This window comes from Devosia albogilva (assembly GCF_042685625.1).
Taxonomy (GTDB): domain Bacteria; phylum Pseudomonadota; class Alphaproteobacteria; order Rhizobiales; family Devosiaceae; genus Devosia; species Devosia albogilva.
This window is the reverse complement of sequence record NZ_JBHUNP010000001.1, coordinates 167,473-221,190: the sequence shown is the minus strand read 5'-3', so window position 1 is coordinate 221,190 and position 53,718 is coordinate 167,473. Positions and strand designations below refer to the sequence as shown.

Here is a 53,718-nt window from a genome sequence, read left to right as displayed (position 1 = left end):
CCCCCGCTGCCAAACGTCATAGATGCCCGGGTCACCTCTACCCCCGAACGCGCCCGACTGGTGATCGATCTCGCAAGCCGGACCGAGTTTGCGATGGTCAGCCAGGCGGAACCGGACCGCATCGCGATCGACGTGCGCGCGGCCACGTTCTCCGTTCCGACCCCGGAAGGCGAGCCGGGTGGAGAGGGGCTGATCACCAGCTATGCAGTGACGCAGCATGCCCCCGATCGCGTTCGCACCACACTGACACTCTCGGCTCCGGCTCAGGTGCAGCAGGCCTATGTACTCGATGCATTCGAGGGGCAGCCCGCCCGGCTGGTGGTCGACATCATTCCGGCGACACCCGAGGTCTTTGCGGAGAATGTCGCCAAGGCTCTCGCGGCACCGGCGGATGGCAATGGCCCGGCTCCTGTCGCGGCAGCGCCCACCCCGGCGGGCGGTTCGGAACTGCCGCTCGACAGCCGGCCCCTCGTGGTGATCGACCCGGGACATGGCGGAATCGACAGTGGTGCGGAGACGCCGGGCGGCGCACGCGAGAAGGACATCGTGCTCGCCTTCTCGCTGAAGCTGCAGGAAATCCTTGTCTCCTCCGGGCGCTTCGATGTCGCCCTGACACGCGAGGCTGACACCTATCTTCGCCTGGAAGAACGGGTGGCGCTGGCGCGGGCCAACAAGGCCGACCTCTTCATTTCGATCCACGCCGACAGCTTCCAGCAGCCCGAGATTCGCGGCGCCAGCATCTACACGCGCGACGAGAATGCGACGGACATTCTCGACAAGGTGCTGGCCGACAACGAGAACAAGTCAGACGTCATCGCCGGTTTTGCCATGCCGCAGATGGCGCCGCAGGTTGTGGACATCCTGGTCGACCTGATGCGCCGCGAGATGCGTCATCAGTCGTTCATGGCCGCGCAATCCATCGTTCATGCGCTGGAGCCCAGCGTGGCACTGCGCCGCTTCCCGGTGCGGCAGGCAGACTTCTTCGTGCTGCAGGCGCCCGATGTTCCGTCGGTGTTGCTCGAACTCGGTTTCCTCTCCAATCCCGACGACACGTCCAACCTGCTGCAGGGGGAGTGGCAGGACCGGACCGCCGATGCGATCGCCCGCGGCATCTCCGCCTATTTCGACAGCATCGAGCCCGAGGAAACGGAATGAGGCGGCGGCGGGTGTGTCATTCCGGCGCCACCATGGAGGCGGCCTTCTGGTATGATTCGTGGTGCTGCCGCGTCGTCGGCCGCCGTTCGATTCTGCGGGAGACGAGTGCCTGATGTTTCGCCTGCTGGGCTGGCTTTTCGGCTTTGGCATGTTCGCGGCCCTCGCGGCCGTGGGCGTTGCCGCAGCCTATTTGACGACGGTGGCCGCCCAGCTGCCGGACTATACCGTGCTCAAGGACTACCAGCCGCCGGTCACGACGCGGGTCCACGCTGCCGACGGCACGCTGCTCGGCGAGTTCGCGCGGGAACGGCGCCTGTTCCAGCCCATCGAAACCGTGCCGCCCCTGCTGGTGCAAGCTTTCCTTTCAGCGGAAGACAAGGATTTCTACCAGCACGGCGGCATCGCCTTCGATGGCGTGGTCCGTGCCCTCCGCGACAACGTGATGGCGCGTCTCGAGGGCAACACCGCCATTCAGGGTGGCGGCTCCTCGATCACCCAGCAGGTGGCCAAGAACTTTCTGCTCACCTCCGAGCAGACCTGGGACCGCAAGATCCAGGAAGCGCTGCTGGCGATCCGCATCGAGTCGACGTTCTCGAAGGACCGCATCCTCGAGCTCTATGTCAACGAGATATTCCTCGGGCTGAACTCGTATGGCGTGGCCGCGGCGGCGCTCAACTATTTCGACAAGGCGCTCTACGAACTCACCCTGGCCGAGGCGGCGTACCTGGCTGCCCTGCCCAAGGGGCCGAACAACTATCATCCCTTCCGCCGCACCGAGGCTGCCATCGAACGCCGGAACTGGGTGATCGACCGCATGGTGGAGAACGGCTACGCCACGCCGGAAGAGGCGGAGGCTGCCAAGGCAGAGCCGCTCAACGTGCTGCCGCGCGCGGGCGGATCGCAGCTTTATTCGGCAGAGTACTTCACCGAGGAAGTACGCCGCGAACTGCTGAAAATGCACGGCGAGGACCAGCTTTATGGTGGCGGCCTCTCGGTGCGGACCACGCTTGAGCCGCAGCTGCAGGAATATGCCCGCAAGGCGTTGATGAACGGCCTTGTCGCCTATGACCGGACCAAGGGTTTCCGTGGGCCGGTGGCGAGCGTGGAGCTCGGCGACGACTGGGGCGAGGCCGTCGCCGCCATCGAGCCGCTCAGCGACGTGCCGGAGTGGCAACTCGCAGTGGTGCTGGAGATCGGCGGCAACGAGGCGCGCATCGGACTGCGGCCCTCCCGCCAGGCCGGCGGCAGCATCTCGCCCGAGCGGACCGAGGGCACGCTGTCCGGTCCAGAGATCAAGTGGGTCTCCCGGGCGCTTGGCGAGGTCCTGAAGGTCGGCGACGTCGTCTATGTTTCGCCGGTCGCCGGCAAGTCGGGGATCTACACGCTCGAGCAGGTGCCGGAAATCGAAGGCGCGCTGGTGGCCATGGACCCGCGCACCGGACGCGTGCTGGCGATGGTCGGTGGCTTCTCCTATGCCATGAGCGAGTTCAACCGCGCGACGCAGGCGCTGCGGCAGCCCGGGTCTTCGTTCAAGCCGATCGTCTATGCGGCGGCGCTGGACAATGGCTACACGCCCGCCTCCGTGGTGCTGGATGCGCCGGTGGAAATCCGCAATCCGGACGGCTCTATCTGGCGCCCGGAGAACTACTCGCAGGAATTCTACGGCCCGCAGACCCTGCGCCGGGGGATCGAGCGCAGCCGCAACGTGATGACCGTGCGCCTGGCCAAGGACATCGGCATGCCGCTGGTGGCCGAATACGCCAAGCTGTTCGGCATCTACGATTCCATGCAGCCCGTGCTGGCCATGGCGCTGGGCGCCGGCGAGACCACCGACATGCGCATGACGGCGGCCTATGCCACCATCGCTAATGGCGGCCGCAAGATCGTGCCCACGCTGATCGACCGCATCCAGGACCGTTATGGCGACACGGTCTACCGGCACGACCAGCGCATCTGCCAGGGTTGCGAAGCGACGGCCTGGAATGGACAGGCGGAGCCGACGATCATCGACAATCGCGAGCAGGTGCTCGATCCGATGACGGCCTATCAGATCACCTCGATGATGGAAGGCGTGGTTCAGCGCGGCACCGGCACGGCAGCCAAGGTGCTCAACCGCCCGGTGGCCGGCAAGACCGGCACCACCAACGACTACAAGGATGCCTGGTTCGTCGGCTTCACGCCGGAGCTCGTGGTCGGCGTCTATGTGGGGTACGATCAGCCCCGATCCATGGGCAGCTCGGTCACCGGCGGTACCTTCGCGGTTCCGATCTTCACCGAGTTCATGCAGAACGCCCTCGCCGGCAAGCCACCGACGCCGTTCAACGTGCCCTCCGGCATGACGACGGCCTGGATCAGCCCCGACACCGGGGTGCAGGCCATGGAAGGCCAGAGCGGGATCCTCGAGGCGTTCAAGCCGGGAACCGGACCCAACCTGATGACCTCGGTCATCGGTGTCGACGTCAATGCCTGGGACGCCATCCAGCGCCAGCAGATGATGCAGCAGCAATATGGTGCCGGCTTCATGGATCAGCCGTTCGGCGGCGGCGGTTCCGGCGATGGTCGGTTCACCGGCGGCAGCGATGTCCGCACTTTCGATCCGAATACCGGCACCTGGCGCTAGTCGCCTCTCCTGACGTGCCTTGTCACGGCCTTGCGACGGGACTATAGAGCCGCCCCCGCGCCGGGCGGGTGCAAGGAGTGTTTTCCGGTGAACAAGGCTCTGGTTGTCATACTTGCGGCGGTGACGCTCGATGCGGTCGGCATCGGCCTGATCTTTCCGATCCTGCCTTCGCTGCTGCGCGACGTCGGGCACACCACGGAAGTGGCAACGCTGCTTGGCTTGATGCTGGCACTGTATTCCGCCTGTCAGTTCCTGTTCTCGCCCATTCTCGGTGTGTTGAGCGATCGCTTCGGCCGAAGGCCCGTGCTGCTGGTCTCCCTGGCCGGTGCGGCGATCGACTACCTGATCATGGCGTTTGCCCCGGAGCTGTGGATGCTGGTCGCAGGACGGGCCATCTCCGGCATCACCAGCGCCAACATGGCAGTGGCCACCGCGTACATCACCGACATCTCCACCGAGCAGGAGCGCGCCCGGCGATTCGGTCTGTTCCACGCCATGTTCGGCATCGGCTTCATCATTGGGCCGGTGCTTGGTGGCATCCTCGGCGACCTGTGGGTTCGGGCGCCGTTCATCGCAGCCGCGTTGCTCAATGCCATCAACTTCTCGCTCGCTTTGTTCGTGCTGCCGGAATCGCGCCGCGGCCAACGGGGTGCCCGCTTCACCTGGGACACGCTGAACCCGTTCAAGCCGCTCAAATGGGCGCTTACCTTTGCAGCGCTCATCCCGCTGATGGCGATCTTCGTGATCCTGAACTTCGTCGGCACGGTCTACGGAACAATCTGGGCTCTGTTCAGCGAGGATAGCTTCGCCTGGAGCGGCATGATGATCGGGCTCTCACTGGGTGCCTACGGTGTTTTCCATGCCGGCGCGCAGGCTTTTCTGACCGGTCCGGCAGTAGCGCGGCTGGGCGAGCGCTGGGCGCTGGTCGTCGGGATGGGGTGTGAATTGACGGCCTTGCTCATTCTCGGGGTGGCGACACAAGGCTGGGTGCTGTTCGCACTCGCGCCTCTCTTTGCGCTGGGCGGCATCGGAATTCCGGCGCTGCAATCCCTCACCACGACGCAGGTGGATGCCGATCGGCAGGGCCAGCTACAGGGCGTGCTGGCGAGCCTCGTCAGCCTGGCCGCCATCTTCGGCCCGCTCTTTTTCAGCTTTGTCTATTTCGCGCTCCGGGGCACCTGGCCGGGACTCATCTGGATCGTGGCGGCGGGAATCTACCTGCTCGCATTGCCGCTCATGCTTGGCATCCGGCGGTCTCCAACGACAGAAGAGGCGGCTTCTGCCTAGAAAATCTGCCGGAAAGCCCCGGAAAATGGGGAAAAAGGTGATGAGACGGGCTTGCCGACCCCTCCTTTCCGGTCCATTAACGTCCGTGTACCGCACCGCCCCGCGGAAAGTCCGGGAATCCTTGCGTTTCAGCTAGAATCGACCAAGGGTTGCCGGGTCTGGGGTTCGCCAGCGTGGCGGGCATTCACTGTGAGGAAACGCTATGAACAAGAACGATCTGGTGGGCGTGGTCGCCGAGAAAGCAACCATCACCAAGGCACAGGCCGCCGAAGCGGTTGACGCGGTGTTCGAGGCCATCACTGGCTCGCTGAAGAACGGCGAAGAAGTTCGCCTCGTGGGCTTCGGCACCTTTGCCGTGTCGCAGCGCAAGGCCACCACCGGCCGCAATCCGGCCACCGGCGCCGAGATCCAGATTGCTGCCTCGAACCAGGCCAAGTTCAAGCCCGGCAAGGGCCTCAAGGACGCACTCAACGCCTAATCGAGCGCGCTCCTCGACATGGCCCCGAGCGCTCGACGCCGGGGCCATTTGTTTTGCGGTTGACGCCGATGGGCCGCGGCCCTTAATCAAGCGCACCGTTCGGGTCCATCCGGTCCCGCATGGGCGATTAGCTCAGTTGGTAGAGCGCCTCGCTTACACCGAGGATGTCGGCGGTTCGAGTCCGTCATCGCCCACCATTTTCCTTTGACATGCTGCATCAGGAAACGGCTTTTAGCCGTTGTTGTCGCCTGATTTTTCGCCGGCTTTCGGCCCCTCCGCAAAAATCTTGATCCAAACGCGATTTGGTCGCTTGACTTGCCGGTAGGGCACCGGTACACGGACCGCACGTTGCAGGAACGCCTCGCGTTCCCCGCTGCGGGAGTAGCTCAGTTGGTTAGAGCGCCGGCCTGTCACGCCGGAGGTCGCGGGTTCGAGCCCCGTCTCTCGCGCCACGCACCCCCTTCAAATCATTGAAGTTTTGGTAGTGGTGCCAAGAGCGTTCCCACTTCTTTAGCCGGCGATTTTTGCAGGCGTTCCCACTTCTGTCTCGCTTTCGTTCTTAGCCAGGGCGTTACCGGCTATGCGCATCATCTCGCGCAGCAGGGGTGCGGCGGCCACGAACCACTCACCCTTTTGGCGGTACGCAGCGAAACGGGCGTGGTAGCTCCGCTCGTCTGCGACGGTCCCCGGAACCGCGAGCATCAGATCGATTGCCGCCGGTAAGCTGGTTCGGTGGGCCGCTGCCCTTGTGAAGGGGTTTACTGAAAACCCTATCTTGATGCGATTGCCCACCTGCAAGAAGTAGACATAGCCAGCGGTGCGGGGTGCAGAGGCTGCCGTGGATCCGGCTTTGCGAGTCCGCTTCCACCTCTCTACCCATTCGCGTGCAATGGCATGTGCCTCCGGCCCGTCTCGCCCACACGGAACGCTCCGGAACCCAAGAGCCTTCATGGTGTCGGTCGGCTGGAAGTAGCCGTAGCCCTTCTTGACGCGGTAGTAGGGTATCTTCTCCACCATCTCGTTCACCTCAGCTTCGCCCGGCCACGGCGGCGGGCGGCTGTGACCTCGCGAATCGTCTCTGGGTTCACCGGCACGTAGGTCGCGAACAGCGCATTGGATGCGCTCAGCGTGTTGCCCATGGCGTGCGACAGTGCTTCTGCCGTTCCCCCACCCACGATAGCCTCGACGGCACCAGACCGACGGAAGTCGGCCATGGTGCGCCGTTCCGATTCCCCAAATTCGGCCGCGCGTACGTCTCGGAAGTCATCGCCCAGCGTGTCCTTGCTGTAGGGCTGGCCGGAGCGATTGCGGAAGATGAACGCATCGCCGTGGAGCTCGACACCGAGCCGCGCCAGATAGCTGCTCAATGCCCAGGCCGAACGCTTGCTGAGCGCCCCGCCGACGGGAGTGCCGGTCTTCCCTCGCTCCGTGAAGAACAGGTCGCCGTGGCCCGCGGTGGCGAGCTGAGATGCCCTCAAGTTCCGCACGTCGCCGGGGCTTAGCTGCGTGTCCCAGCCGGTAGCTATGGCTGCAGCGAGTCCGTAATAGCCCATGCGCCATGCTCGCTTGGCGAGCCGCACGGCCTCCCCTTCAATCCATGTCTCGTTGCGTCCCTTGGCTGCGACGTTCCGCACGCCGAGCGACGGATCGGCGTCACGGCGGCAGTAGCCCATTGCCGCGGCGACCTTCCACAGGGCGCGCCAGATCTTGATGACGCGATGCGCCTCGCGCAGGCTGACGTTCGTTTCGATCATCTGGCGGAAGGCCGAGATTGTCTGCAGGATCACGGCCGATGGCTTCACATCCCCGAACACCGGCTTGATGCGCTTCCATGCCCGGAACCAGTCTTCGCGCGTCCTGGGGGCCTTCGCCGCCCATTCTGCCGTGGTCCGGTATTCCTTGAAGGCAGCGCCGAGTGAGCCCGGCTTATAGATGGTCAGCGCCTCGGCGCGCTCCGGCGACAGGTTCTCGGTGGCCGTGGCCGCAGGAGAGGGTTGGCGCCCGGTGCGAGCATCATCCCACCGGCTGTTCCATTCTTCAGCCAAGCGGAAGGCATCGGGCCCGGCGGGACCAAGAGGCACGGAAACGAAGCCGAGCGCCTTCATCGCCGCAGTCGGCTCCCAGAATGCCCGGTTGTTGCGCTTGACCTTGTAGTGCCGGGGTGTGCCCCGTCCCACGCTCATCTCCCCATCGCCGCGATACGGGCCATGATGACGTTGCTATCCGTCAACGGGCCATCGTCTTCCGGCTCTTTCGCCAAGAGCTCAGCATTGCGCCGATCGATGTAACGATCAATGGCCTCGAGATCGTAGTTGCCGGTCACCGGGTCAGGCAGTGGAAAGCCATGGCCGAGGAGATCACCGGCCAGGTCGCGGAATCGCGCCTCGGACAGGCCGATTCGGCGCGCGGCGACTGCCGGCGGTACGCACCTGGGCTGAACGTGAAAGCGCATCGAGCCGTCAGGATGGCTGAGCGCCATCCGCCTCCATATTGACGACTACGGCGGTTCGCCCGATGGTCTCGCCATGACTGCTCCGAACGAAACGAACGCCCGCATAGTCCTGAGCCGGCACACACTCGCCACCTATGAGGCGGGTGCCATTGCCGAGGCGGAGCCCGTCGCGACGGCAGCGATGATCCGAAAAGAGATCACTATCCTGCAGGCCTTCGCCATGGCCCATCCGGAGAAAGCCATAACGCTGGGCGACCTGGTGCGCCGGTGGCAGGCTCTGGGTGACAGGCTGAAGGAACGGCTGAACTAGGTTCATCGCGTCTCTTTCCGGGCCATGATGTCGCCCTCGAACTTGGGTGTGGGAGGTGCAGAAGCGCGGCGCTGCTTTGGGGCCTTAGCGAAACCCGCTGAGCGGAGTTTCGGTGGCTTCCTGATGCCGAGGTGCTTCTTGCGAATGCGGTCGCTCTTGGCCTGCGCCTCGCGGTCCTGCTTCGTCTTCTCTCGATGCGCCGGCCGGTATGCGAGGCGGATGTTGCTCTCGCGGTTGCCGTGGCCTTCGCCGGTCCACATCGCGAGCGGAATGACGTGCTCGAAATCGTACTCGCCGGCCCGGAGTTTGCGCCCGGTCAGGTAGCAGCGCATGCCTTCGCGCTCGATGATGCGGAGCTTCACTCGGTCCGGGATCTTGCTGTCGGCGGTGGCGCCGATCCATTCGGGAACAGAGCGGCCCATCACAGCATACCCATCGTCTTCGCGCGCACCGCTGCCCAGTCCGGACGGTGCTTGATCTTGCCAGCGTCGATCGCATCAGCGATGGCGCGATAGCCGTTGGCACTGATCACGATGAAAGCGTCTTCGCAGCCCGGCTTGTCGCCGGTCGGCTCCATCAAGCCTCGGGCCACAAGGGAGCGGGCGACGTCATCCGGCACCACCTGAGCGAAGCCGACATGCGCCATGCTGGACAGGCGAGCGAGCTGGTTCTTTCCGAGCCTAGCCATGATCGATCTCCGCCCTGCCGGCATCCGTCAGATGGAAGCGAAAGCCGTCCTGCGTCTCTTCCACCCTCAGCAGCCCAGCCCTTTCCATCCTCCGCAAAGACTTGTGGCCTTCACGTGGGATGGAGGTTTCTACGCCTGGGCAGATGGACCCGCCGGCGTTGTTGATGAGGTGGAGGAGCTGGCGCTCTTGGGCAGTGAGCTTACGCATCGGCGCCGCTCCGCTTCTGCTTGATCGCGTGATCGATCTTGGCGATGGTCAGGAGCGCAGGCTTCAACTCTGCCGGGGCGCTGTCATAGGCCATCACCCGGGTGGCCTTGCCGCCATTCAGGCGGGGCAGCACGCCGCGCGGGATCGCCTCCCAATTCGACGGGTCCGTGTTGAGCTTGTTGCCGTCCAGGCACTTGAGCGCATGGCCTTCCGGCACCGGCCCGTTCTTCTGGGTCCAGAGGTGCACGTGCTTGTGCACGTACCGGCGGCCGTAGCCGGTGTGCGGGTTCGTTTGGGCCACGCTGATCTCGACATAGCCATCTTTGTTGATGCGTTCATGACCGAGGTACTTGGTGTTATGCGGCTCCTGGCCCTTCCTGAACTGCGTCTTGCGGGCTGTTGTCACGCTTCGGCTCGTTCACGGCCCCTCTGTGTCCGGCGTTCGCTTCAGCTATCAGCATGCCATGTATGAGACGGGCCGCATCTTGGCGCAGCCATCAGAGGACACGTTCCAGGTTGAGATATTCCCGGCCGTCCGTATGGCCATTCCTGCCGGAGCGCAGCTTGAGGCCGAGAAGCCGACAGTTCTGTGCCATCTCGCAACGGACGCCGAGATGGATCTGGAATTCCCTGCTGCCGGCATGGCCCGGCCGTCCGTTAACTTCGTCGAGGCCGTGGACGTCTGGAACGCCCTTGCGCTTGAGGTGGCGTGATGGCGATCAAGTCCATTCGCATCCTGTGCCGCATCGAGTTCCCGTCGAAGACCTTTCGGCTCTGGGATGGGGCAGGGCCCTGCCTTGATGCCGATGGCGAGGTCTGGATCGGCGCTCGGCTCAATGAAGGACTCGACCAGATCGAGAGCGCCATGAACGGGGAGGCTGCCACGCTGGTGCTTTCTCTCTCCGGTATCGACCAGGACATTTCAGATCTCGCCTATGAGGACCTTGAGGCGGGCGAAGTCATTGGTGCCAAGGTGCAACTGCTCATCCAGCCCTGTGACGAATGGGATCAGCCTGTTGGCAGTCCGGAAGTCCGGTTCACTGGGTTTGTCGACAACATGCCGAGCGATGACACGGTGAGCGGCGATCAGATCGTCTCCACCATCATGCTTGAGGTGCGGAACAGGTTTGACCTGCGAACGCTTACCAGCGGGGCCGTGCTTTCGGACGTGGACCAGCGGGCGCGCTCGGCAGTACTCAACCCGTCTACGCCGCCAGACCGCTTTGCGGAGCGTGTCCCTGGCTTGGCCGACAAAGTGATCGTGTGGCCTCGGTTTAGCTGATGAGCAACTGGACCAGGCAAGACACCCGCGCCTTGATCGAGGTAGCGGAGGAGCGTCCACGCATGTCGGTCGGCGTGGTGCGCGTGATCCGGCGCCACCATGGGGAAGATCGCCTCGTGGAGCGCATGGCCCTCTTCGAAGACTTCGTGCGCCAGACGCAACGGCAGCCATTCGTATGGGGCGCCTCAGACTGCTCCCTGATGGTGGCGGATTGGTGCGTGATGAACGGCCATTCGGACCCCGCAGAGAACTGGCGGGGGCAGTACCGCACCGAAGATGAGTGCAGGAAGCTGCTGGTGCCTCGTGGTGGGCTTTCAGAGGTTGTGCGGGCCTGTGCGCAGTTGGCTGGCCTGAAAGCGCTGCACGAGCCGGAATTCGGATGCGTGGCGGTGATTGGGTCGCGTTCGAACCCAGGCCGGCAATGGTCGGCGATTTGGAACGGTCGTCGGTGGGCAGTGCGATGGCACGCCCGCGGAGAAACCAACTGGACGCCCTTCGTGGCGCCAGTGCTCGGAATGTGGCGGGTGTAGATGCCGACAGGTCTTGAAGCCATCCTGCTGCCCTACATCATTCAGGCAATGGGCGCGATCGGCATCCCGCTAGCGACCATTGCGGCTTCGGCCACGCTGGTTGCTGCCGCTGCTTCCTACCTGTTGCTGGCCGGTGCCGCCTATCTAGTTTCAGCGGCATTCGCTCCACCGAAGCCGGAAGCACCGAAGCCGGAGGATGGGAAATACAACCTCAAGCAGAGCGTGCCGCCGCTGGTCTACGTTCTGGGGCGGGTCAAGAAGGCGGGCGATTACGCGCTTCTCGAAGAACGCGATGGCGTGGCTCACCACGTCATGGTGACGGCGGCTCATCACATCAAAGGCTTCGTGCAGCATTACCTGCACGATGAAGCGGTGACGCTCTCAGGCTCCGGCGTCGTGTCTCCTAGTCACTTCGTTGTTGAGGGCGATCCCAAGGTGCGGATTGAAACTCGAAACGGCGATAGCCTGGGCGCCGTCTATGCGCCAGTAAAGGCGGCGTTCCCGGAAATATGGGGCGACCATCACCGCGGCGATGGGCTGGCCAGTGTTTATATGCGGGCATTCTCTGTGCCCGCAGAAGATCTGCAGAAAGTGTTCCCCTCGGGAATGCCTCAGCACCTTGCTGAGATCGAGGGGCATGACCGGCTCGTTGACCCCCGAACCGGCGTTCCTGGCTATAGCACCAACCTTGCGGTGTTCCGCTACTGGCACCTGACCCACCCTGTGGGCGGCAGGTTGACTGCCGCTGATCTCCACACTGCGGATTGGGCGCATGCTGCGAACGTCTGCGACGAGGCAGTCAGCAATCGCTCTGGCGGCGTCGAGCCTCGCTATCACGGCGGCCTATGGTTCAGGGCGAACAACGACCCGGTGCAGATCGGCAGACTCATGGATCAGGCCGCCGAGATGGTCCTTTACGAGCGAGCCGACGGCAATGTCGGCGTTCACGCCGGTGAGTTCGTGGAACCCGATGTTCGGCTTACGGCCAACGACCTGCTCTCGGTCTCATACGACCCGAACAAGCGGCGCTCCTCCAACGTGCTTGCGGTGCGCGGGAGATATACGGATCCGGCCAAAGGCTACAACACGGCAGACGCCGCGATCTATGGCATCCCGTACCCTTCGGAGGATGAACGCACCAAGACGGTCGAGAACCAGGCGGTGCAGCGTCACAACCACATTGCTCGCCTGCAGAAGCTCGCATTCATTCGAGCCAATGCGCCGAGAGTGAAGATCGTAGCTCACTTCGAACCGGCAAGGGAGGTGCCCTATCGGCGCTTCGTCCGGGTGCACTACCCGCCGAAGATGACGGAGGCTATTGTCGAGATCACCGGTCGGCCGACGCTCTCGCTGCGCAGCCTCACCTATGAGTTCGAGGGTATAGTTGTCCCGCCGACGTTGTACGCATTCAGCGCGGCGACGGAGGAGGGCGAGCCGGGCGCTAATGTGTTGCCGATCGTTCGGCAAGATGTGCCGGTGCCGACAGACTTCACTGTGCAGATCGACAACGAGGAAGTCGGCAGCGGTGCAAGTGCGGCCTTCGCCTTGGCGTCGTTCGATTTCCAGAACGCGACGTTCCAGTACGAGCTCGAATGGCAACCAACCGCCGGTGGGGCTGTGCAGCAGACTATAGGCGCCGCGGGGGCAACGGAGGTCCGCAGCGGCTTTCTTGCAGACGGTGTGGAATATCGCTTTCGGGCTCGCACATGGTCCTCTGGAACATCGTCTGACTGGACGGCGTACCAGGTTCTCACCGCCACTGCAGACCCAAACGCGCCTAACGCCGTGACCGGCGTCGGTGCCGTGGGCGGGGCAGGGCAAGTCACCTTCACCTGGACCGCTCCGAACAGCGCCAACTATGTTGGCGCACGGCTCTATCTCAACGGCGCGAACGACTTCGGCAGCGCTACTCTGGCCGGCGTCGAGTACGGCGCGCCGAACGTGGCTGACAGCCGCACGATCAACGGACTTAGCGCCGGCACAGCCTATGGTTGGGTGGTCGCTATCAATGCCTCTGGTGTCGAGGCCGCCCCGATTGCCACCGGGTCTCTAACCATCACCTGACCACCATCAAAGCTCTGACCACCTTGGCTCGCTTCGGCGGGCCTTTTCCGTTTGAGGAATCGCCCCATGGCACTTGTCACCCCCGATTCAGTCTTCCGCCGATATGTGACGGCAGGCGTGCCCGATAGCGGCAAGCATGAACCGGACAAGTCGGAGATCATCCAGCTTCTCAATCTGCTGTTCGGCGTCTCGCGCGGCGGCTGGGTTGTGGCGAAAACCCGCGCTGAGTTGCTCGGGGTTACCCCCGACAAGGAGACGGATGGCGGCGTGGTTCTCAATGACAGCAATGCCTCGTACAACGGCTATTACCAGCGGGATGGAGGCTCGTGGGTCAGGGAGCGTGGCTTCCCTGACACGTTCGCCAAGGTTGAGCTGTCTGGATCTGGTACTGCCCAGACTGGCGCTGTTGTTGCTGGCGTAAATCCTGCCGGCGTGGAGGTGTTCTTCGGCCGCGCCACCACTCCGAACACCGGGCCGCTAACCCTCTCCATCAGCGGCGGCCCTGCGCGCCAGGTCGTGAACCTCGCCGGTAATCCACTCTCTGCCGGCGAGTGGACCGGCATAGTGATGTTCTATCTGAATGAAGTTGGGCAGTATCAGCTTTTGATCGACGCTGGGGCTGCTCTGGCTGCGGCAGCAAGTGCGACAGAGGCGGGTCAGGATGCTGATCGAGCAGAGGCGGAGGCTGACCGCGCGCAGGCGGCAGCGGACGCAGCGGCGGGGGTGGTTGGAGCGGCGCAGGCTCCGCAGTTTCCCACAATCGCAGCAGCGCAGCTTTTTGATCCGGCTACTGTCCCTGACTACATTCGAACCGAAGGCCGGGACACTGTTTCAGATGGAGGCGGCGGCCTTTACGCCGCCACCGAAACGGAGCCCGCCACCCAGCCGAAGTTTTTCAACGCCAACGTCAACCGCTGGTTTACTGGCACAGAAACCGTCATGGACATCATGCGGTTTGGCGCCCGGCGCCTGGGGTCAGGAACTTCCGGGGTGATCGCGGATAACGATATGGCCCTTGCCGACTCGAAGGAGTGGCTTCATGGGCGGCTTGTTGCTGGCGCATCGCCCGAGTTGCAGTTTGGGCCGGGTGTTTACGATTATTCCCAGTTTCCAGACATCGCTCGTAACCGTGCTCACATCATAGGCAAAGGCGAGGTGAAGCTGCGCTTCCACGGTTCTGGCAACGCCGTTGTCCTGGACGGAAAAGCCAACTCGGATGCCGAGGCAGGCCCTGTATCCGATGGCGTCTGGGAAATGAAATTCATGGGCTTTCAGGTGGAGGCCCCCCTAAGCGCGAATGGCGACGGGATCGTGATCAAGGGCATTCACGAAAGCGACTTCGACATAGAAACCCGTGGGGCGAGACATGCTGGCCTTCGCCTGCACTGGCTCGTTTCATCGCGTATCAAGTATCGCTGCGCCCGCAACGGCTTCGGATGGTACAAGGAAGCGGAGCCGGATTATGGCATCTATGTTGATGACCACGACACGCCGCTCTATTTTGGCGGTGGACCGAACCCGGACTACACGGCAACGTCTTTCTGCCATATCCACTGTGACCTGACCTCGACGCCCTATGGGATTTTCCATAACCTGTCGAATGGCAACATGGTCAGGGGGACGTTCCAGTCGCATGACTTCGTCGGCGTCTATATGGGTGCTGACTGTCAGGACAATGTGCTGTTCAACTCCGACATGGAGGCCAACCTGGACACAGCGCTCCTGTGCTTGGGTAAGCACAACACGATCAGCAATTCCGTGAGCCTCGACCCGGTGGTTTTAGACGGGGCCGCCGAGGGGAACCGGATACTCGGGGGGATGTACGAAAGCATCTACCTTGCACCGACCACCACCGGGAATGTGATCGAGACAAACTATAACCGAAGCGGAACGAGTACGATCACCGACAACGGGCTGCGGAACAGCATCGCCCGCTCTTTCGATGTCGTGACAAAGCAGTTCCGGTCCAGAACCAAACAGACGCTTTCCATCATGCCTTCGGGCACCGTCTACACATACCAAAACCAATATGGGGATCCGGTCGTTCTTGGACTGTCAGGCGGTACCGTGGAAGGCATTGCCATTAACGGCGAAGGCATTGCCCCGCCTTCTGTGGGTGGCGGGCAATATATCCTGCCGCCTGGCGCGACTGCTCAGTGGGACGCTTCCGCCGCTCCTACGGCGAAGGTGTGGGGGCTATAGGCGCAATTCCTAGGACTGCGCCGTTGGCCCCCTTCTCTATAGAGTACCACCCTCGCTGGGGAGCTACCGCAAACAAATCCCCAAAACGTTCGCTAAACTCTGGGTCCACGCTGCCAAGCATCACGTAGTCGAACGCTGCCAGCTGATCGCGGAACCAGTTTTGATCGACATCACACGACCAAACATCGCCTTCATGCCGTGGCTGGCCGAGGCTGAAACAGCCTCTGCTCACTGGCGATGGTGTGAGGGAATACATAGTCATATAGTAATGCTCCCCATTGGTTCCGTTCCAAAGCACGTAGGTGCTAGCTCCGGCCGCGATGCTGCTTGGCGCCTCTCGTACGATGTCGTCCACCGAAGCGCGTACCGCAAACGACGCATTGGAAGATGGGTCAAGAACGGTGGGAATCTGAACAAGGAGCCCTAGTCCGGCAAATACCATTAGGATGATTAGAGCACCTGACCTGGCGGCCTCGTGGACCGGCTTTTGCCCCCCACGCAGCAGGAAGGCTACTCCAACGATGAAAATTGGGAGCAGAAAGGTATTAGTATACCGTTGGAAGGAGGCGAGCCGGACACCCTCATAGGCCGAGAATGAGAAAAGATAGAGAATGATGAGGAGGCCGACATAGAGGCAGAATCCCGCCATGGCCACCACACCGAAGGTTATAGGGCCGGCAACCCCCCTTTTAGTCTGTAACAGCGTTGCCATGAATAGAAGGGCAGCAGCGGAAAGCAAGACGGTCTTTAAGTCGTATCCGGGGTATGCAAATGACCAGCCCCCAGCTGCCTCGCCGAGAGTAGTCATAGTTTGTGAAAAGCGCTGTCCAAATCCATCCTGCGCGACGCCCTGTAGGATCGAAGACGGAGACAACGAAAAGTTGAAGCCCTCTGTAGGCCCGAGAAATGTTATTCGTACACGGTTCACCAAATACGCCAAGAACGCCGGCAGGAGAGATGCAATGAAGGCCGGCCAGTGCCATCTTTCCGCGAAGACCAGGCGATCAATCAATCGATCCATAAGAATGACGCCACTCACAAACAGCGAGATGACGAGCCCTATGTCCTTAAACAACGGCAGCGGGGCCGCTACGAGGGCGGCGAAGAGGATGGACCCGGTGTCTCTGCCGCTCAAAAAATAGATGGCCAGCGAAGCGCCTGCGAATACCGCAAGCGGCGCGTCAATCAGTATGTCGCCAATGCCGCCAAGCCCAACAAAGAGATGCAGTAATGCGACTATTACGACCGCCAGTGGAAGGTACACATGTGGTCTGTTCCAGCCGATATGGGTGAAAAGGACCGCGAGCCCCCCGAGCTTCAGAAAAGTCTGCGCAAAGATCCAGTTCTGCTCCGAATTCCCTCCGATCAGGATTTGCCAGATCGCAGTGCCGAAGGGGTAGCCATCGAACAGTATGTCCCCGGTCGAGGGATATCTTCCCGATCCTAGTAAAAAACGGACGACTTGACCCCAGTGGGAAAACTCATCCCAGGAAAGCAGCAACAATCCCCGCGAGAGAGCATATGCTGCGATGGCTAAGAGGGAGAAAATAGCCAAGCCCGGAGAAAGCCGCGTAACCAGCTGACTTCGATTTGTGATGCAATATCCGAGAGCCGTTACGCCGGCGGCCCACAGCGCCGGACGAAACGCTACGACCGGGACCAGATAGCCTCCGATCCAGCCGATCAGCAATATGCTGCTTATTGTGACCGGCAGCAGCACCTCGACCTGTCGCCTCAGTGCAATACTAAGACCTAGAGCCACAAGAATGACTGATGCCGTGGAAAAAAGAACGGACATGCACCGGCCTTATTCGTTGTGTTCAAGGGCCTGATGTCGTTGCCGACACGCCTGTCCTTTGATATGCGGTCGCCACCCTTCCAACGCGGTTAGGTGCTGCAGTGGCCAAAGTCAATATCGCACATCCGTGGATCGTGATCCCGGCCTACAATGAGGAAGAGGTTATTGGCGGCGTCGTCCGCGCAGTTCGAGCTGAATATGCCAATGTGGTAGTTATAGACGATTGCTCCCGCGATGATACCGCCGCCGCGGCACTGGCAGCCGGCGCGCACGTCTGCTCGCACCCGATCAACCTTGGCCAGGGAGCGGCACTCCAGACGGGGATAGATTTCGCCCTCGCCCAGGGAGCGGACGCAATCGTCACTTTCGATGCTGACGGGCAACATTCGTTAGTAGACGCTGCTGCCATGATTGATCGATTAAGGGATGGTGATGCTGACGTTGTGCTTGGAAGTCGTTTCCTTGGCGGGACCGTGGGCATGCCCAGAGCAAAGCGATGGCTTCTGAAGGCGGCGATCTTCTACACGAGGCTGACCTCGGGCTTGAAAGTAACTGATACCCACAATGGGCTAAGGTGCTTCAGTCGGCATGCTGCTCAGACAATACGCATTCGCCACAACAGAATGGCGCATGCCTCCGAGATTCTGAATAAGATTGGCTCCGAGAAACTCCGGTACGCAGAGGTGCCTTGCACCATCACTTACACGGACTATTCTAAGGCTAAGGGTCAGAGAATGACAGGTGCGATAGCGATTCTGTCGGACCTGGCGATTGGGAAGCTATACAAATGATTATCCAATTGCTTCTGTGTGTCGCGCTTGCCTTGATCTTTATCTACGCCGTTTCGCAGCGCCGGCGCGCTTTCCTTCCCGCACTGAGTATGGCAGCAGTGGCGCTTGCTGGCGGGGTTCTCGTCCTGTTGCCACAGCTAGCAAATGATATTGCGCACGTCGTCGGCGTCGGACGAGGTGCCGATCTCGTCCTCTACTGCCTTGCAGTTTTGACGCTAGCGGCCGTCTTGAATATTCACTTAAGGCTTCGATCCGACCGTGAGGTAGTGACCGAACTCGCCCGACGACTGGCGATCCAGTCTGCGAAGGTTAGGGATGAAGGCTGAGCGATTGCGTGCGCTGCCATTCAACGTCGGCGCCCTGGCTGGGGCTGTCAACCCTTCCCTTTGTTGGCAAATTGCTCGCTACGGTGTCACTGGGATATGCACGGTGGCCGTGTACGTTGGCCTGCTTTGGATCCTGCTACGAGCAACCGCCCTGCCTGAAACCGCTGCCAATGCAGCGGCGTACGCGGCAGCTAACCTGCTAAACTACTTGCTTCACTTCTATTGGTCTTTTCGGTCGAAAAGGACGCATTCGCAGGCGTCTTGGCGCTTCCTTTCGGTGGTGGTGACCGGCGCCGTCCTGAACAGTGCTGTCGTTGAGCTGCTAGTGCAGCTTGGCTTGCCAGTGGAATTGGCGGCTCTCATTTTCGCGGCCCTCTGGCCGATTGCATCTTTCGTGAGCCTAAAGCTCTGGGCGTTGCGCTAGCAGTTCACTAAGCGCGAACGCCATGGACCTCCACCAAAGCTCTGGAGCTGGCGCCTTAGCCCTGCGCGTCGATTGCTCGCCACAGTACAGAGTGGCAGCGCTCTGCGGCGCGAACCCAGATCTGGAGCGGCTGCGCTGGATTATCGTTGTGGGCAGCTTCGCGGACCGCCGCCTCAACCGTCTCCGGCCCCAAGCCGGCTAGCTGTTCGTAAGTCCAAGGAGATAGTTCGGCCAGATCGCTGAGCGTCAGTCGGGCACTATGGAAGGTCATTTCGTCCTCCTCGAATGGCTGGGAAATGGCGAAATGACGACAAACGTTCCTCTCTGAGGCATGGGAATAGTGGGGATCACGTGTCTTGATGGGGATGAGCGCACTGGAGATGGCGCGGGTTGCTGATGGCCATAGGGGCAGCACCAGAACTGTAGGCGGCGCACCGTCCGCAGCTCCAGCAACGAACACGTTCACCTGAATAATCAAGCAACCGGCGGCTCGGCGGTGATGGGGTGGTACTCAAGATCTCTGCAGAGCGGTGAGTCATAACCAGTCTGCATAGACGGCCGTCCCGTCCGCTCAGAGAAGAATAGCACCACGTTGTAGGCACCCTCGCTGGAACGCTGGCCTAGCCACTCTTCAACGCGCTCAACGGGCCTTGTTGCTGGCGGCTTGCCCGCCTCTGGCATGCCTCGCAAGCAAACGTACCACCGTTGCGGTGAGAACGGTCCAGCACCCAAGGTCCGCCAAGGCTTTGAGATCGTGACTACCGACAGATCGCCGCCGCGTTGCTGGACGACACGCGCCGCTTCTATCTCGTAGCTCTCGGGGTAAGGGAGCGCATCACCTGAGAACTGCAGAGTGCTGAGGCTCGTGTTTTGACTAGAGCAGCCCACAAGGGCGGCTGCCAAGACTAGCGCCAGAATTGACCTAAGCATCCCAAGCCCCCCCGGCGCCCAGCTGGTTGAATAGTGGGCATGAGTTCGCTGTTGTTGCAACCCACCACCAACGCTCACTGACTAGTTGGTTGGGCCATCTTCGGTGTCACGATCAGGTAGCCGTCGCGATGGAGCGCAACCTCCACCTCGCCGCGCGTCAACCCGATGATCCTGTCGTCGACCTCAGTGGTCGCGAAGTATCGCCATTGCATGTTCTGCAGGTGTGCCGGGATCGCTGCATCAGGGCCGAATGGCAAGACCAGCATTTGAGTTGGCTGTCCGTCCTGGTGAAGCTCTGAAACGTAGACGTTGACCTGCACCGGGTCACTCCAAGGCGGGGAATATGCCATCGGTGCAGTTTATCAGTTCGAAGCTGACGGCAGGGTGACAAGCCGTGGAGTGGGCCGCCGCTGGTAAGGGCACCAACGACGGCCGCAAACGCCACAGAGAGCCTGAATTTGGGATTGCAGGGCGTCTCAGAGCACCTGATGATGCACAGGCGAATTCAGCAGCGTCAACGGTTTGCCGCTCATCCCAAAGGCTAAGGCGCCTGGGGATCGCGCCTACCGCTCCACCGGCTTGCTGTAGAGCCTGACCATGTTCTTGCTGCCGGCTGTTTGCCAGTAAACCCGGGCAATCGAGTCACGCGCTCGACCGCTGCGGAACACGTCGACGCCCAGCACCTTGCGCGCCGCGTCCTCTGGCGACGTCGCTTCGACCTCCACCGGTGGCGCCGGCGTCTCCGGCCGCAAATCGAAAACCTGAAACTGCACTGCTCACTCCTGACCGGCCAAAGGCACCGGCGGGACGACATTCGGCAACTCACAACATCACTGGAGACCATCATGGCCAAGGGCAACTTTGCCCCGGCCCTTGCGGACGTGCTTGTCCACGAGGGCGGATATACTGCTGACCCGCGCGACCCGGGCAACTGGACTGGCGGGAAGCGCGGCGCTGGCGTGCTCAAGGGCACCAAGAAGGGCATCAGCGCCGCTGCGTTCCCGCACCTCGACATCAAGGCGCTGAACGACAACCAGATCGCCGAAATCTATCGCGCACGGTACTGGGTGAAGATCCGGGGCGACGAGCTGCCGGCCGGGGTTGACCTGTCTACGTTCGACTACGGCGTCAACTCGGGCGTCTCACGTTCGGCCAAAGACCTGCAGCGCGTGCTTCAGGTTGCGGTCGACGGCATTGTTGGCCCCGCCACCATTCTCGCGGCCAAGTCCGCCGATCCGCGCGCCACGATCAAGGCCCACTGCGGCCGGCGGATGAGCTTTCTCAAGTCGCTCGCCATCTGGAACACCTTCGGCAAGGGCTGGTCGCGCCGCGTGGCCAACGTCGAGGCCAAGGCTCTGTCCTGGGTCAGCAGCAAGGCGCAGCTCGAGGCGGACGCAAAGGCGGCTCGCGACAAGGCTGTGGCGCAGGGCAGCGGCGCGGCGGTCGGCACCGGCGGGGGCATCGGCGTCGACCAGGCGCCCGACCTCGCCGGGCTGCCGGTCTGGGTCATCGTCGCGATCGTCGCCGCCGTCGTGATCCCTCTCGTCATCCGAACCATCGTCAACGCACAGCGGGCGCAGGCGCTCGCCTCTGTGGCCAAGGAGGCCTGACTAACATGATCAACCGCATCTGGCTCGCCATCGTCCGGTTCCGGACGTGGGCATTCAACATCCTCCTGGCGATGCTGTTCATTGCGCCGGAGATACTCAACTCGCCCGAGGTGCTGGCCATCATCCCGGCCGAGTATCAGCGTTGGTTTCTCGTCGCTGCCTTTCTCGTGAACATCTGGATGCGGCCTCGTCCGGCGACCGTGGCCAGCGATCCTGAGGTGCAGGTGAAGAAGACGCTGCAGCACGTCGACGGTCCTGCCGTCGTCGAGGTGAAGGCACCCGATGGGGTGAAGGCCCGCATCCATGCTTAGGGCCATTCTCGACTGGCTCGGCGGCGGCGTGCTCAAGCAGTTCACCGGCCCGCTGCTGGAAGCGTACCAAGCGAAGCTGCGGGCGCAGAACGACACCGAGAAGCTGGACGCCGAGCTGACCATTCAGCGCATCGAGACCGCTCGCGACATCGCTGTCGTCGAGGCGGGCAGGGCGTGGTCCGCGACGTCCGTGGGGCGGTGGCTGATCGTGGTTCCGTTCGGGCTGTGGTGGTGCGCAATATACCTGGTGCAGATCATCAACCCTTGGTTCGGCCTTGAGCTCGTGGTCATCGACGTGCCGCCGCGCATCCATGACATGGCTCTGGTGCTGGTGCCCGCCATCGTCATTGCCGACGCCGGCGCGTTCGCCGCCCGATCGATAGGGAGGCGCCCATGATCCTCCTCCGCGTCAGAGAGAAGATCCCGCTCCGCATCACCGAATGGCTGTGCGGGATCACCATGATCATGATCGGGCTATACCTGGTCGTCTGGCCGACGGCGTTCGAACGCTCTGGCCTGATGGGCTTTGCCTCGATCGCGCCGTTGGGCACATGGGTCGGGGCAAGCCTGATCCTCGGCGCTGCCCGTGTCGGTGCCCTGGTCCTGAATGGCCATCGGCCGACGGTGTCCGCCCCGATCCGGTGTGCCGTGGCGGTGGCCGGGGTAGGGCTATTCTCGTCCATCGCCGCGGGCTTCGCCATGGCGACGAATGAGCATGGTCCGCCCCTCGGCATCATCCTCGCACTGGCTCTGATGATCGGTGATCTCTTCAACTCGGCCCGCGCTGGCGTCGATACCTACAACGCGGTGAGGAGCGGGTCGTGGATTGGTTCACTGCACTAGAAACGCCCACCCAGGTGGCCATCATCGGCGTTCTGGCGGGGCTCGTGACCGCCGCTGGCGCAGTGGTGGTCGCGATCGTCAACAACCGCAAGGCCGGCGGTGGCAAGGCCGAGATAGCGGCGCTCACCGTCGACTCGTCTTCGATCAAGATGGTGGCAGGCGCCCTTGAGGGGCTGAACCTGACGCTGATCGAGCAGACCAAGGTCGGCGAGGACCTGGTGATCGTCATCCGCGGCGCCACCAAGGAAGTCGAGGAACTGCGTCGAGAAGTCCGCGCGCTGACCGACAAGATGCGGGGGTGACGGCCTTGCTTATGGTCAAGGCCGTCACGCTGCAGCGGTTATTGAAGCTCCCGCTCGGCCTGCACAGCTGTCCCTACTAGCTTGACAGTCAGGTAACCGCCCGCTGGAGCAAGCACGATTACCAGTATCGCTGCTCCGATTGGGGAGCCGTGGAAGGTGGTGCTCAGCACCGCCCAGCCGACGGTGATTATCGAGAGCCAAAGATAGCTGGCCAGGAGCGCTATGCCTGGAAAAGCTGCCCAGAAGGCGGAAGCGATAGAGCGCCGCTCTGGAATGGAGGTCGTCATGATGTACTTCCCACGATGGACCGCGCCCGCGACGTAGCCGGCGGGACCAGGAACCTGATGATTGAATCTGAAGTGGTGCGGCTGCCTCAGGCAGCAGGCGGTCCACAAGCCCAGAAGAGCGTCCACGCGTGCCCATTCGGAACGGTAGACGCCTTGTTCAGGTCATGGCCGGCTAAGACATAGCCGTGCCGGGGAAGTGTCGGGGTGGAAGGCGGCGCGCAATGGGTGGCACGTTCTCCCGCGCCTGGCCCATCGCTTTCCAGCCAGTAGATTGCCCCGTGGACAGGGGTAAGCAGTTCCGTATCCGCGGGGCCATACTGCCTGGCTTCCACGACTGGAGAGGCCACCTGCAAGATGAGCAGGAGGGCCGCAAGTGTCGCAACGAAGCTCCTGAGTAGGGTCAAGGCATGGTCCGGAACTCTTCCGCGACCCTTGTGCACTCGCGGTTTCGCCTCGTCTAGGTGCGCGCGACTAAATGATCTCGCCGGAAGCAGCAAAAGACCACCGTCGGCGGGCCGGCCGGCGGTGGTCATCCTGGAGGGTCCAAGAGCTGCGTAAGCCGATGTTAGTGGGAGTCCGGCGATAGCCCCGCAGCGACACCACAAGCCTTGCCGACGTGGACCGTTGCTAATGTGATCCGCAGCAATCTTGTTCTCATTCCGTTCACGGTGCTAGCGCTGTCGCTCTCCAGGAGGAGAGTCGATGTCCACGCTGCGGCAGATGCAGGAAGAAGGCTGGCGTATCACGCTGCACTGCACCGCGTCTGCGGACCGTCTCTGCGCCCATAGCTGGACGCCATCATTCGATCAGCTGATCCAGTACCTCGGGCCCGACACCGATCTAGTTGTTGATCGGTCGGGACTGCAGCGGTTCAGGTGCGAGCGCTGCGGCAGCCGTGGCGTCACAGTCATCGTTCACCCGCCAGATGAGATCGAGCATCGGGCCTATGGCGGGCATGCGAATGGACGCCAGCCACTCACTTACGACCAGGCTTTAGCCGCCGAGATGGAGCGCCGCCGGCAGATGCGGCTCTACGGCCTCAAGACCAATGCAGAAGTCGCAGCGGAGAGCCGTGAACGGCTGAAACGGGAGCGGCGGGCACAGAAGTCGGACAGCGGCCTTATCGGCCCTGTGAGCCCGTATCTGAAGGGCAGAGTGCCGAAGCGCTGAACGTGGTCTGCAGGCGCAAGCCATGACTGGACAGCTGCCGCGTGATGCCAGCGAGTTGTTGCTCCAGATGTGCGACGGCGGGGGATCCTGTGGACCCCATATCCGAGAGTTCCTGAATCCACAGGGTGTATAGCCGCCTATATTGCGCCAGGAGCGCCTTGCGGTCGTGCTGAACCTCCACCTCGATCTTCGATGGCGGAGGAACTTCGGCGATAGCGGGAGCACGCTGACGCAGTTGGAGGGCAATGACGCGCCACAACCTCTCGTCGCTAGGCACAATGCTCTCCGCTTGCGTCTGAGTATGCCCGTGCAGTCGGTTGGTCTGAGGCGCCAGCTTCACCGGCAGCGGAGACGATGGCGGCCAGCAACGTGGGGTAGTCAATGGGCTTCGCCACCCAAGGTGCCGACGGCAGGTGCGGACATACTTCCCTCTGGAGGCCACTGACGTAAACGAACGGAATGGATTGCTCTAAAAGCGCCTCCACCACCGCGTCGCACATCCCATCCCGAAGGTATACGTCGACCGTCGCAAACTGCACGACGCCAGTTTGGATCAACTGCAGTGCCGCCTTCTCGCCTGCCGCCACATGGGCGGTCCCCACCCCGCGACTAGTGGCGAAATGCTCCAGCTCGGCGCTGATGAAGTATTCGTCTTCGACGATGAGCATCGTCTCGATGTGCGCGAGTGCGTGCACGATCGATCTCCTTGGCGCAGCCACTCCCGCGTGGAGCAGCCTCATCCGAACAGGAACATCCGATGGTCAGGGTGCACTTGCACGACGGGCAGCGCAGGCCCGTGTAGTCTGATGACACTATCGCCAACCTATGTGGCCCAGCAATATCATGTGACACTGCTGACTTCACAATGAGGGGCGATAACGGTGTTAGTCTGGCGAACTGTTGGGCGAACGCTGCCGCTCGTGTTCCAGGATCGCCTCGATCTTGGCGCGCTGATCGGGTGTCGCCACGACGGCCAGTTCGCCCAGCAGAGCCCTGATGTCCTCAATTGCCGTCAACGCATGCCCGGCCATCTCGGCGGAGCCCACCCTCACTTCCCAACGGTGGCTCTGGAGCAGACAGCGATAATGCTTGATCAGCCGGTCCAGCTCCGCAGGGGAAAGGTCCTGCCGCGGATCAGTGGCAACGGCTCCTGAGGCGTCGACTCTGTCGTCCAGACGGTGCATGCAGCGGAAAATGCACTCAGCCGCTTCTGCGGGCAAGATGGTCAATGAATGACGTCGGAACCGCCGCCAGATGCACCATCATTCTTGCCCGGCTCCATTTCAGAGCTGCGTTGCGCCAGAAGCTGCTCAAGCGCTCGGAACCAGTACTCGGTCTCGCGGCCAAACGGGCGACCATCCTGCTCCCACAGGTGATACGCAGCCTGGCGCACGCGCTGCTCGAAATCCATATCGACGAACTTTTCAGTGTTCTCGTACATGTCGACGCACCTCCCGATGAGGATCAACGTTGATCGTGACACTGCGATCCATCCGATAACTGGGCGGAACCGACAGCTGGCCGCGGTATTGAGTCGGCCATGCACCGGACCTCCTCATGGCGGGCGTAGCGCCCGACGTACGCCAAAAGCGGTCACCCCGCAGGGACTCGGAATCTACCTCCCGCCTTCAACCTCTCCCCGACATGGACCCGAAGCTCGTCGATGCGCCGCCTGCCGGTGACGACTGGCTGCACGAGATCAAGTTCGACGGGTATCGCACACAGCTGATCATCGATGCGACTGGCGTCCACGCTTTCACCAGCGGTCGGCATGACTGGTCGGACCGGTACCGGTCCATTGTCGAAGCCGCCTCCTCCCTCTCGCTGCCAGCCATCATCGATGGCGAGGTGGCGGTGCAGGACGAGAACGGCGTAACCCAGTTCGGCGAACTCCGCTCCGCCATCTTCAAGGCGCCGCACCGACTGGTGTTCTTCGCCTTCGATCTTCTCCACCTCAACGGACAAGATTTGCGTGACTGGCCGCTCGAGGATCGTCGCGAGCTACTGCACGGCTATGTCGAGGGCCTGGAGCCGGTGATCGCCTTCAGCGAGAGCTTTGATGGCGAGGGCGCCGACTTCTTCGCCTGGGCGGAGGGCAGGGGGCTTGAGGGCATCGTATCGAAGCGCAAGGGCAGCCGCTATGTGCGCGGCACGTCCGACCTGTGGCAGAAAACAAAATGCTGGGTGGTCGACGACTTCGATGTCATCGGCGTCAAGAAGGGGGACGATGGGCTGCCCTATGCCCTCTTTGCCCAGGAGGGCGTCAGGATGGGCGCCGCCATCGTGTCGCTGCCGAACAAGCAGCGCGACCTGTTCTGGCGCTATGTCGAGACGGCCGGCACGGACCAGCCGTCAGACCGCCGCTGGCGGGAGAAGAGCACGACCTGGCTGCCGCCCGGCACCACGGCCACCGTGCGATTCCTCCGGGGCAGCGAGCGGCTGCGACATGCGAGCATCAAGGAACTGCGGATCAGTTCTGACCGGGCGTGAGGAGCAGATACTGCTCCCCCTCGTCATTCTCGACGCTCGTCGGGTGCCCCGGCCTGCCAGCGCCCGTGATCTTTACGATCTGGAAAAGTGCGAGGTGCTTGCCTTCGGGTGACCGGCCGATGATCCGCCAGCCATCGTCCCGCAGATCAGCTTGCCATCCATCATGGTTGAATTCGAGGACGTTCGGCCGTGGCTCGCCCGGCACCCCGTCCTGCTTCCTGAACACTGGCGGTTCCCGATAGGGAGTTCGCGCTTTGCGTACGGCTGAGATCAACAGCTCCCGCACCTGGTCATAGGTCCAAAGAGCAGATGGTGAAGCGGAAGCCATCAACTCGTCTGCGATCTGCTCGTGGGTGTTCCCACTTCGGGGCCTGTTGCTCATGTTTCCGGCTTCCTGAAAGTGGGAACGCTGCCTTGGATGGCAACACATATCCCAAGGCCTGTCACGCCGGAGGTCGCGGGTTCGAGCCCCGTCTCTCGCGCCATCCCTTCCTATATTAGATGTTGTAAATCTGCTCGTAGGCGCCACTGCTGCTTCGCGGACCTTCAACTTCCTGGATGGCCGATTTTTAGCCCTTCCATCTCGCTGCGGTCAGACAGCGTCGACGTCCGAACCCTAACGCAGTTCTTCGGCGCACCAACGGCCGTCGCTCGACCGCCGGAACCGCGGAGAGGTGAGTGGAGCGGCTACCCGGTCGGTCCAAGGCCCGAGAGCCTGCCGCCAAGCCGCGCCCTGCAGCATTGCTGCGAGGACACCCACTGGCTCGATTCCGCATTTGCCGAGGAGCCGCAACACAGCTCCCATGGAACTGCCCGAGCTTATGACGTCGTCCACCACCACGACACGGCGGCCAGCCAGCAAAGGCAGCATGCGCGGATCCACAAAGAGAGTCTTCCCGTGAGTGGGGCTGGTGATCGAACTCATCGGCTCCGAATATTCCTCGCGGTACCAGAACTTGCGTGAGGTCCCGAGCGGGACCATGCGGGCATGCCCCAGCCTTCGGGCGACGTTGGAAGCGAGGAGCAACCCCAGCGTCGGAACGCCGATGATCACCTCCGGCTGCAGCGGCCGTGCAAGCTCCGTGATGGCGGAGGCCAGCGCGTCCTCGACGGCGAAACTCGCCTGGTTGACGATCAGCGAGGCGACTGCGTGTTGCCCGTCGCCCGGCAGGACCCGCAGCGGCAGAAGCAGTTGGCGCCCGTCGGCGAACCGGGCAGGGTAGCTGTCGACGTAGCCACCCAGCTGTTCAGGGTAGGTGCCAGGGGCAGCGATGGCCTGCCAGAATTGGTGTGGTTCAAGCGGCAAGGCGTCTCTCGTCTTGTGGGCCAGTGGAGAAAGGGGTTACGGCTGGGCGACCTATGCCACGAGATTATCAAGCGATGAATGACGGCGACAACGATCCTTTCGAACTCGAAAGCATGATCGCCCTGCGGCGCGATCTGCACCAGCATCCGGAGCTGGGCTTCGAAGAAGTGCGCACCAGCGACATCGTCGCCGCCAGCCTGGCCGAAGCTGGCATCGAAGTGCATCGCGGCCTCGGGCGCACCGGGGTGGTCGGCACCTTGCGTGCAGGTGCCGGCAGCCGCCGTATCGCCCTGCGGGCCGACATGGACGCGCTCGCCATGCCCGAACTGGGCGAGCCGCCGTATCGCTCGACAACACCCAACGTCATGCATGCCTGCGGTCATGACGGACACACAGTAATGCTTCTTGCGGCCGCCCGGCACCTGGCCAGGACCCGGAACTTCTCCGGAACCGTGCACTTCATCTTCCAGCCCGCCGAAGAAGGACGGGGTGGTGCCAGGGCGATGGTCGAGGGCGGCTTCTTCGACCAATTTCCAGCCGATGCCGTCTATGGCCTGCACAACATGCCGGGCCTCGCCGTCGACGAGATGGCGGTGGTGGTGGGGCCGCAACTGGCCTCCTCCGACAGCTGGGAGGTCAGTTTTCGCGGTGTCGGCACCCATGGCGCCAAGCCGCACCAGGGGCGCGATGCGGTCACCGCCAGCGCCCATTTCTTGACCGCCATCCACACGATCGTCGCGCGCGTCGTCGATCCGCTGCAGCCGGCGGTGGTAAGTGCCTGTGCCATCGAGAGCGGCAGCTTCGACGCCCTCAACGTCATACCCGACGTGGTGCGCATCGGCGGTACGGCCCGGGCCTACACGCCTGAGGTGCGCGACCAGCTCGAGGCGCGAATCGGCCAGCTGGCGCGCGGCGTCGCCGCCACATTCGGCATCGAGGCGGACTACACCTTCAACCGGCGCATCCCACCGGTGATCAACCATCCAGACGCCACGCGCCGGGCACTCGAGGCAGCGGCGGCCGCGACCGGTCGTGCCGTGCGCACCGACTTTCCGCCCTCGACTGCCGGTGACGACTTCGCCTATTTCAGCGCCGAGGTGCCAGGGGCCTATGTGTGGCTCGGAAATGGCGACAGCGCCCCGCACCACAACTCGCTCTACGATTTCAACGACGAGGCGATGCTGACCGGTGCCCGCTTCTGGACGGCGCTGGTGGAGAAGGAACTGGCCTAGGCCAGTCCGGCCCTGAGCAATTGCAGCGCCGCGTCAGGATCGACGCGCATGGCGATGTCGACCGGGACCGCCATCGGGCCGTCCACCAGCAGCGCACCGGGATCGGTGGTGAGGTCGACCGAAACCGCCATTCGGTCGACGCCGAAAAGCTCCGGAGCCACGGCGTAGAGCATGACGCAGGGATCGTGTAGCGGCCGGCTCTCGCGACCGCCAAGAAAGTAGGCTGCAACGAGGTCGGCGGCAGCTCGGCTGGCGGTGCCGCCCTGCCGAAGCGCCGCGACGTAGTCGGGCGTTGCGCGAACACGGCGGGTGACGTCCAGTGGGATGATTGTCAGCGCCAGGCCGGCGCGCAAGACGATGTCCAGGGCTTCCGGATCGGAGGCGAAGTTGAACTCCGAGCGCGCGCCGACATTGCCCTTCTCGTTCACTGCCCCGCCCATGACGACTAGCCGGCCGATCCGGCGGGCGGCATCGGGGTGGGTCCGGAGCAGCAGGGCGATGTTGGTCAGGGGGCCAAGTGCCAGGACATCGATGCTGCCCGCGGGCGCGGCAGTCAGTTGCCCTGCGAGCCAGTCGGCGGCGCCGGCGAGGGCGGGCACGCGGGGCTCCGGCAGGTCGACCCCGCCCAGCCCGTCGTCGCCATGGATCCTCACTTCGTCGATGCCCCGGCGGGCGAGCGGCGATGCGGCACCGCTGACGACCGGGATTGCCTCGCGATCGAGCAGGGCCAGCAGCCGGCCGGCATTCCGGGTGGTGGTTGCAAGGCCGATATTGCCGGCGACGGTGGTCACACCCCTGATGTCGAATCGACTGCTCGCCAGCGCAAACAGAATGGCCACGGCATCATCGAGGCCAGGATCGGTGTCGATGACGACGCGGCGAGGGGAGGTCATGAGGCGGCGTCGATCCGGCGCATCTCGCGCTTGAAGCCGTCGGCGACCTGCAGGGCATCGGCCATCACCTTGGTCGTTTCCAGCGTCAGCACCTTGCGGTCGCGCATCAGCCAACGGCCGGCCACCATAGTGTCGGTGACATCGGTGGGCATGGCGGCAAAAACTAGCGCCGAATAGGGGTCGTAGATCGGATGGAGGCGTGGAGCAGCAAGGCTGATGCGGATTAGGTCGGCCTGCTTGCCGGCCTCGAGTGAACCCGTCTTGCGGTCGAGCCCGAGGACTCGTGCGCCCTCGATGGTGGCCATGCGCACGACCTCCTTGGCCGGAAGCGGCTTGCGCGAACCGGCGAGAAGCTTGGCGAACATGCCCACCGGCGCGAACTGGCTGAGCAGGTCGAGCGTATTTCCGCTCATGGCTCCGTCGCTGCCGATGCCCACCGGCAGGCCGGCCTGGCGCAGCCGATCAACGGGGGCAATGCCGCGGCCCGCCTTGCCGTTGGAACGCGGATTGGTGGCGACGCCCACCTGGCGCTCGGCCATGAGGGCAATATCGGCGTCCCCCAGCTGCAGGCAGTGGGCGCAAATCAGCCCCGGCTTGAGCAGCCCGGCATCGTCCGTCACGGCAACAGTCGATTTGCCGTGGTTCTTCGTGGCCCATTCCACCTCGAGCGTGCTTTCGGCGAGGTGGATCTGCACCGGCACATCCGGGTGAGCGGCCGACCAGTCGGCAACCCGCTCCATCACTGCAAGGCCGGTGGAGTAGGGGGCATGCGGGGCAACCGATGGCGTCACCAGCGGATGGGTGCCGAAGCGCTCCACCAGTTCCTCCAGCCGGGCGAAGCCTTCGTCGAAGTCGCGCTGGTCGGGCGGATCAAAATCGGCCAGCGTTTGGCCGACAATCGCCCTGAGACCTGCTTCGGCGCAGACCTCGCCGACCTCCGTCTCGAAGTAATACATGTCGGCAACACTGGTGATTCCGGCGTGGATCAGTTCCAGTGCAGCTAGAGCCGATCCTGCGCGGACCATTTCTGGCGAAACGAATTTTCGCTCGAGCGGCAGGATATAGCGGTAGAGCCGGTCATCGACATCTTCGGCGAGGCCCCGGAACACCGACATGGCCATGTGGCAGTGCGTGTTGACCATGCCCGGCATGACGATGTCGCCGCCACAGTCGATGTGCTCGGCATCGGGCAGGGCAGGGGCGTCGCCGCTGCCCACAGCGGCGATCCTGTCGCCGTCGATGTGCACCCAGCCTCGCTCGTGCTGGGTCATCGCTGCATCGACAGTCAGCACCCAGGCATTGGTGAGGAGGATGGTCACGCCGCTCCTTCCGGCGCCAGAATGGTGCACTGCTCGGGCACCGGCACCAGCTTTGCGGTCGTGCCCGACTCGAGCACACGATTGAGCGGACCATTCGCGACCAACGGTCCGGCTGCAGTCTCGCATTGATACTGGTAAGCGCGCCCCAGATAGGTCCGCAGCCCCAGAGTGGCGGGAATGCCTTCCGCCTGCTGATTGTCGGTGACCATGAGGCCATCGGCACGGCAGGCCAGGACGAAGCGGTCGGGGATGTTGCCGAACTGGTCGAGCGAGAGCGTCAGTTGCACACCACCGTCAGCTTCGGCAGTGACGTTGGCGCCATCGCGAGCCACGACTTTCATGGCCACGAGGTTCTCGAAGCCCACGAACCGCGCGACGAAGGCATTGGCGGGCCGCTGATAGAGAACCTCCGGCGTGTCGAGCTGCATGATGCGGCCCGCATGCATGATGGCCACGCGATCGGAGATCGAGAAGGCTTCCTCCTGGTCGTGCGTGACATAGACCGAGGTGGTGCCGTTGGCCCGCTGCAGCTGCCGGATTTCCACCCGCATGTCGATGCGCAGCTTGGCGTCGAGGTTGGAAAGCGGCTCGTCGAACATGAGCAGCGGGGGCTCGATCACCAGTGCTCTGGCCAGGGCCACGCGCTGTTTCTGGCCGCCGGACAAGGCTCCCGGCAGCCGGTCAGCCAGTGGGGCAAGTCCCACCCGCTCCAGCATTGCCATGACGCGCCGCGACCGCTCCGCGCCGCCGATGCCACGCTGCTTGAGGCCGAAGCCAACATTGTCGGCCACCGACATGTGAGGAAAGAGCGCGTAGTTCTGGAACACGAGACCGATATCCCGCTGATAGGCGGGCAGCCGCGTCAGATCCTTGCCGCCGAGCGTGATGGTTCCCGAGCTCGGCTGAAGGAAGCCTGCGACCAGGCGCAAGGTGGTCGTCTTGCCGCAGCCCGACGCGCCGAGCAGCGAGACGAGCTCACCCTCGCCGACGTCGAGCGAAAGGTCCTCGAGCACTTTCGTGGTGCCGTAGTGTGCGGTGATCGAGCGGATGGAGAGGGCTTTGGTCACAGCGGGACTCTACTTGGCAAGGAAGGTCAGACCCAGCGTACGCTCCACCACCGCCATGACGGCGACGGTGAGCACCATCAGCAGTACCGACACCGAGGCCACGGTCGGGTCGAAGAACTGCTCCATGTGGGCGAGAAGCTGGATCGGAAGGGTGGAGATGCCCGGTCCGGTCAGAAAGATCGAGATCGACACATCGTTGATCGAGGTGATGAACGCCAGGATGAAGGCAGCAATTACGCCCGAGCGGACATTGGGCAGAAGGATGGTGAAGAACGTCTTGAGCGGAGGTGAGCCGAGACTGATCGCTGCCTCTTCCACGGAAAAGTCGAACGACGCCAGCGACGCCGAAATCACTCTCACCACATAGGGCAGCACCAGCAGCGAGTGCCCGAACAGGAGCGAGATGTAGATCGGTGTGTTGAACTGCACGGCCAGGTTCTTGAGGAGCGAGAAGCCCAGCACCAGTTCCGGGACCAGCACCGGCAGGATGAACAGTGTCGCCAGCCATCTCGGCAACTGAATGCGATACCGATTGAGCGCGTAGGCGGCGGGAATGCCGATAACGAGCGCCATGGCGGTCGACAGGAAGGCGATCTGAAGGCTGGTGAGGATCGTGCGGCGGAACGCGTCGATCTGGAAGATGTTCTCGAACCAGCGCAGGGATAGCCCCTGCGGCGGGAAGGTCAGATAGGTGGTGTCGCTGAGCGCGGCGCCCACAACGATGATCAGCGGACCCACGAGGAAGATGAACACCAGGGTCGTGAAAGCGACCAGCGCCGGATGGATTTTCTGGGTCATCATACGGTCATCGGGTTGAGGCGCTTGGCGGCGCTGTTCATCAGCGCAACGATCGTGATGGTGATCACAACCATGACCGCGGCAATGGTGGAGGCTGCGACCCAGTCGAATGTCACCATGGCCTGCTGGTACATGAGCGTACCCATCATCATCACCTGCTCCCCACCGAGCAATTGCGGCGTGGCATAGGAGGTGAAGCTGCCGGTAAAGACCAGCACCGCACCGACAATGAGCCCGGGGACGGCGAGCGGAAAGATCACCTGCGAGAATGTGGCCCAAGGCTTGGCGCCGAGCGAACTCGATGCCTGAATGAGATCATCCGGAATGCCCTCGAGCACGCCGACCAAGGTCAGGATCATCAGCGGCACGAAGAGGTAGACCATGGCCACGATGACTGCCCCTTGCGTGTAGAGCATGGTGAGCGGCTGATCGAGAATGCCGGCATTGACCAGCAGGGTGTTGAGGATACCGTTCTTGCCCAGGATGATGAGCCAGGCAAATGAGCGGACCACGACACCGGTCAGCAGCGGAAACACCGCGGCGATGATGAGAATGGATTTCAGCCACCCTGGCGCACGACTGATCACGAAGGCGGTGATGAACCCGATCACCAGCGCTATCGCCGTTACCACCAGGGAAACGTTGATCGTCCGGATCAGCACCGTGCGGCGGAAGCCGGACCCGAAGAAACCGGCGTAGGTCGCAAACGGTCCGCCGGGTGTCACAAAGGTAGTGACGATGGTGGCAGCAACCGGCAGCACCAGGAACAACACCACCAGCAGCGTTGCAGGAGAAGCCAGGGTCCAGCCGGCTAAGCGTTTCATTGTCAGCCTTTCGGCACCGGCGCACAGCCGGCGAGAGTCGTCTGCTCATTCCCGCCGGAACGAACGCGGGAATGAGCGGTAGTTGGAGTGCTGGTGCCGAGGTTCGGAGCACCTACGGTGTTACATGCCGAAGATTTCGTTCCAACGATCGACCCAGCCGCCCTTGGCGGCGTTCATGCGGGCATAGTCGACACGCTGCAGGCCGGCAATAGTGTCGGCGCCATAGGTCCACAGGGAAGCCTGCTCGGGGGTGAGTTCCACCGCCGTCGCGACGGGAGCGTCGACACCTTCCTCGGCCAGCTTCTGCTGGATTTCGGGGGAGAGCAGGAAATTGATGAACTGGTAAGCCAGTTCCGGCTCCGCTGCTCCCTTGGGAATGTTGACCGTGTTGAGGGTAGCGATCGAACCTTCTTCCAGATCTGCCCAGACAACGCTGGGAACTGCCGCCTGAATCTGGGCTAGCGTGAAGTCCTGGGCGATTGCCGCGGTGACTTCGCCGGTGGAGAAGAGATTGATCATCTCCGAGCCGGTATTGTAGTTCTTGACCACATTGGGCCGCAGTTCCTCGACGGCGGCGAACGCGGCGTCGGCATCATCGAATGCATCCACGCCGGCGTGTTCCCCCGCCTTCATCACGACCATCGGGCCAGCCGTAGTGGTAATTCCCGGCAGGGACAGCGACGAGGCTAGATCTTCCCGCCACAGGTGGTCCCACGAGGTGATCGGAGTCGCCACCTTGGCGCTGTCGTAGACGATGCCGACGCGGCCGATGGTGTAGGCCGGGCCATAGCCGCCCTGCGGATCCTTGGCGATGTCGTAGATGCCCTCGATATTCGGCACCTTGGAGCGGTCGAACTCCTGGAACAACCCGGCCTCAATGCCCTGCTGGCTAAAGCTGTCGGAGAAATACGCGACGTCGACACCGCCGCCGTTACGAATCTGCAGCTTGTTGAGGCGCTCGCCGTTGTTTCCGGTCTCGAAGACGATTTCGCACTCGCACTGCTCGCGGAACGGCGCCAGGAGGAATTCCTCCAGCTTCTCGCCGTTGAACCCCCACCAGGAAATCGTCAGCGTCTTGCCCTGAGCCATAGCCGGCGCAGCGCCGAACAGGGCGGTCGCCGAAACCGCGAGGGCGAGCGAGCGAACGAAAGTCTTTTGCATTTTCCGTATATCCTTTGCAGCGTCAGCGACCGGCCGGTTAGCAGTGGAGCTTTATGACCAAGCCTAAAATTTCGGCTACGGCGGGGCAAGCCACATATTTGGGCGACAGCACCTAGACCTTCGGCTATCAGCCACTTGCGTCCCTTCCCAATGAGCTGTTCATGTCTGCCTATCGCAACGATGCCCTGATCAATGCCGCGGACGAGGTCGTGATCCGCCAACACTTGGCGCTGGTGGCGCTCGGCAAGAGGCCGGCAGACCGGATCCTCCGCGTGGGCCGGCTGCTCGACGTCAATGGCCGCAATTGGCACGCTGACCAGGAAGTCGTGATCTCTGGCCGTCGTATCGCGTGGGTCGGACCAGCGGGCGCCTATCGCGGCAGTGCGCCAAAGCGGATTGAGGAGCCGGGCCTCTCTGCGGTGCCAGGCTTCGGGGAGGTGCATAAGCACATCGAGTCCAGCCATCTGACCCCAGAGTGGGAGGCCGCGCTGACGTTGCCGCGGGGCACCACCTGGACCTGCGAGGCCAGCCACGAGTTCTCCAACGTCAATGGTGCGCGCAATCTCGAGTTCTGGCTGACGGCACGGCTTGCCGGTTCCCCGACCAAGATATTCCCCCTGCCGGGGTCGGCGGTGCCGCCCACGGCCTATGAATGGGGCGGTGGTCACTTCGGGTACGAGGAGCAGAGATCGTTCCTGGAGGCCCAGTTGATGACGGCCGGCCTGGACGAGGTGATGGACTGGCCGGCGGTATGGAACCCGGACAACCCTTCCCATGAGCGGCTTTGGGGCATGATCCGAGCCACCTTCGAGGCCCGCGGGGTAGTCGAAGGCCATGCTGCCGGCATGCGGGACATTGCCGACATCAACGCTTTCGCCGCCGCGGGCATGGCGTCGGATCACGAGGCGTGGACGGCCGAGGAAGTACAGGACAAGCTCCGCCGCGGGCTGTTCATGGAACTGCGCCCTCATTCGCTCAAGGAAATAATCGCAGGACTTCTCGCCGCGGGGCAGCAGGATTGGTCTCAATTCGCCCTGTGCACGGATGATCGCTCGTGCTCCGACACGATGAAGCTGGGTGCAACCGACCATAATGTGCGCCTGGCGGTCGAGGCCGGCCTCACCCCTGAGATTGCGATACAGATGGTCACCATAAACCCGGCGCGCCACATGCGACTGACGCCGTGGGTCGGCTCGATCGCTCCGGGTCGCTTCGCCGACATCGTGCTGCTCGATGACGTCGGCTCCATATCCGTCGCCAAGGTGTGGGCCGATGGGCGGCAGGTCTCGGAAGGCACGACCTACCTTGAAGAGGTGCCCACCATCACCTGGCCCGAATGGGCAACCCGCACCGTCAACATAGAACGCGATCTCACAGCCGCCGACTTCGCTATTCCGGCCGCTGCCGGTAGCACCACCATGTGCGCCGCAGTGCTGCGACCGTTCCACTGGGCCGACGAGTTCATCACCATGGAGTTGCCGGTGGCGGACGGGGAGGTGCAGCGCGCGCCTGACCGCAATGTCACGAAGTTCGCCATTGTCGATCGCTTCTCGGGGGAGGGCCGGACTTCCAGGATGTTCTGGCTGGGCACCGGTCCGCGCACGCCAGAGTCGGCGCTCGCCTGCTCGATGGGACACGACAAGCACAACATCTGGGTTGTGGGCTCATCGGATGCCGCCATGGCTAAAGCGGTCAACGCGCTGCGGCAGACACAGGGCGGCTGGGCGCTGGTGCGCGAGGGCGAACTGGTCGCCACGGTACGGTACGAGGTCGGCGGCCTCATGACTTGCCGGCCCGCGGCGGAACTGGATCAGGAAATGGAGGCGATGTACCGCGAAGGCGAGAAGATCGAGTGGATGTACGAGCCTACCTTCTCGCCACGCTGGTGGCCTGGCTTTCCAGAGCGGCTGGCTTTTGCGACGCTGACCTGCGCGCCGTGGCGCTGGGTGCTGGTTGCTCCCTCACCCTTGGCGCCGGACGGACTGGTGAATGTCGCCACAGGAGAGACTCATCCTGTGGTGTGGCCTAGCGCTGACTGATTTGAAGCTTCGGTCGACCAAGCAGGGCTAACTCCTTCTGCACGCAAGCGCTAATAGCCAGAAGCTCCGCAGCGGCCAACGAACTACCAAGCTGCCTGACCCGAACTCAAGAGGGTCGCGGAGCTACCTCGATGCTGGCACTGGGGCAGGGGGCATGTAGCGCTGCTGCGGTACCTGCGTCGTGGTGAGGTGCTCGGCAACCCAACCTTCTAGAGTCGGGTTCAAATCCACCAAGAGCCATCCGTTCTGGCGCTCGAGAACTCTCAGCGCTGTCCCGCGGGGCAGTGCAATGATCAACTCGCCCGACGGGCTTGGAGTATGACGGACGTTCAGAGAAGCCACGTTCACAAACCGCGGTGCGCTGAGTGGCGCCGGCGGCTTTGTTGCTGCGACTGACTGCGCCGCATTCCCTGATGAACCCTTTGGCCGGCCTTTTTCTCCAAGCTCGAATATCCCGGACTGAAACACCCCCAGTGCCACCAGCCCGAGAAGGACCCAGCCTAGCAGCCTGGATTTCTGCTTCTTTCTCGCCATTCGTTAGCGCCTGCATCGAACCAGTGGTCCGTATAGGGCCAGAGCCTTAACAAGGTACCGGCAGAGGCGGGGATCACGGCGCGCGGCTTTGTTCTAGTCCACCATGACGACCCGGGCACCTTCCGCCAGCAAGGCCCTGCTGGTGGCAAGGCCGATCCCGGATGCAGCGCCGGTCACGACGGCGGTCTTGCCTTCGAAGGTGTTGGGCATGGCGTTCTCCTTCAGCGTGAATGCAGCCAGGCCTGTCCGATCCCGAGGTCGACCACGGCGATATTCAAAAGGTGGGTCATCGAAGCATAGGCGCCCTCGCTGTCACCCATGCGCGCTTCTTCGACTACCCGCATTGACGTAAACATAAGTCCTAACTTATCATAAGCCATGTCTTATGATTACTCAGCCATGGTCGCCCTGTCTGATCCAACTCGCCGCGCGGTTTTCGAGCTAGTGGCGGCGCGTCCGCGGTCGGTGGCCGACCTCACTCGCGCATTGCCCGTGAGTCAGCCCGCAGTCTCCCAGCACCTCAAGGTGTTGCGCGATGCCGAACTGGTGCAGGTGGACAGGATTGGCACCCGCAGCATCTATCGCCTCGACCGGAAAGGGCTGGAGCGTCTGCGAACCTGGTTGGATGGAATGTGGGACGTGGCGCTGGCCTCGTTCGCCCGCGAAATTGAGAGCTTCGAGGAGGAAGTGAAATGACGACCACCGCCATCGCCCCCGTCATGAAGACCGTACGGGTTAGGGCCAGCCCAAACAAGGCCTTCCGCTTCTTTACCGAGAACCTATCCAAGTGGTGGCCGAGCAACTTCTCTATTGGGACGTCGCCCATGCGGGACGCCAAGTTGGAGCCAAGGGTTGGTGGCCGTTGGTACGAGGTCGGCGAGGACGGCAGCACCTGCCAATGGGGTGAGGTGCTCGAGTGGAACCCGCCGGAAAGCGTTGTTCTGGCTTGGCGGATCGGCGCCGACTGGCGGTATCACCCGGACCTGCTAACGGAGGTGGCGGTCACCTTCCGCCCCGTAGGCGACATCGAAACAGAGGTTACTCTAGAGCACCGGAAGCTAGAGAACTACGAGGAGGCCGGCGAACAAATGGTGGGCATATTTAGTTCTCCGGATGGCTGGTCCGTTGCGCTTGATCGCCTTGCTCAGGCTATCGAGGAGGCCAATAGCGCTGGCTAGAATAATGGGCTTGGCCGAAGCCTCTGCACACCCAGGAAGCCGAGATGGCTTCCGGCGAGGGCATGCGCTTTCCCTTGTAGATCATCTCCGTATCGGGAAAGCCCAGCAGGCACTCCGCCATCTGGACCGGCGCCAGGGCAAGCCCTTGCACAGAACGAGGGCGTCCATGGCCATCATGAATGCCGCGTGCCTAAATCCACCCGTCTTGCCGATTTCTGATGCCTGGCACCCCTACGCGCGTTTCGCCTCGGCAATGATCGGGCGGTTGCTGGACGACAGGTCAGCGATGGGCGCGGGCCGGTCAAACAGATAGCCTTGCAACTCGCTGCAGGACATTGCCCGGAGGCAGGCCGCCTGTTCGTGCGTCTCCACGCCCTCTGCAGTGGTTCGCATGCCGAGTTGCCGGCCCAGCTGAACGATGAGCTCCACGATCGCCCTGGCATCGGAAGAGCCGGGCAGATCTTTCACGAAGGATCGGTCGATCTTGATCTTGTCGAAGGGGAAGCTGCGCATGCTGCTCAGCGACGAGTATCCCGTGCCGAAATCATCCATGGCGATCCTCACGCCCATGGCCTTCAGCCGCCTCAGGGTGGAGAGCGTCAGGTCGGAGGCTTCCAGCAGCACGGACTCGGTGATCTCGAGCTCCAGCCGCGCCGGTGCAAGGCCGGTCCGGCGCAACACCGAGGCGACCTTGTCGAACAGAAGAGTGTCGTGGAACTGCATCGCCGACAGGTTCACCGCAACGGACTCGCCTGACTGCCAACTGGCCGCTTCCGAGCAGGCCTGCTGCAACACCCACTCGCCCAGGGCGGCGATCGCGCCCGACTGCTCGGCTACAGGAATAAAGGAACCGGGCGGCACGAGGCCCAGTTCGGGGTGGCGCCACCGCAGCAGAGCCTCATATGAGGTCGGCTGTTGCGTCGCAGAGTCGACGATAGGCTGATAGTGCACCTCGAATTGCTGGCGCTCGAGCGCGCGGCCGAGGTCCTGTTCCAGACTCTTGCGTTGGCGCAGCGCTTCATCCAGGGACTGATCATAGCGCCGCGCGCAGCCACGTCCGTCGGCTTTGGCCTTGTAGAGGGCCAGGTCAGCGCGCCGGAACATCTCGCGTGGATTCACATCGTCTTCGGCAGCGCACTCGACGAGGCCGATGCTCACGCCAACCTTGATCTCGCGTCCGTCCACTTCGTAGGGCCGCGAGAGCTGCCCGATCAGCCAGGACGCGAGCTGGAGATAGTCGCGGCCCGGTTCCTGCACGGCGAACAGGGCGAACTCGTCGCCGCCGAAGCGGGAAACGTGCAGCTCGTCGCCTGCGCACGCCGTCAGGCGCGCGGAGATGGTTCCCAGCAGCTGGTCACCCACATGGTGCCCCAAGGTGTCATTGACGTCCTTGAACTCATCAAAATCGAGAAAGAACAGGGCAATCTGCCCGCCGGTGTCGCGGACGTCCTCCAGTGCAGCGCTCAACTGCTCGTGGAACAGGATGCGGTTCGGCAGGTCGGTGAGGGCATCATGATGAGCCATATGGGCGATCCGCGCAGCAGCACGACGGCGGTCGGAAATGTCTTCGTAGGTGGCCAGCCAGCCCCCGTCCGGCAGCGGGGCGTGCACCAGCGCGAAGCTGCGGTCGTCGCCATCATGAATCACCGTTTCGGTCTTGCCGCTGGAGAGCAGCGCTTCCTGGCGGGCGAACAGGGCGCGATAGCTCGGCGACCCGACCTCGGTGACCTCCTCGATGGTCATGCCCACCCGGAGTTGCTCTCCGAGTCCCACCAGCTCAGCGAAACGCTCGTTGAACACGGCCAGGCGGCCCCGCGCGTCGAATGTACACAGGGCCTGCGGCATGTTGTTGAGCGCAGCATCGAACCGCGCATTCTGGACCGTGAGGTCTTCCATCGTGGCAGTGAGCTGCTGAGCAAGACCGCGCGCGCGGTCGTGTGCCCGTCCGAGCAGGCGATTGTGCGCGACAAGCAGCACAAGCAGGGCAAAGCCGCAGGAGATGAATACCGCGGCGAGACCGGTGGACAGGTTCGAAAGCGATTGCAGCTCGCGGCGATCCTCGTCCACGCGCGCAGCCGAGTAGGCAGCAGCGGCGGCGGTGAGGTTGGATAGACGCGCATCGAACGGGCCGAGAGTCTGCAATGCGTCTCGCACGTCATCGACACCAGGGGGATCAGGGGCGAAGACGATGACCTCTACGGCCTCAAGCGCCTTGCGGAACTCCTTAAGCGTTGCGTCGTGTTCCGGATCGCTTTCGAAGAACAGCCGCAGGCTGCGGACGGGCCCGTCAGGTGCAAGGGTCTGTTCAAACGTCTGCAGGCGGCTGAACATGATGTCGAGCCGGAGTTGAACCTCCTCGATCGGCACATTGCTGCCGGGGATGGCGTAGGCGGCGAGCCTGTGTTCGAGCCGCATGAATTCGGACACGGACTGCCCGACAGTCCAGGCCACGTCATAGCGGGAGATCTTCTGCAGGGAGGCCTGCCGGTTGGCAGCCACCAGGGAGACGTAGCCGCTGGCCAGCGCGAAGATGATGACCGTTGCGGCAAGCAACCACTTCAGGAGCCGGATCGGCATGCCAGCAGCCTCTTCAGCGCACGATCAGCTCTGCGACCTGCCAGGCAGATCGGGCGAAATAGGTTTGGCTCTGCAAGTCGGGGGAGCTGTCGTAGGGATAGACGATGAAGAGGGGGCCCTTGTCGCGCACGGACATGAACTCGCCGTCTCGCTTGAGCGCCAGGATGACACCGAAGTCCTCGAAGTCGGAAACGGGTATCTCGGTGACATAGTCGTTGAGTGCCGTCGCCATGACGGTGTCGCCGGTGGCGCCAACAGCCTCCATCAGCTCCGTCATGAGCACGCCTTCGAACCGCGACACACCGTCGAACCACGGCGTTCTGGTCTCGATGGTCGTGTACATCATGGATTCCAGCATCGGTCGGTCGAACTGAGCCGTGCCGTCGACGTTGGAGGTGCCGATCTGACCGGAGATCACCAGGATCGGCGTCTCGGTGGGCGAGGGCAGGGATGCGGCCGAAGCCAGGCCGGGCCACAGGGCCAGCGCAAGAAGGATCAACGAAGCGAATTTGGTCATGGCAGCCGTTCTCGAGGTACCTCAGGCTGCCGGGTGCCCGCTAATGCGGGCTTAATTTATTGCCAGCAATGCCGCGCCCGCCGGTCACATCATCGGGATTTGCCTGCAGGATCCGCCGTAGCCGTCTTCATATCGGCGTGATGCGGATGACGTTCGCAAGGGCGCGGCGCCATATTAGTGGCACAGCCGGCGCAATGGAGGATGGTCATGCTGTCTCGGCGTGGTTTTGTTCTTGCTGTGGCGATGTTCGCTGCTGCCGGTCCGGTTCTGGCCCAGGAAAAGCCAGTCGAGATACCGCCTCCCAGCCAAGCAGCGGTTGAGTCTGGTGCAAGCGCCAAGGCCGTGCTTGCAGGCGGGTGCTTCTGGGGCGTGCAGGGCGTGTTCCAGCGCGTCAAAGGGGTGACGAGCGCCGTTTCTGGCTATTCCGGCGGGGCAGCCGAAACGGCGACTTATGAGCAGACCAATAGCGGCACCACCGGCCACGCCGAGACGGTGGAGATCACCTACGATCCGAGCGTCATCAGCTTCGGGGAACTGCTGCACATCTACTTCTCGGTCGCCCACAATCCCACGCAGCTGAACTACCAGGGCCCGGACCGCGGTACTCAGTACCGTTCGACGATCTTCGCCGTGACCGAGGAGCAGGCGGACTTCGCACGTCAGTACATCGCGGAGCTGGACGCGACCGGACGTTTCGAGGGGCCCATCGTCACCACCATTGAACCGTTCGAGGCATTTTACCCGGCTGAGCAGTACCACCAGGATTTTCTCACCCTCAATCCGACCTGGCCGTACATCTATATGCACGACCTGCCCAAGATAGAGGCTTTGCAGGCCCTGTTTCCTGAATACTACAGGAAGGATCCTGTCCTCGTCGGCAAGCTCTAGGCGGCGGAACCGCCCCTCGCGGCGCTCCGTTGATCCCTCGAATGCTGTTGGGAGACCCCAATGTTTGCTAGATCAGGACTGACAGCTTGGCTGCTCTTGAGCGGAGCGGCGATGGCTGCAGACCCAATCGGGGTCTCGACCAGCAGTTCTCCGATAGCGGTGCCGGTCCACGATCAGAACGGCTTCGACTGGGGCGGGTTCTACGCGGGCATTTTCGGCGGCGTTCGGAACGGCAGTGTCAGCGGCAGCCAGCCCACGTTCGGCATTCAGGCCGGCGTCAATGCCCAGTTCGACTTCTACCTTGTGGGCGCCGAGGTCGCGGTCGAGGGTCTGACCGGCGGTGTGGGCGAGACCAGCTATGGCCAGTTGCTCGGCAGGGCAGGCCTGGTCGCCACCGACGACGTCGTGATCTACGCCGCTGGCGGCTACGGAATCGATCTCGGCGCTCCCGCCGAGGAGGATGTGCTGCTCGGTGTCGGTGCCGAGATGGCCATCAGCGACAGCCTCTCCATCGAAGCCCAGTATCTGCGCAGCGTTCCTGTGGGCGGCGCAAATGCGTCCGACCAGTTCACGATCGGGACCAATTTCCACTTCTAGGAAGCTGCCTCAGGGCGCGATTCTAGTCGGGCTTGACGCTTAGCCACATTCCTGCCCAGATTGAGCCATTTCAGGGACTGGTTTACCACCCGCGTTCGCTGCATTTGTGTCAAATTGAGCCAAAGCCGCGGTAAGCATGCAACACCTGCCCCCAAATGGTCATGGATTCTTATCCGCACCGCCGAAATTGGTGGTCTACGGGGTTGTGTCGCGCGTTAGGGTGAGGCATCTACAGGCCGACTACGGTTAACTCTATGGGAGTGCAAGATATGTTTGTACGTTCGCTTTCTCTCGGCGTTGCTGCCGCTGCGCTGCTCGTTGGTGGTGCTCAGGCCGCTGACCTGATCATCCCGACCACCCCGCAGCCGATCTACGAAGCTGCCGGCTTCGATTGGGAAGGTCTCTATGTTGGTGCTCGCGTTGGTGGTCAGTTCACCGGCACCACCGCCTACGCCCTGTCCCCGGTCAGCACCACCTCCGGTGTGATCGGCGGCGTCGTCGGCGTGAACTTCATCCCGATGGACCCGCTCCTGCTCGGCGTTGAAGTCACCGGCGACTACATCTGGAACGGCACCACCTCTTCGGGTGAGTTCTTCGCCAACCTCAAGGCCGGTGCCGTCGTGACCGACGCCGCTCTGGTCTATGCCATCGGTGGCGTGGGCAACAACTGGACCGGTGCTGGCAGCACCTCCGTCTACCAGCTCGGTGCTGGCGTGGAATTCGCCGTGACCGACGCTGTCACCGTTCGCGGTGAAGTTGTTGGTCAGGGCGACTTCGACGGCGCTGCTGACTCGTTCTTCGAGTCGGCCAAGGCCACCGTCGGCGTGTTCTACCACTTCTAAGATTTGCAGTCGGGCAGGGCGCCAGCGCCCTGTCCTTCGTCTTGCAAACCCAATGCGGCGAACCGGAAACGGTTCGCCGTTTTGGTTTTTGGGCCATGTCGCGCTTTTGCGCCGAATGCCTGTCGGCGGTAACGAAAAGCAGCCAATTAAGTGGTGATCCGCAACGCCATTCCCAGAGTGCGGCTGCCACAATACTGATTGTTCTGGTCATATTTTCTTTCCCTTGAAACGCCTTGGGCAAAGGTCTAAGCCCAAGCCCATCACTCGTCGGGTTGGTTCGCGGCCCCAATCGCTGCGCAACTCACGCGACGCCCGGCCCTGCAGTGGGGCCCTCTGACTAGGCTGCCGCATGACTGATCTGCTCAGCGACTATCTGCCGATCGTGCTTTTCATCGGCTTGGCGGGGGTAATCGGCCTCGCGCTTCTGGTGGCTCCGTTCCTCGTTGCCGTGAAGCGTCCGGACCCGGACAAGGTCTCGGCGTTCGAGGCTGGCTTCGATGCCTTCGACGACGCCCGCATGAAGTTCGATGTCCGCTTCTACCTCGTGTCGATTCTGTTCATCATCTTCGACCTCGAAGTGGCGTTCCTGTTCCCCTGGGCCGTCGCCTTCCACGATATCGGGTGGTTCGGCTTCTGGTCGGTCATGATTTTCCTCGCCGTTCTCACGATCGGCTTCATCTATGAGTGGCGTAAGGGAGCGCTCGAATGGGATTGAGCCAGCCGAACCCCACGCTGGTCGCGCCGCGTCCGACCGGTGCGATCGACCCGCGGACCCACAAGCCCGTCGGTGCCGACGACCCGTTCTTCAACGAGGTATCGGACGAGTTAGCGGACAAGGGCTTTCTGGTCTCGACCTTGTCGCAGCTGGTCAACTGGGCACGTACCGGCTCGCTGATGTGGATGCAGACAGGTCTTGCCTGCTGCGCCGTCGAGATGATGCAGATGTCTATGCCGCGCTACGACGTCGAGCGCTTCGGCACAGCGCCGCGCGCCTCGCCGCGCCAATCCGACGTGCTCATCGTCGCCGGCACCTTGACCAACAAGATGGCGCCGGCACTGCGTCGGGTCTACGACCAGATGCCCGAGCCGCGCTACGTCATCTCCATGGGCAGTTGCGCCAATGGTGGCGGCTACTACCACTACTCCTATTCGGTGGTGCGGGGCTGCGATCGCATCCTGCCGGTGGACATCTATGTGCCCGGCTGCCCGCCGACGGCCGAAGCTCTTTTGTACGGCATCTTGTTGCTGCAGAAGAAAATTCGCCGCACCGGTACGATTGAACGCTAGGAAGGCGCCATGGCAGAGGCAACTGAGCTCGGTCCGCTCGCGGCGCTCGGCGAGCATATCGCTGGCGCCCTTGGTGCTGCAGTGCTGGCGACGGAATTCGCCTATGGCGAGTTGACGCTGACTGTCGCGCGCGAATCGATTGTCCAGGTGGTGACATTCCTGCGGGACGATCCGGCGTGCCGGTTCATCTCGTTCATCGACGTGTGCGGTGCGGACTATCCGGCTCGGGAAGAGCGCTTCGAGGTGATCTACCACTTCCTCAGCCCGCATTTGAACCAGCGCATTCGCGTGAAGCTGAGCACCGACGAGTTCACGCCGGTGCCGAGCATCACCGGAGTGTTCCGCGGTGCCGACTGGTTCGAGCGCGAAACCTACGACCTGTTCGGCGTGATGTTCTCGGGTCACCCGGATCTGCGTCGCATCCTGACCGACTACGGGTTCGACGGCCATCCGCTCCGGAAGGACTTCCCGATGACGGGCTTTGTCGAGGTTCGTTACGACGAATCGCGCAAGCGCGTGGTCTACGAGCCGGTGCGGCTGCTGCAGGAATTCCGCACATTCGACTACCTGTCGCCGTGGGAAGGCACCGACTACGTGCTGCCTGGCGACGAGAAGGCCAAGCAATGAGTGTAGCTGAAGCTGACGTTCGCAACTTCACCATCAATTTCGGGCCGGTGCACCCGTCGGCACACGGTGTGCTGCGCCTTATTCTCGAGCTCGATGGCGAGCTGGTCGAGCGCGTCGACCCGCATGTCGGCCTGTTGCATCGCGGCACCGAGAAGTTGATTGAGGCGAAGACCTACCTGCAGGCTCTGCCGTATTTCGACCGGCTCGACTATGTGGCGCCGATGAGTCAGGAGCATGCCTATGCCTTGGCGATCGAGAAGCTGCTTGGCATAACCGTGCCGAAGCGGGGTCAGCTGATCCGCGTTCTCTATGCCGAGATCAGCCGTCTGCTGGCTCACCTGATGAACGTCACCACCCAGGCGATGGACATCGGCGCGCTGACCCCGCCGCTCTGGGGGTTCGAGCAGCGCGAACAACTCATGATCTTTTATGAGCGTGCCTCGGGCGCGCGCCTGCACGCTGCCTATTTCCGTCCCGGCGGCGTGCACCAGGATCTGCCGCAGGACCTGATCGACGATATCGGCGCGTTCTGCGACACCTTCACCAAGGCGCTCAACGACATCGACATGCTGCTGACGGAGAACCGCATCTTCAAGCAGCGCAACGTCGATATCGGCGTGGTGAAGCTCGAGGATGCCTGGGGCATGGGCTTCTCTGGCGTGATGGTGCGCGGTTCGGGTGCGGCCTGGGACCTGCGCAAGTCGCAGCCCTACGAGTGCTATGCCGAACTAGATTTCGATATCCCGATCGGCAAGAACGGTGACTGCTACGACCGCTATCTCGTCCGCATGGAGGAGATGCGCCAGTCGACCCGCATCATGCGCCAGTGCGTCGAAAAGCTGAGCTCGGCGGAAGGGCAGGGGCCCATCTCCTCGCTCGATGGCAAGGTCGTGCCGCCGAAGCGCGGCGAGATGAAGCAGTCGATGGAAGCCCTGATCCATCATTTCAAGCTCTATACCGAAGGCTTCAAGGTGCCGGCCGGCGAGGTGTATGCCGCCGTCGAGGCGCCCAAGGGCGAGTTCGGCGTCTATCTGGTCAGCGACGGCACCAACAAGCCGTACCGTTGCCATATCCGCGCGCCGGGGTTCGCGCATCTGAGCGCCATGGATTTCCTGTGTCGTGGCCACATGTTGGCAGACGTGGCGGCGATCCTGGGTTCGCTCGATATCGTGTTCGGAGAGGTTGATCGCTGATGGTTGCGCGGCGCCTTGCGGACGAGTCGGTTCAGCCGGCGAGTTTCGCATTCAATGAAGAAAATCAGCGCTGGGCCGAGGGCAGGATCGCGCTCTATCCGGCCGGGCGACAGCAATCTGCAGTGATTCCTCTGCTCATGCGCGCACAGGAGCAGGAAGGCTGGGTGAGCCGTGCCGTGATCGAGAAGGTCGCGGAAATGCTCGGCATGGCCTACATCCGGGTGCTCGAAGTAGCGACCTTCTACACCCAGTTCCTGTTGCAGCCGGTCGGCACTCGCGCTCACGTGCAAGTGTGCGGCACAACGCCGTGCATGCTGCGCGGCGCCGGTGAGTTGATCGAGGTCTGCAAGAGCAAGATCCATCCCGAGCCCTTCAGCCGCACCGAGGACGGAGCGCTGAGCTGGGAGGAAGTCGAGTGTGCCGGTGCCTGTGTGAACGCACCTATGGTGACGATCTTCAAGGATACCTACGAAGACCTGACCCCACAGCGGCTTGAAGAGATTATCGACGCCTTCCACGCCGGGCGCGGAGATACCATTCGCCCTGGTACGCAGATTGAGCGGCTCAACTCCGCGCCGGAAGGTGGACGGGTGACTCTGCTCGAGCCGGCGACTGCCACCCGCGAGAAGTTCGTTCCCCCGCCGCCACCGCCCGAGACGGCAGCGCCGGCGGCGCCCGCTGCACCAGCACAAGCTGCCAAGCCGGCCCCGGCATCTGCTTCCCCTGCAGCAGCCGCGGCCGCTACTCCGACGGGACCAGGCGCGGCGCCCCAATCACCCACTACCAAGGGTCGTCCGAGCGACGTAAACGAAGAGGCGGCGCCCGCAGTAAAGGGGCCGGCACCTCAGGCCAAGGTCTCCGAGGAAAAGGCGGAAGCTGAGCAGCAGCGCTTCAAGGAAGGCGAACATGCCGATGGCAAGCCCAACGACGCCATGCGTCCGGGTGCGGTCGGTGCCGAGAGCGACGCTTCCAAGCTCGATGGCGGTCGCGCACCCGGCAAGCCGGTGAGCGAGGCTGCTTCGGATGCAGCATCGGGTGACCCGAAGCGAGAGGCGCCGGAGCCTGAAAAAGCCGTCCAGGCCGAGCCGGAAACCATCAACCCCATTCGGGAGCATGGTGGTGACGGACCGATTTTCACCGCTCCAGAGGGTAGCCCGGACGACCTGCGGCTGCTGACTGGCGTTGGTCCGGTGCTGGCGCAGCGGCTCAACGATCTCGGGATTACCAAGTGGAGCCAGGTCGCGGCGCTCACCCCCGAGGATTTCGCCGAGCTGGAAGAGCGGCTGAACATGAAGGGCCGGATCGCCCGCGAAAGCTGGCTGAAGCAGGCCGAGGTCCTCGTCCGTGGTGGCGAGGCAGAGTACATCCGCGTCTTCGGCAAGAAGTCGCGTTAGGAGTGTGAGAATTGCTCGCTGACAAGGATCGCATCTTCACCAATCTCTATGGCCACGGCGACTGGCGCCTGGAAGGCGCCCGCGCGCGTGGTGCCTGGGCTGGGACGAAGGAATTCATCGATTCCGGCCGCGACTGGATCACCAACGAGGTCAAGGCTTCGGGCTTGCGTGGCCGCGGCGGCGCAGGCTTCCCGACCGCCCTCAAGTGGACCTTCATGCCGAAGGTCTCCGACGGCCGTCCGCACTACCTGCTGGTCAATGCGGACGAGTCCGAGCCTGGTACCTGCAAGGACCGCGAAATCCTGCGTCACGATCCGCACCACCTGATCGAAGGCTGCCTGCTCGCGTCGCGTGCGATGGACGCTCATCTGGCGTTCATCTACGTGCGCGGTGAGTTCGTCCGCGAGCGCGAGCGGCTCGAGCACGCCGTTCAGGAAGCCTATGATGCCAAGCTGATCGGCAAGGACAACATCCACGGCTGGGACCTCGACATCATCGTCCACCACGGCGCCGGCGCCTATATCTGCGGCGAAGAAACCGCGCTGATGGAGTCGCTCGAGGGCAAGAAGGGCCAGCCGCGCCTGAAGCCGCCGTTCCCGGCAGGCATGGGCGTCTATGGCAACCCCACTACCGTCAACAACGTCGAGTCGATTGCCGTCGTACCGGAAATCCTGCGCCGGTCGGGCGCCTGGTTCTCCTCGATCGGTCGGCCGAACAACACCGGCACCAAGCTGTTCATGGTGTCGGGCCACGTCAACAAGCCGGCCACCTTCGAGGAAGCGCTGGGCGAGAGCTTCAAGGACATCATCGAAAAGCACTGTGGTGGCATCCGTGGCGGCTGGGACAATCTCCTGGCAGTGATCCCGGGCGGCGCATCCTGTCCGGTCGTCCGCGGCGAGGACATGATGACTGCCGTCATGGACTTCGACGGGTTGCGAGAGAAGAAGTCGTCCTTCGGTACTGGCGGCATGATCGTCATGGACAAGTCCACCGACATCATCCGCGCCATCTGGCGCATCGCCGCTTTCTTCAAGCACGAGAGCTGCGGCCAGTGCACCCCCTGCCGCGAAGGCACCGGCTGGATGATGCGCGTGATGGAGCGCATGGTTCAGGGCCGTGCTCAGAAGCGCGAGATCGACATGCTGTTCGAAGTCACCAAGCAGATCGAGGGCCACACCATCTGTGCGCTCGGCGACGCGGCAGCCTGGCCGATCCAGGGCCTGATCCGCAACTTCCGGGACGTCATCGAGGCTCGCATCGACCAGTATACCTGGTCATCCACCAGCGACGGCGCAGTTCCGTCGATCGCTGCGGAGTAGGTTCATGGCAAGCATCAAGGTCGACGGCCAACTTATCGAAGTTCCTGACTATTATACGCTGATGCAGGCGGCAGAAGCTGCCGGCGCCGAGATTCCGCGCTTCTGCTACCACGAGCGTCTGTCGGTGGCTGGCAACTGCCGCATGTGCCTCGTCGAGGTAAAAGGCGGGCCACCGAAGCCGCAGGCCTCCTGCGCGATGTCGGTCAAGGACTTGCGCCCCGGCCCGAACGGCGAACCGCCCGAGATGTTCACCAACACGCCGATGGTCAAAAAGGCCCGCGAAGGTGTGATGGAATTCCTGCTGATCAACCATCCGCTCGATTGCCCGATCTGCGATCAGGGCGGCGAGTGCGACCTGCAGGACCAGGCCATGGCCTATGGCGTGGACAAGAACCGCTTCGCAGAGAACAAGCGCGCCGTCGAGGACAAGTACCTCGGGCCGCTGGTGAAGACGTCGATGAACCGCTGCATCCACTGCACGCGGTGCGTCCGCTTCACCACTGAAGTCGCTGGCATTTCCGAAATGGGTCTGCTGGGTCGCGGCGAGGATGCCGAGATCACTTCCTATCTCGAGCGTGCGTTGACCAGCGAACTGCAGGGCAACGTGATCGACCTCTGCCCGGTCGGCGCGCTGACCAGCAAGCCTTACGCTTTCCATGCTCGTCCGTGGGAGCTGAACAAGACCGAGTCCATCGACGTCATGGACGCCGTTGGCTCGGCTATTCGGATCGACAGCCGCGGGCGCGAAGTGATGCGCATCCTGCCGCGCATCAACGAAGCAATCAACGAAGAGTGGATCAGCGACAAGACCCGCTTCGTCTGGGATGGTCTCAAGACGCAGCGGCTCGATCGCCCATATGTCCGTCGCAACCGCAAGTTGGCTGCCGCAAGCTGGGAAGAGGCGTTCTCCGCCGTTGCCAAGGCGGTGAAGAAGCCGGGCGCCCGCATCGGCGCCATCGCTGGCGATCTCGCCGGTGTGGAAGAAATGTTCGCGCTGAAGTCGCTGCTGGCGTCGCTCGGCTCGTCGAACATCGATGCGCGTCGTCCCGGCTCTGCGTTGTCGCCGGCCGCGGGACGCGCCAGCTACATCTTCAATCCCACGATTGCCGGCATTGAAGAAGCTGATGCCATCCTGCTGATCGGCACCAATCCCCGCCGTGAGGCGTCGGTGCTGAATGCTCGCATCCGCAAGGTGTGGCGTGCGACCGGGCTGCCGATCGGGCTCATCGGCGAGCCTGCCGATCTGACCTATCCTGCCATCCACCTCGGTGCCGGTGTGGACACGCTTTCGGAACTGGCCGCTGGACGCGGCGAGTTCGCCGAGCTGTGGTCCACCGCCAAGCGCCCGCTGGTGATCGTTGGCGAAGGTGGTGCTACCGGTGACGTGTTGTCGCTCGCCGCCAAGGTCGCGACTTCCAACACCGAGATCGAAGACGGCTGGAACGGCTTTGCCGTTCTGCACAATGCTGCTGGGCGCGTCGGTGCGCTCGACATCGGCTTTGTGCCGGGGCAGGGGGGGGCCGATACTGCGGCCATGCTGTCCGGTGGAGCCGACGTGCTGTTCCTGCTCGGGGCGGATGAGTACGACCTGTCGGGTCTGGGTGACACGCTGGTCGTCTACATCGGCACTCACGGCGATGCTGGTGCGAACCGCGCCGACATCATCCTGCCGGCAGCAGCCTACACGGAAAAGAGCGCGACCTATGTGAACACCGAGGGCCGTGTCCAGGTGACCACCCGTGCCGTGTTCCCGCCCGGCGAGGCCAAGGAAGACTGGGCAGTCATTCGTGCCCTGTCTGCCGTGGTCGGCCAGACTCTGCCGTTCAACTCGCTGGCACAGTTGCGCTCGGCGATGTACGCGCAGTACCCACACCTGGCGCGGCTGGATACTGTGGTCCAAGCGGATGCACGGGACGTGACCCGCCTGGCGGGTGCCTCTTCGATGGCCCGCGCGGCCAGCTTCACCAGCCCGGTGACCGACTTCTATCTGACCAATCCCATCGCGCGCGCTTCCGCCGTGATGGCCGACTGTTCGGCCCTGCAGGCCGGCCTGCGGCAAGCGGCGGAGTAGGGGAGCACAATGGACTTTATCGTCACCGCCCTCGACTATCTGCTGGGCATTCCGTTCCTCGGACTTGGCGTTCAGGTGGGCTTCATCTGGAAGGCGCTAGCTCTGCTGGTGGCGCTGCTGCTGTTCACCGCGTTCATCCTGCTTGCTGACCGCAAGGTCTGGGCTGCGGTGCAGATCCGGCGCGGCCCCAACGTCGTTGGACCGTTCGGTCTGTTACAGAGCTTTGCCGACCTGCTGAAGTTCGCCGTCAAGGAAGCGGTGATCCCCGCAGGCGCCGACAAGGTGCTGTTCATTCTGGCGCCGCTGATCACGGCAACGCTGGCGCTCGCCGGCTGGGCGATCATCCCGCTCGATGCAGGTTGGGCCATGGCGGACATCAATCTCGGTGTGCTGTACCTGCTCGCGATATCCTCGCTCGGGGTCTACGGCGTGATCATCGGTGGCTGGGCCTCCAACTCGAAGTACCCCTTCCTGGGTTCGCTTCGTTCCGCCGCGCAGATGGTGTCCTACGAAGTCTCCATCGGCCTCGTAATCATTACGGTGCTGCTTTGCGTCGGTTCGCTGAACCTGACCGAGATCGTCGTCGCGCAGCAGGAGATGGGACTGGCGCACATGCTCGGCGTGCCGTGGCTCAGCTTCCTGAACTGGTTCTGGTTGCCGCTGTTCCCGATGTTCATTGTGTTCTACATCTCGGCCCTTGCCGAGACGAACCGGCCGCCGTTCGACCTTGCCGAAGGTGAGTCCGAGCTGGTTGCCGGCTTCATGACCGAGTACTCGGCGACGCCGTACATGCTGTTCATGCTGGGCGAGTACATCTCGATCCTGCTGATGTGCGCCATGACGACCATCCTGTTCCTGGGCGGCTGGGCTGCGCCGATCGATCTGCCGCCCTTCACCTGGATTCCGGGTGTGGTGTGGTTCGTCCTCAAACTCTCGATCGTCTTCTTCTTCTTCGCGATGACGAAGTCGATCGTTCCCCGCTACCGCTATGACCAGCTCATGCGGATCGGCTGGAAGCTGTTCCTGCCGCTGTCCCTGGTCATGGTTGTGGTCGTTGCTTTCGTCCTCAAGCTCACGGGCTGGGGTTGGCATGGAGGTGTCGCCTGATGCGAGCCCGCCAGTTCATCAATACGCTCCTGTTGCAGGAACTCTTCGTGGGCTTCTTCTTGGCGATGAAGTACTTCTTCGCCCCGAAGCCCACGGTGAACTATCCGTTCGAGAAGGGGCCGGTGTCGCCCCGCTTCCGCGGCGAGCACGCCTTGCGTCGTTATCCCAATGGGGAAGAACGCTGCATCGCCTGCAAGCTGTGCGAGGCCATCTGCCCGGCTCAGGCCATCACCATCGAAGCCGGCCCGCGCCAGAACGACGGCACTCGCCGGACGGTGCGCTACGACATCGACATGGTGAAGTGCATCTATTGCGGCTTCTGCCAGGAAGCCTGCCCGGTCGATGCCATCGTGGAAGGCCCGAACTTCGAATTCGCCACCGAGACGCGCG

The 53,718-nt window shown here is 62.9% G+C and carries 61 protein-coding genes, 2 tRNA genes and 3 pseudogenes (2 of these 66 cut by a window edge); 38 read left to right on the top strand and 28 right to left on the bottom strand.

Features of this window, described 5'->3' with window-relative positions:
- From ACFSX5_RS01175 to ACFSX5_RS01150, 6 genes and pseudogenes are all read left to right on the top strand, one after another.
- Positions 1–1,155, top strand: the 3' portion of a protein-coding gene (locus ACFSX5_RS01175) for an N-acetylmuramoyl-L-alanine amidase (RefSeq protein WP_386835544.1). Its footprint begins 69 nt before the window's first position; 1,155 of the gene's 1,224 nt are visible here — the last part of the coding sequence; its start codon lies beyond the left edge, outside the window; its stop codon occupies positions 1,153–1,155.
- Between the two features lie 112 nt (positions 1,156–1,267).
- Positions 1,268–3,613: pseudogene (locus ACFSX5_RS01170) on the top strand (penicillin-binding protein 1A); the annotation flags it as partial.
- 249 nt (positions 3,614–3,862) lie between these two features.
- Positions 3,863–5,062, top strand: coding sequence for a TCR/Tet family MFS transporter (locus ACFSX5_RS01165; RefSeq protein ID WP_386830986.1), 1,200 nt, complete (start codon positions 3,863–3,865; stop codon positions 5,060–5,062).
- Positions 5,063–5,264: 202 nt separating this feature from the next.
- On the top strand, positions 5,265–5,540 hold the full coding sequence (locus ACFSX5_RS01160) for an HU family DNA-binding protein (RefSeq protein ID WP_386830984.1): 276 nt from the start codon (positions 5,265–5,267) through the stop codon (positions 5,538–5,540).
- Positions 5,541–5,661: 121 nt separating this feature from the next.
- Positions 5,662–5,737: transfer RNA gene (locus ACFSX5_RS01155), tRNA-Val, on the top strand.
- Positions 5,738–5,915: 178 nt separating this feature from the next.
- Positions 5,916–5,992: transfer RNA gene (locus ACFSX5_RS01150), tRNA-Asp, on the top strand.
- Positions 5,993–6,050: 58 nt separating this feature from the next.
- On the opposite strand, the gene ACFSX5_RS01145 is transcribed toward ACFSX5_RS01150, so the two are convergent.
- The 3 genes from ACFSX5_RS01145 to ACFSX5_RS01135 are packed head-to-tail and all read right to left on the bottom strand — an operon-like array spanning position 6,051 to position 8,019.
- Positions 6,051–6,557 carry a GIY-YIG nuclease family protein gene (locus ACFSX5_RS01145; RefSeq protein ID WP_386835542.1) on the bottom strand — a complete coding sequence of 169 codons (507 nt, stop codon included), beginning with the start codon at positions 6,555–6,557 and terminating at the stop codon, positions 6,051–6,053.
- Between the two features lie 5 nt (positions 6,558–6,562).
- Positions 6,563–7,717 (bottom strand): hypothetical protein, encoded by a 1,155-nt coding sequence (locus tag ACFSX5_RS01140; protein ID WP_386830982.1) that lies wholly within the window; start codon positions 7,715–7,717, stop codon positions 6,563–6,565.
- 2 nt (positions 7,718–7,719) lie between these two features.
- Positions 7,720–8,019 (bottom strand): hypothetical protein, encoded by a 300-nt coding sequence (locus tag ACFSX5_RS01135; protein WP_386830980.1) that lies wholly within the window; start codon positions 8,017–8,019, stop codon positions 7,720–7,722.
- A gap of 46 nt (positions 8,020–8,065) precedes the next feature.
- On the opposite strand from ACFSX5_RS01135, the gene ACFSX5_RS01130 reads away from it, so the two are divergent.
- Positions 8,066–8,302 (top strand): hypothetical protein, encoded by a 237-nt coding sequence (locus ACFSX5_RS01130; RefSeq protein WP_386830978.1) that lies wholly within the window; start codon positions 8,066–8,068, stop codon positions 8,300–8,302.
- Positions 8,303–8,304: 2 nt separating this feature from the next.
- Here ACFSX5_RS01130 and ACFSX5_RS01125 read toward each other — a convergent pair whose 3' ends face one another.
- The 4 genes from ACFSX5_RS01125 to ACFSX5_RS01110 are packed head-to-tail and all read right to left on the bottom strand — an operon-like array spanning position 8,305 to position 9,604.
- Positions 8,305–8,724 (bottom strand): HNH endonuclease, encoded by a 420-nt coding sequence (locus ACFSX5_RS01125; protein ID WP_386830977.1) that lies wholly within the window; start codon positions 8,722–8,724, stop codon positions 8,305–8,307.
- The gene (locus ACFSX5_RS01120) at positions 8,724–8,990 is read right to left on the bottom strand and encodes a hypothetical protein (protein WP_386830975.1); all 267 of its coding nucleotides are present in this window, start codon (positions 8,988–8,990) and stop codon (positions 8,724–8,726) included. Before ACFSX5_RS01120 ends, ACFSX5_RS01125 begins: the two co-directional genes overlap by 1 nt.
- Entirely contained in the window at positions 8,983–9,198 is a 216-nt protein-coding gene (locus tag ACFSX5_RS01115) for a hypothetical protein (RefSeq protein WP_386830973.1), read from the bottom strand. The genes ACFSX5_RS01120 and ACFSX5_RS01115 overlap by 8 nt, the downstream gene beginning before the upstream one ends.
- A complete protein-coding gene (locus tag ACFSX5_RS01110) occupies positions 9,191–9,604 on the bottom strand; it encodes an HNH endonuclease signature motif containing protein (RefSeq protein ID WP_386830971.1) in 414 nt (137 codons plus the stop codon). Before ACFSX5_RS01110 ends, ACFSX5_RS01115 begins: the two co-directional genes overlap by 8 nt.
- A 58-nt stretch (positions 9,605–9,662) precedes the next feature.
- Here ACFSX5_RS01110 and ACFSX5_RS01105 point away from each other — a divergent pair, with 58 nt between their 5' ends.
- The 5 genes from ACFSX5_RS01105 (at position 9,663) to ACFSX5_RS01085 (ending at position 15,276) form a co-directional block, all read left to right on the top strand.
- Positions 9,663–9,911, top strand: a complete 249-nt coding sequence (locus ACFSX5_RS01105) for a hypothetical protein (RefSeq protein WP_386830969.1) — start codon at positions 9,663–9,665, stop codon at positions 9,909–9,911.
- Entirely contained in the window at positions 9,911–10,480 is a 570-nt protein-coding gene (locus ACFSX5_RS01100) for a hypothetical protein (RefSeq protein WP_386830967.1), read from the top strand. The genes ACFSX5_RS01105 and ACFSX5_RS01100 overlap by 1 nt, the downstream gene beginning before the upstream one ends.
- On the top strand, positions 10,480–11,010 hold the full coding sequence (locus ACFSX5_RS01095) for a DUF6950 family protein (protein WP_386830965.1): 531 nt from the start codon (positions 10,480–10,482) through the stop codon (positions 11,008–11,010). Before ACFSX5_RS01100 ends, ACFSX5_RS01095 begins: the two co-directional genes overlap by 1 nt.
- The gene (locus ACFSX5_RS01090; protein WP_386830963.1) at positions 11,011–13,074 is read left to right on the top strand and encodes a hypothetical protein; all 2,064 of its coding nucleotides are present in this window, start codon (positions 11,011–11,013) and stop codon (positions 13,072–13,074) included.
- A gap of 66 nt (positions 13,075–13,140) precedes the next feature.
- Positions 13,141–15,276, top strand: a complete 2,136-nt coding sequence (locus ACFSX5_RS01085) for a hypothetical protein (protein WP_386830961.1) — start codon at positions 13,141–13,143, stop codon at positions 15,274–15,276.
- On the opposite strand, the gene ACFSX5_RS01080 is transcribed toward ACFSX5_RS01085, so the two are convergent.
- Positions 15,251–17,074 carry a hypothetical protein gene (locus tag ACFSX5_RS01080; RefSeq protein WP_386830959.1) on the bottom strand — a complete coding sequence of 608 codons (1,824 nt, stop codon included), beginning with the start codon at positions 17,072–17,074 and terminating at the stop codon, positions 15,251–15,253. The two genes, ACFSX5_RS01085 and ACFSX5_RS01080, sit on opposite strands and share 26 nt — an antisense overlap.
- Positions 17,075–17,175: 101 nt before the next feature.
- Here ACFSX5_RS01080 and ACFSX5_RS01075 point away from each other — a divergent pair, with 101 nt between their 5' ends.
- The 3 genes from ACFSX5_RS01075 to ACFSX5_RS01065 are packed head-to-tail and all read left to right on the top strand — an operon-like array spanning position 17,176 to position 18,615.
- Entirely contained in the window at positions 17,176–17,865 is a 690-nt protein-coding gene (locus tag ACFSX5_RS01075) for a glycosyltransferase family 2 protein (protein WP_386830957.1), read from the top strand.
- Positions 17,862–18,191 (top strand): DUF2304 family protein, encoded by a 330-nt coding sequence (locus ACFSX5_RS01070; protein ID WP_386830955.1) that lies wholly within the window; start codon positions 17,862–17,864, stop codon positions 18,189–18,191. The genes ACFSX5_RS01075 and ACFSX5_RS01070 overlap by 4 nt, the downstream gene beginning before the upstream one ends.
- A complete protein-coding gene (locus ACFSX5_RS01065; protein ID WP_386830953.1) occupies positions 18,181–18,615 on the top strand; it encodes a GtrA family protein in 435 nt (144 codons plus the stop codon). The genes ACFSX5_RS01070 and ACFSX5_RS01065 overlap by 11 nt, the downstream gene beginning before the upstream one ends.
- A gap of 55 nt (positions 18,616–18,670) precedes the next feature.
- Here ACFSX5_RS01065 and ACFSX5_RS01060 read toward each other — a convergent pair whose 3' ends face one another.
- The 3 genes from ACFSX5_RS01060 to ACFSX5_RS01050 all read right to left on the bottom strand — a co-directional run bounded on the left by ACFSX5_RS01060 (position 18,671) and on the right by ACFSX5_RS01050 (position 20,318).
- Positions 18,671–18,886, bottom strand: coding sequence for a hypothetical protein (locus ACFSX5_RS01060; protein ID WP_386830951.1), 216 nt, complete (start codon positions 18,884–18,886; stop codon positions 18,671–18,673).
- A 733-nt stretch (positions 18,887–19,619) separates the two neighbouring features.
- Positions 19,620–19,865 (bottom strand): hypothetical protein, encoded by a 246-nt coding sequence (locus ACFSX5_RS01055; protein ID WP_386830949.1) that lies wholly within the window; start codon positions 19,863–19,865, stop codon positions 19,620–19,622.
- Positions 19,866–20,108: 243 nt separating this feature from the next.
- Entirely contained in the window at positions 20,109–20,318 is a 210-nt protein-coding gene (locus ACFSX5_RS01050) for a hypothetical protein (protein ID WP_386830947.1), read from the bottom strand.
- A gap of 72 nt (positions 20,319–20,390) precedes the next feature.
- Here ACFSX5_RS01050 and ACFSX5_RS01045 point away from each other — a divergent pair, with 72 nt between their 5' ends.
- Genes ACFSX5_RS01045 through ACFSX5_RS01025 form a run of 5 tightly spaced genes read left to right on the top strand, consistent with a single transcriptional unit; the run spans position 20,391 to position 22,611 of the window.
- Positions 20,391–21,155 carry a glycoside hydrolase family 108 protein gene (locus ACFSX5_RS01045; protein WP_386830945.1) on the top strand — a complete coding sequence of 255 codons (765 nt, stop codon included), beginning with the start codon at positions 20,391–20,393 and terminating at the stop codon, positions 21,153–21,155.
- Positions 21,156–21,160: 5 nt separating this feature from the next.
- Complete coding sequence (locus tag ACFSX5_RS01040; RefSeq protein ID WP_386830943.1) at positions 21,161–21,466, top strand: hypothetical protein; 306 nt, start codon at positions 21,161–21,163, stop codon at positions 21,464–21,466.
- Positions 21,459–21,863: a hypothetical protein gene (locus tag ACFSX5_RS01035; RefSeq protein WP_386830941.1), complete on the top strand. Its 405-nt coding sequence runs from the start codon at positions 21,459–21,461 to the stop codon at positions 21,861–21,863. The genes ACFSX5_RS01040 and ACFSX5_RS01035 overlap by 8 nt, the downstream gene beginning before the upstream one ends.
- Positions 21,860–22,309 carry a hypothetical protein gene (locus ACFSX5_RS01030; RefSeq protein ID WP_386830939.1) on the top strand — a complete coding sequence of 150 codons (450 nt, stop codon included), beginning with the start codon at positions 21,860–21,862 and terminating at the stop codon, positions 22,307–22,309. The genes ACFSX5_RS01035 and ACFSX5_RS01030 overlap by 4 nt, the downstream gene beginning before the upstream one ends.
- On the top strand, positions 22,288–22,611 hold the full coding sequence (locus ACFSX5_RS01025; protein WP_386830937.1) for a hypothetical protein: 324 nt from the start codon (positions 22,288–22,290) through the stop codon (positions 22,609–22,611). Before ACFSX5_RS01030 ends, ACFSX5_RS01025 begins: the two co-directional genes overlap by 22 nt.
- Before the next feature lie 38 nt (positions 22,612–22,649).
- On the opposite strand, the gene ACFSX5_RS01020 is transcribed toward ACFSX5_RS01025, so the two are convergent.
- A complete protein-coding gene (locus ACFSX5_RS01020) occupies positions 22,650–22,898 on the bottom strand; it encodes a hypothetical protein (RefSeq protein WP_386830935.1) in 249 nt (82 codons plus the stop codon).
- A 702-nt stretch (positions 22,899–23,600) separates the two neighbouring features.
- Here ACFSX5_RS01020 and ACFSX5_RS01015 point away from each other — a divergent pair.
- Entirely contained in the window at positions 23,601–24,068 is a 468-nt protein-coding gene (locus tag ACFSX5_RS01015; protein ID WP_386830933.1) for a hypothetical protein, read from the top strand.
- Between the two features lie 269 nt (positions 24,069–24,337).
- Here the strand turns inward: ACFSX5_RS01015 and ACFSX5_RS01010 are convergent, their stop codons facing one another.
- The 3 genes from ACFSX5_RS01010 to ACFSX5_RS01000 form a co-directional block, all read right to left on the bottom strand.
- Positions 24,338–24,763 (bottom strand): hypothetical protein, encoded by a 426-nt coding sequence (locus ACFSX5_RS01010; RefSeq protein ID WP_386830931.1) that lies wholly within the window; start codon positions 24,761–24,763, stop codon positions 24,338–24,340.
- A gap of 189 nt (positions 24,764–24,952) precedes the next feature.
- The gene (locus ACFSX5_RS01005; protein WP_386830929.1) at positions 24,953–25,297 is read right to left on the bottom strand and encodes a hypothetical protein; all 345 of its coding nucleotides are present in this window, start codon (positions 25,295–25,297) and stop codon (positions 24,953–24,955) included.
- Entirely contained in the window at positions 25,294–25,509 is a 216-nt protein-coding gene (locus ACFSX5_RS01000) for a DUF2934 domain-containing protein (RefSeq protein WP_386830927.1), read from the bottom strand. Before ACFSX5_RS01000 ends, ACFSX5_RS01005 begins: the two co-directional genes overlap by 4 nt.
- A gap of 203 nt (positions 25,510–25,712) precedes the next feature.
- Here ACFSX5_RS01000 and ACFSX5_RS00995 point away from each other — a divergent pair, with 203 nt between their 5' ends.
- Positions 25,713–26,558, top strand: a complete 846-nt coding sequence (locus ACFSX5_RS00995; RefSeq protein ID WP_386830925.1) for an ATP-dependent DNA ligase — start codon at positions 25,713–25,715, stop codon at positions 26,556–26,558.
- On the opposite strand, the gene ACFSX5_RS00990 is transcribed toward ACFSX5_RS00995, so the two are convergent.
- Both ACFSX5_RS00990 and ACFSX5_RS00985 read right to left on the bottom strand, forming a co-directional pair.
- The gene (locus tag ACFSX5_RS00990; protein ID WP_386830923.1) at positions 26,539–26,940 is read right to left on the bottom strand and encodes a hypothetical protein; all 402 of its coding nucleotides are present in this window, start codon (positions 26,938–26,940) and stop codon (positions 26,539–26,541) included. The genes ACFSX5_RS00995 and ACFSX5_RS00990 overlap by 20 nt on opposite strands.
- 234 nt (positions 26,941–27,174) lie before the next feature.
- Complete coding sequence (locus ACFSX5_RS00985) at positions 27,175–27,864, bottom strand: phosphoribosyltransferase (protein ID WP_386830921.1); 690 nt, start codon at positions 27,862–27,864, stop codon at positions 27,175–27,177.
- A gap of 74 nt (positions 27,865–27,938) precedes the next feature.
- Between ACFSX5_RS00985 and ACFSX5_RS00980 the strand changes: the two genes are divergently transcribed.
- Complete coding sequence (locus ACFSX5_RS00980) at positions 27,939–29,096, top strand: M20 aminoacylase family protein (RefSeq protein ID WP_386830919.1); 1,158 nt, start codon at positions 27,939–27,941, stop codon at positions 29,094–29,096.
- Here ACFSX5_RS00980 and ACFSX5_RS00975 read toward each other — a convergent pair.
- The 6 genes from ACFSX5_RS00975 to ACFSX5_RS00950 all read right to left on the bottom strand — a co-directional run bounded on the left by ACFSX5_RS00975 (position 29,093) and on the right by ACFSX5_RS00950 (position 35,158).
- Positions 29,093–29,989, bottom strand: coding sequence for a nucleoside hydrolase (locus ACFSX5_RS00975; RefSeq protein WP_386830917.1), 897 nt, complete (start codon positions 29,987–29,989; stop codon positions 29,093–29,095). The genes ACFSX5_RS00980 and ACFSX5_RS00975 overlap by 4 nt on opposite strands.
- Positions 29,986–31,308, bottom strand: coding sequence for an amidohydrolase family protein (locus ACFSX5_RS00970; RefSeq protein WP_386830915.1), 1,323 nt, complete (start codon positions 31,306–31,308; stop codon positions 29,986–29,988). The genes ACFSX5_RS00975 and ACFSX5_RS00970 overlap by 4 nt, the downstream gene beginning before the upstream one ends.
- On the bottom strand, positions 31,305–32,375 hold the full coding sequence (locus ACFSX5_RS00965) for an ABC transporter ATP-binding protein (RefSeq protein WP_386830913.1): 1,071 nt from the start codon (positions 32,373–32,375) through the stop codon (positions 31,305–31,307). Before ACFSX5_RS00965 ends, ACFSX5_RS00970 begins: the two co-directional genes overlap by 4 nt.
- Before the next feature lie 9 nt (positions 32,376–32,384).
- Positions 32,385–33,176, bottom strand: a complete 792-nt coding sequence (locus tag ACFSX5_RS00960) for an ABC transporter permease (protein WP_386830911.1) — start codon at positions 33,174–33,176, stop codon at positions 32,385–32,387.
- Positions 33,173–33,997, bottom strand: coding sequence for an ABC transporter permease (locus tag ACFSX5_RS00955; protein ID WP_386830909.1), 825 nt, complete (start codon positions 33,995–33,997; stop codon positions 33,173–33,175). The genes ACFSX5_RS00960 and ACFSX5_RS00955 overlap by 4 nt, the downstream gene beginning before the upstream one ends.
- A 120-nt stretch (positions 33,998–34,117) precedes the next feature.
- Entirely contained in the window at positions 34,118–35,158 is a 1,041-nt protein-coding gene (locus ACFSX5_RS00950) for an ABC transporter substrate-binding protein (RefSeq protein WP_386830907.1), read from the bottom strand.
- Between the two features lie 161 nt (positions 35,159–35,319).
- Between ACFSX5_RS00950 and ACFSX5_RS00945 the strand changes: the two genes are divergently transcribed.
- The gene (locus tag ACFSX5_RS00945) at positions 35,320–37,197 is read left to right on the top strand and encodes an adenine deaminase (protein ID WP_386830905.1); all 1,878 of its coding nucleotides are present in this window, start codon (positions 35,320–35,322) and stop codon (positions 37,195–37,197) included.
- A 123-nt stretch (positions 37,198–37,320) separates the two neighbouring features.
- Here ACFSX5_RS00945 and ACFSX5_RS00940 read toward each other — a convergent pair whose 3' ends face one another.
- From ACFSX5_RS00940 to ACFSX5_RS00930, 3 genes and pseudogenes are all read right to left on the bottom strand, one after another.
- Positions 37,321–37,731: an SH3 domain-containing protein gene (locus ACFSX5_RS00940; protein ID WP_386830903.1), complete on the bottom strand. Its 411-nt coding sequence runs from the start codon at positions 37,729–37,731 to the stop codon at positions 37,321–37,323.
- Between the two features lie 96 nt (positions 37,732–37,827).
- Positions 37,828–37,941: pseudogene (locus ACFSX5_RS00935) on the bottom strand (SDR family NAD(P)-dependent oxidoreductase); the annotation flags it as partial.
- Between the two features lie 11 nt (positions 37,942–37,952).
- The gene (locus ACFSX5_RS00930) at positions 37,953–38,075 is read right to left on the bottom strand and encodes a hypothetical protein (protein WP_386830901.1); all 123 of its coding nucleotides are present in this window, start codon (positions 38,073–38,075) and stop codon (positions 37,953–37,955) included.
- Positions 38,076–38,109: 34 nt separating this feature from the next.
- On the opposite strand from ACFSX5_RS00930, the gene ACFSX5_RS00925 reads away from it, so the two are divergent.
- Positions 38,110–38,427 (top strand): ArsR/SmtB family transcription factor, encoded by a 318-nt coding sequence (locus ACFSX5_RS00925; protein WP_386830900.1) that lies wholly within the window; start codon positions 38,110–38,112, stop codon positions 38,425–38,427.
- The gene (locus ACFSX5_RS00920) at positions 38,424–38,909 is read left to right on the top strand and encodes an SRPBCC family protein (RefSeq protein WP_386830898.1); all 486 of its coding nucleotides are present in this window, start codon (positions 38,424–38,426) and stop codon (positions 38,907–38,909) included. Before ACFSX5_RS00925 ends, ACFSX5_RS00920 begins: the two co-directional genes overlap by 4 nt.
- A 231-nt stretch (positions 38,910–39,140) precedes the next feature.
- Here ACFSX5_RS00920 and ACFSX5_RS00915 read toward each other — a convergent pair whose 3' ends face one another.
- The gene (locus ACFSX5_RS00915; protein ID WP_386830896.1) at positions 39,141–41,486 is read right to left on the bottom strand and encodes a putative bifunctional diguanylate cyclase/phosphodiesterase; all 2,346 of its coding nucleotides are present in this window, start codon (positions 41,484–41,486) and stop codon (positions 39,141–39,143) included.
- Between the two features lie 13 nt (positions 41,487–41,499).
- Entirely contained in the window at positions 41,500–42,003 is a 504-nt protein-coding gene (locus ACFSX5_RS00910; RefSeq protein ID WP_386830894.1) for an oxidoreductase, read from the bottom strand.
- A 201-nt stretch (positions 42,004–42,204) separates the two neighbouring features.
- On the opposite strand from ACFSX5_RS00910, the gene msrA reads away from it, so the two are divergent.
- The 12 genes and pseudogenes from msrA to nuoI form a co-directional block, all read left to right on the top strand.
- The gene (msrA, locus tag ACFSX5_RS00905; protein WP_386830892.1) at positions 42,205–42,891 is read left to right on the top strand and encodes a peptide-methionine (S)-S-oxide reductase MsrA; all 687 of its coding nucleotides are present in this window, start codon (positions 42,205–42,207) and stop codon (positions 42,889–42,891) included.
- Between the two features lie 111 nt (positions 42,892–43,002).
- Complete coding sequence (locus ACFSX5_RS00900; protein ID WP_386830890.1) at positions 43,003–43,488, top strand: outer membrane protein; 486 nt, start codon at positions 43,003–43,005, stop codon at positions 43,486–43,488.
- Between the two features lie 269 nt (positions 43,489–43,757).
- Positions 43,758–44,330, top strand: a complete 573-nt coding sequence (locus ACFSX5_RS00895) for an outer membrane protein (protein ID WP_386830888.1) — start codon at positions 43,758–43,760, stop codon at positions 44,328–44,330.
- A 349-nt stretch (positions 44,331–44,679) separates the two neighbouring features.
- Positions 44,680–45,045, top strand: coding sequence for an NADH-quinone oxidoreductase subunit A (locus ACFSX5_RS00890; protein WP_386830886.1), 366 nt, complete (start codon positions 44,680–44,682; stop codon positions 45,043–45,045).
- Positions 45,036–45,617 carry a NuoB/complex I 20 kDa subunit family protein gene (locus tag ACFSX5_RS00885; protein WP_386830884.1) on the top strand — a complete coding sequence of 194 codons (582 nt, stop codon included), beginning with the start codon at positions 45,036–45,038 and terminating at the stop codon, positions 45,615–45,617. Before ACFSX5_RS00890 ends, ACFSX5_RS00885 begins: the two co-directional genes overlap by 10 nt.
- A 9-nt stretch (positions 45,618–45,626) precedes the next feature.
- A complete protein-coding gene (locus tag ACFSX5_RS00880; RefSeq protein WP_386830882.1) occupies positions 45,627–46,244 on the top strand; it encodes an NADH-quinone oxidoreductase subunit C in 618 nt (205 codons plus the stop codon).
- Positions 46,241–47,437: an NADH-quinone oxidoreductase subunit D gene (locus ACFSX5_RS00875; protein ID WP_386830880.1), complete on the top strand. Its 1,197-nt coding sequence runs from the start codon at positions 46,241–46,243 to the stop codon at positions 47,435–47,437. The genes ACFSX5_RS00880 and ACFSX5_RS00875 overlap by 4 nt, the downstream gene beginning before the upstream one ends.
- Positions 47,437–48,270: pseudogene (gene nuoE, locus ACFSX5_RS19640) on the top strand (NADH-quinone oxidoreductase subunit NuoE); the annotation flags it as partial. The gene ACFSX5_RS00875 and the pseudogene nuoE, both read left to right, overlap by 1 nt.
- A 572-nt stretch (positions 48,271–48,842) precedes the next feature.
- Positions 48,843–50,150, top strand: a complete 1,308-nt coding sequence (nuoF, locus tag ACFSX5_RS00865; protein WP_386830876.1) for an NADH-quinone oxidoreductase subunit NuoF — start codon at positions 48,843–48,845, stop codon at positions 50,148–50,150.
- A 4-nt stretch (positions 50,151–50,154) separates the two neighbouring features.
- Positions 50,155–52,221: an NADH-quinone oxidoreductase subunit NuoG gene (gene nuoG / locus ACFSX5_RS00860; RefSeq protein ID WP_386830874.1), complete on the top strand. Its 2,067-nt coding sequence runs from the start codon at positions 50,155–50,157 to the stop codon at positions 52,219–52,221.
- Between the two features lie 9 nt (positions 52,222–52,230).
- Positions 52,231–53,328 carry an NADH-quinone oxidoreductase subunit NuoH gene (gene nuoH, locus ACFSX5_RS00855; RefSeq protein ID WP_386830872.1) on the top strand — a complete coding sequence of 366 codons (1,098 nt, stop codon included), beginning with the start codon at positions 52,231–52,233 and terminating at the stop codon, positions 53,326–53,328.
- Positions 53,328–53,718, top strand: partial view of an NADH-quinone oxidoreductase subunit NuoI gene (nuoI, locus tag ACFSX5_RS00850; protein ID WP_386830871.1) — the 5' portion only. Its footprint extends 98 nt past the window's final position; only the first 391 of its 489 coding nucleotides appear in the window; it begins with the start codon at positions 53,328–53,330; its stop codon lies off the right edge, out of view. Before nuoH ends, nuoI begins: the two co-directional genes overlap by 1 nt.

Bases quoted from the DNA above. Each gene is read 5' to 3' on its own strand.
- ACFSX5_RS01080 (WP_386830959.1), bottom strand. From the start codon at position 17,074: ATGTCCGTTCTTTTTTCCACGGCATCAGTCATTCTTGTGGCTCTAGGT.
- ACFSX5_RS00975 (WP_386830917.1), bottom strand. From the start codon at position 29,989: ATGACCTCCCCTCGCCGCGTCGTCATCGACACCGATCCTGGCCTCGAT.
- ACFSX5_RS00950 (WP_386830907.1), bottom strand. From the start codon at position 35,158: ATGCAAAAGACTTTCGTTCGCTCGCTCGCCCTCGCGGTTTCGGCGACC.
- ACFSX5_RS01115 (WP_386830973.1), bottom strand. From the start codon at position 9,198: ATGCGTAAGCTCACTGCCCAAGAGCGCCAGCTCCTCCACCTCATCAAC.
- ACFSX5_RS01090 (WP_386830963.1), top strand. From the start codon at position 11,011: ATGCCGACAGGTCTTGAAGCCATCCTGCTGCCCTACATCATTCAGGCA.
- ACFSX5_RS01020 (WP_386830935.1), bottom strand. From the start codon at position 22,898: ATGACGACCTCCATTCCAGAGCGGCGCTCTATCGCTTCCGCCTTCTGG.
- ACFSX5_RS00945 (WP_386830905.1), top strand. From the start codon at position 35,320: ATGTCTGCCTATCGCAACGATGCCCTGATCAATGCCGCGGACGAGGTC.
- ACFSX5_RS01045 (WP_386830945.1), top strand. From the start codon at position 20,391: ATGGCCAAGGGCAACTTTGCCCCGGCCCTTGCGGACGTGCTTGTCCAC.
- ACFSX5_RS00960 (WP_386830911.1), bottom strand. From the start codon at position 33,176: ATGATGACCCAGAAAATCCATCCGGCGCTGGTCGCTTTCACGACCCTG.
- ACFSX5_RS00925 (WP_386830900.1), top strand. From the start codon at position 38,110: ATGTCTTATGATTACTCAGCCATGGTCGCCCTGTCTGATCCAACTCGC.
- ACFSX5_RS01100 (WP_386830967.1), top strand. From the start codon at position 9,911: ATGGCGATCAAGTCCATTCGCATCCTGTGCCGCATCGAGTTCCCGTCG.
- ACFSX5_RS01125 (WP_386830977.1), bottom strand. From the start codon at position 8,724: ATGGGCCGCTCTGTTCCCGAATGGATCGGCGCCACCGCCGACAGCAAG.
- ACFSX5_RS01160 (WP_386830984.1), top strand. From the start codon at position 5,265: ATGAACAAGAACGATCTGGTGGGCGTGGTCGCCGAGAAAGCAACCATC.
- ACFSX5_RS01030 (WP_386830939.1), top strand. From the start codon at position 21,860: ATGATCCTCCTCCGCGTCAGAGAGAAGATCCCGCTCCGCATCACCGAA.
- ACFSX5_RS01000 (WP_386830927.1), bottom strand. From the start codon at position 25,509: ATGTACGAGAACACTGAAAAGTTCGTCGATATGGATTTCGAGCAGCGC.
- ACFSX5_RS00995 (WP_386830925.1), top strand. From the start codon at position 25,713: ATGGACCCGAAGCTCGTCGATGCGCCGCCTGCCGGTGACGACTGGCTG.
- ACFSX5_RS00880 (WP_386830882.1), top strand. From the start codon at position 45,627: ATGGCAGAGGCAACTGAGCTCGGTCCGCTCGCGGCGCTCGGCGAGCAT.
- ACFSX5_RS00940 (WP_386830903.1), bottom strand. From the start codon at position 37,731: ATGGCGAGAAAGAAGCAGAAATCCAGGCTGCTAGGCTGGGTCCTTCTC.
- nuoG (WP_386830874.1), top strand. From the start codon at position 50,155: ATGGCAAGCATCAAGGTCGACGGCCAACTTATCGAAGTTCCTGACTAT.
- ACFSX5_RS01145 (WP_386835542.1), bottom strand. From the start codon at position 6,557: ATGGTGGAGAAGATACCCTACTACCGCGTCAAGAAGGGCTACGGCTAC.
- ACFSX5_RS00915 (WP_386830896.1), bottom strand. From the start codon at position 41,486: ATGCCGATCCGGCTCCTGAAGTGGTTGCTTGCCGCAACGGTCATCATC.
- ACFSX5_RS00895 (WP_386830888.1), top strand. From the start codon at position 43,758: ATGTTTGTACGTTCGCTTTCTCTCGGCGTTGCTGCCGCTGCGCTGCTC.
- ACFSX5_RS01035 (WP_386830941.1), top strand. From the start codon at position 21,459: ATGCTTAGGGCCATTCTCGACTGGCTCGGCGGCGGCGTGCTCAAGCAG.
- ACFSX5_RS00875 (WP_386830880.1), top strand. From the start codon at position 46,241: ATGAGTGTAGCTGAAGCTGACGTTCGCAACTTCACCATCAATTTCGGG.
- nuoH (WP_386830872.1), top strand. From the start codon at position 52,231: ATGGACTTTATCGTCACCGCCCTCGACTATCTGCTGGGCATTCCGTTC.
- ACFSX5_RS00990 (WP_386830923.1), bottom strand. From the start codon at position 26,940: ATGAGCAACAGGCCCCGAAGTGGGAACACCCACGAGCAGATCGCAGAC.
- ACFSX5_RS01120 (WP_386830975.1), bottom strand. From the start codon at position 8,990: ATGGCTAGGCTCGGAAAGAACCAGCTCGCTCGCCTGTCCAGCATGGCG.
- ACFSX5_RS00910 (WP_386830894.1), bottom strand. From the start codon at position 42,003: ATGACCAAATTCGCTTCGTTGATCCTTCTTGCGCTGGCCCTGTGGCCC.
- ACFSX5_RS01130 (WP_386830978.1), top strand. From the start codon at position 8,066: ATGACTGCTCCGAACGAAACGAACGCCCGCATAGTCCTGAGCCGGCAC.
- ACFSX5_RS01060 (WP_386830951.1), bottom strand. From the start codon at position 18,886: ATGACCTTCCATAGTGCCCGACTGACGCTCAGCGATCTGGCCGAACTA.
- ACFSX5_RS01070 (WP_386830955.1), top strand. From the start codon at position 17,862: ATGATTATCCAATTGCTTCTGTGTGTCGCGCTTGCCTTGATCTTTATC.
- ACFSX5_RS01065 (WP_386830953.1), top strand. From the start codon at position 18,181: ATGAAGGCTGAGCGATTGCGTGCGCTGCCATTCAACGTCGGCGCCCTG.
- ACFSX5_RS00890 (WP_386830886.1), top strand. From the start codon at position 44,680: ATGACTGATCTGCTCAGCGACTATCTGCCGATCGTGCTTTTCATCGGC.
- ACFSX5_RS01015 (WP_386830933.1), top strand. From the start codon at position 23,601: ATGTCCACGCTGCGGCAGATGCAGGAAGAAGGCTGGCGTATCACGCTG.
- ACFSX5_RS01095 (WP_386830965.1), top strand. From the start codon at position 10,480: ATGAGCAACTGGACCAGGCAAGACACCCGCGCCTTGATCGAGGTAGCG.
- ACFSX5_RS00900 (WP_386830890.1), top strand. From the start codon at position 43,003: ATGGCTGCAGACCCAATCGGGGTCTCGACCAGCAGTTCTCCGATAGCG.
- ACFSX5_RS01085 (WP_386830961.1), top strand. From the start codon at position 13,141: ATGGCACTTGTCACCCCCGATTCAGTCTTCCGCCGATATGTGACGGCA.
- ACFSX5_RS00980 (WP_386830919.1), top strand. From the start codon at position 27,939: ATGAATGACGGCGACAACGATCCTTTCGAACTCGAAAGCATGATCGCC.
- ACFSX5_RS01105 (WP_386830969.1), top strand. From the start codon at position 9,663: ATGTATGAGACGGGCCGCATCTTGGCGCAGCCATCAGAGGACACGTTC.
- msrA (WP_386830892.1), top strand. From the start codon at position 42,205: ATGGTCATGCTGTCTCGGCGTGGTTTTGTTCTTGCTGTGGCGATGTTC.
- ACFSX5_RS01135 (WP_386830980.1), bottom strand. From the start codon at position 8,019: ATGGCGCTCAGCCATCCTGACGGCTCGATGCGCTTTCACGTTCAGCCC.
- ACFSX5_RS00955 (WP_386830909.1), bottom strand. From the start codon at position 33,997: ATGAAACGCTTAGCCGGCTGGACCCTGGCTTCTCCTGCAACGCTGCTG.
- ACFSX5_RS01040 (WP_386830943.1), top strand. From the start codon at position 21,161: ATGATCAACCGCATCTGGCTCGCCATCGTCCGGTTCCGGACGTGGGCA.
- ACFSX5_RS00930 (WP_386830901.1), bottom strand. From the start codon at position 38,075: ATGCGGGTAGTCGAAGAAGCGCGCATGGGTGACAGCGAGGGCGCCTAT.
- ACFSX5_RS00920 (WP_386830898.1), top strand. From the start codon at position 38,424: ATGACGACCACCGCCATCGCCCCCGTCATGAAGACCGTACGGGTTAGG.
- ACFSX5_RS00885 (WP_386830884.1), top strand. From the start codon at position 45,036: ATGGGATTGAGCCAGCCGAACCCCACGCTGGTCGCGCCGCGTCCGACC.